Genomic DNA, 57,671 nt, shown 5'->3' on the forward strand with positions numbered 1-57,671 from the left:
TTTTCTAGCAGAAACAAAATACAGAAAAACCCCGAAAATTGCCAGTATTGACACTTTTTCGGGGTTGTTTTATTTATAATATATTGATAATTAAATATTTACAACATTTAAGGGAAGCCTACTTATTTACAATTTGGCGTAAATGTTCCTGTTATATTCAGTGAATTGGTAGCTGCAACATACACCGCACTACCCGTTATACCCGTACCTGCTGGTAAAGTAAAGTTATTCTTACTCATAGTAAATACTCCAGACGAGTACCATTTATTTCCAATCCAAGAGTAAAGAATGTATTGATGTCCATTCCACATTTGTAAGTTAATAGCACCATTAACAAGTGTTACTTTAGAGCCATAACTATAAATGATTCTACCGTTTACAAGGTAAATAAAAGTCCAGCCATATTTTCCAGCCATTGCATTGGTTTGGTCATAAATATAAAACCAGCCCGTAGGTAAAATTTTAGCATTTTTATTGGCACATTTTCCAGAAATATCAACATTGATATTAATGATTTCAGGTACAACGGGTGCACCAAATGAAATATCAATAGCCGCAAAAATATAGAATAGGGGTTGAAAAATCTATATCCCTCAATATTACTAAGTAATCCTTTGAGAAGATTCAATACATTACTTAGTAGCATAATTGTAAGTTATGCACATTTCATTAGGCAAAAAGAAGAATATGAAGTCGTAGGTATTGTAGAAGTAATTCTTAAATACCTACGACTTGTTTTATGATGTTATTTAAGTTTTATCACTTACAGCTATTAGTTACATAAGTTGCAACTAATTTAACTCTCTTGGTTGATGTATTATAGTTTGTTGTTCCTGTCAAACCAGTGCCTCCTGAGGTAACAAGCGTAGAAGATGTTTTGCCAAAAGTTGCTCTTCCCGAATAGTATTTACCTGCGACCCATGCAGAGACGACGTACTCTTTACCTTCTTTAACAGTGACAGTCGCCTTGCCATTGTACATATAAACACCAGTATATCTACTATACCAAGCTGCGGTCGGGTCTAATAATGTTACCCACGCTGAGGGCTTAATGTTTACTTGTTTATTAGTACACTTAGCTGTAAAATCTACATCGACAGTTATTGGAGTAGGCGGAGCTGGTAAGTTTAACGTGATGGGAACAGTTTCGACAGTACAAGGATTAAAAACAGAAGTCTGACCAACTACTGGAGCGGGAGATTTACTCATATCGAACACCTTTACTTGCATACTGGTACGACGAGGGTTTCTAATATAAGTAATTGCTCCGTTGGTCACATCAAACTCGCCGCCATTCAATATTTGCCCACCAGCATATAAGTATCCATGATAACCACTTTGGTATGATGTTACATTAGAAGATGTTTTAACAAATGTATAATATTTCCCACATTTTGGGCCTAATTCATAGAAATAATCTAAATTCCAATAAGATAAGTGACTTGCTGTAAAAGTAGCAATTAATTTACCAGAAGCATCTTTTGTGACTTTTGCTTCTCCTTCTCTTGTCCATTCACCTGTTGAGTTTTCATAACTCCATGTCGGAATTGTATCTCCCTCTTTGAGTTTTTCATTCGTGTCAGGATTAGTAAAATCATCACTAATGCCAACTTTCACTTCAATGGGCTTCGTGAAACTTTTTACTTCTTTTCCGCCAGCCTGCATATCAATAGCTACAAAACCTGCTGTGACGAATGAACCTGCTGTATTTGTACCATTTATATTCACATTTTGTGGTGTAAATCCACCTGGAAAGGAAAGAAGAGATTCTAATTGTGCTGACCCAAAGTGAACGACTTGAGTACTAACGCTTGTTGTATTGATTACATTTCCTGAGGCATCTTTTACTTGAGTTCCTGAGGCAATTGTTATGGTTGCTGCTTCAGCTTTTCCATTACCAACTGGTGCTTGTATCGTTCCTCCGGATAATGGAATGTTTTGGGATATAGTAGTCACACCTGAAGGGGGAGTTGTTATACTAACTAATGGGACAATATATTTCTGAGGCGTTTCGTCAATAATAGTAATTGTTTTACTTGTTGAGAGATAATTGTTGCCAGATACAGAAATCGTGAAAACTACGGGTTTGTCTTCAGTAGGATTTGCTGTTTTATCTAAAACTAACGTAAGTATATCATCACTTACGTTAAAATCTTTGCCTCCAAGGTCATCGAGTACTAAATCTTTACCTGGACCGCTAATTTTAACAGTCAATCCAGATGGTATTTTTGTGGATTGTGAACTACCATCAACAAACTGAATTAATACCGGAGATTTGTAAATATCTGTACTTACCGTCAATTCAACACCATCTATTGGGTTGATTTTTGAACAAGCAAAGACCAGAGATAGTCCTATACAAACACATAGTACCGGACGTAGGAGAGATAAAAGTTTTGCTTTCATGTTTTTTAAATAATAAAGTTTGAGAAATAATTATAGAGTTTAATTTAACCTAAATACTACTCTTAGATTTAGGATTGGCCAATATTGCCAATCCTTCATATTTTCTTGCACTTTAGCTTGCTGTTCGCTCATGCTACTTAATCTTTTTTCACCTGTTAAATTAACTACAGGAGATTGAGTATAATATGTGCCAACTTCAAAACCAAAACCAACTCTACTTTTAGGAATTGCTCGACCAAAACCTATTCCAGCAAATGGGGCAATAGATTTTCCATAATCTACTTTAAAACTGACATTTCCAATTTCATCTGGAGAAAAAACGGTACTACCAAAAGTGTAAGTGCCTGTTGGCGTTAAAATTACAGATAAGTCTCCTTTGTCAATGTAGGATACTCCTCCAAAAACCTTAAAGCTACTTTTTTTGAAAGGTAAGTACTCAACAGAAAGCCCTAGGATAGACATATTAATGTCTCCACTCAGTTTTACATCTTCGCCAGAAGCTTTTAATGTTGTATTAGGACTATATTTAAAATAGCTGTAACCTAATCTAATAGCCAATTGAGGACTCAGACCATAAGCAAGAGTAACTCCAGGGGTTGTTCCTAAGTTAACTCCAAGCCCAAATTTGCGAGATGATTTAGGATTAATGCTATTAACAACTGATGTTGTATCTTGACCAAGAGTTAGAGTTACCCCAAAGTAGCAGATCAAACAAGTACAAAGAAAAAAAAATCGGGTAAAAGTCTTTTGTTTCATAGATTGGCTCTTTTAATACGTTTATATAAATTTATTGAATATCTTGCCAATTTTAATGTATGAAGTATAATTTAAGAGTGAAAATTTATTATACGGTAAAAAATATAATTTTTAAAATATTTTTTTGGCTTTATTTATTGTTGAAATATATTATACAGATTCAATAGTATCAACTATTATAAATTTATTTCTATGATTAATTTATCATTCTGCTTTTCTTAAATCGAAATATTAAGACTATTAAGGACTGATTTACGATATTTCTTTATAAAAATCATTGATATTTTTTGTAAAGAAGTATACTCATTATGTTATTGAGTGACTCTTATCTCTATTTTGGAAAGGATACATTATTGATTATATCTTTTGAAATGGATTAGTTTTAAAATAGAAGTAATCATCGGTCATGCCTTGATTTGCGACGCCTTTTATTGGGGTTTAGAAAATACTGTGCAGTTGTACTTTGAGGAGACGAAGGGAGGGTTGGTTTTTAGAGTAAAGGGCGGTCAAAATTAATTTTGACCGCCCTTTACTCTAAAAACACTGTTCAAGTAAATAAAGTTTACTTGCAATCATTAGTTGTATAACTTGCAACCACTTGAACTCTGCCAGTAGATGCGTTATATGATGTAGTTCCAGTAATACCTGTTCCAGTAGAAGTAACGATTTTTGAACCTGTTTTATTAAATGTTACTTTTCCTGAGTAGTATTTGCCACCATAATATGCACCAAAAGTATATTCTCTACCTTCATAAACAACAATTGTAGCTTTTCCACTTCTCATGTATCCATATATATAACGCCCATAATATGTACTACCACTTGGATCGTATAGACCTACCCAAGCAGACGGTTTAATATTAACGTTCTTATTTTGACATTTTGCAGTAAAATCAACATCTACTAAAATAGGAGTTGGTGGTGTTGGGGCGGTAATCGTAATTGGAATTTGACTGTTTGCACAAGGATTAAATATACCTGTTGTTCCAATTTTAGCATTATTGCTACGTGAATATACATCAATTTGGACACGAGAGCCATTTGGAGTAAACAAGCCTGTGTACTCATTCAAATCGCCATTTTTAGCATTAAAACCGTAAGTTTGATAAACGTATCGGAAGTTATTAGAATTTGCAGGAGCCCAATAAACTTTGGCATAATAATTCCGAGAAACTACATTTGTAAGTAGATTTGAAGTAACTTTTAAGATAAAGGTTCGTCTGCATCTTGGAAGATAATAAAACCAGTCAATGTTCCAGTAAGATAAGTGTGATGCCTTAAATGTTGCTGTTAATTTACCATCACTCCCTTTTACAACTGTCGCTATGCCTTCCTCTTTCCATTCACCCGTAGAGCTTTCAAAACTCCAAGTAGGAATCTTATCCCCCTCTTTTACTTTTTGGTCAGTTTCAGGATTAACTAATTCAGAGTTAATGCCTACATTTACATCAATTGGTTTTGTGAAACTCTTAACTTTTTTTCCTCCCGCATCCATATCAATCGCAACAAAACCTGCGGAAACAAATGTTCCTGGAGTAGATACACCTGATTGCAAAGTAACATTTTCTGGTGTGAAACTTCCAGGGAAACTGTTTAACGATTCTTCACTGCCAGTACCATATTGAACAATTTGTGTATTAACAGTATTTGAAGGAATCACATTGCCTGATTCATCTTTTACTTGTGTACCTGGTGCAATAGTAACAGTGGCTACTTCAGCTTTATTAGTCGTTGCAGGAACTGTTAATGTTTGTCCGGTTGTTAGTGAAAGAGTTTCCTTTTTAGCTGCAGTACCTTCTGGTGTTGCTGCTACTTTTGTCAAAGGAACTGTAAATTCAAGAGTCTGTGTAGGATCTGATATAGTAATTGTTTGGCTCGTAGAAACGAACCCTGGAGCAGTTACAGAAACCGTAAATTTAATAGGATTTGTTTCTGTTGGCTTTGCATCTTTGTCTAAGACTAAAGAAAGGACATTCCCCGCAACGGTATAATTCTTACCTCCTAAATCATCAAAAATTAAATTTTTACCGGGACCAGAAATAGACACTGAAATATTTTCAGGCAATATGGTTGCATTAACGTTTGCATCAAGAAAATTAATTAATATCGGAGCTTGATAAATATCGGTATTCACAGTCAAATCAACATCATCTAAAGGGTTTATTTTTTGACAAGCAAGTACCAATGAGAGTCCTAATACTAAAAATAGTATAGGACGAAAGATAGATATGAGTTTAGTTTTCATGTTCTAAAGAATTATATGTTGATAATAATTTACTTAGTCTAATCTAAATGACAGTCTTAAATTCATTATTGGCCAATACTGCCAATCTTTCATATTTTCCTGTACTTTAGATTGTTGCTCACTCATGCTACTCAATCTTTTTTCACCTGTCAAAGTAACAACTGGAGCTTGGGTATAATAAGTACCCACTTCAAAACCAAATCCGATTCTACTTTTTGGAATAGTTCGTCCGAAACCAATTCCAGCAAAGGGTGCTATTTTTTGCCCGTAGTCCACTGAAAATTTAACATTTCCAATTTCATCTGGGGTAAAAGTAGTGTTGCCAAAAGTATAGGTTCCTTTTGGAGTTACAACAACTGATAAATTACCTTTGTCGATGTATGATGCTCCCCCAAATATTTTAAAACTACTTTTCTTGAAGGGAAAGAACTCTGCAGAAAGCCCCAGTATTGACATATTAATATCACCACCCAATTGAACATCTTCGCCAGAAGCTTTTAATGTTGTATTAGGGTTATATTTAAAATAACTGTAACCTAATCTAATAGCCAATTGAGGACTAAGAGCATAAGCAAGCGTAACGCCTGGGGTTGTCCCCAAGTTTAAAGCAAGACCTAATTTATGTGATGATTTCATTTTGGACGTTTTAACCGAAGTTGAATCTTGCCCAAATGTTACCCCTGTACAACTAAGCAAAAACACACAGAAAAGGAAAGAAGATAGAGTATTTTTTCGTTTCATGGCTTATTTTTTTAAGTATTAATGACTAATTGTAAATGTATAAAATAAATTGATATAATATAAATTATATTTATTCTTTTAATTGTACATTTAGTAAACGGTCATAAAGTGTTGAAAAAGAGCTATGAAAGCATTAAATTTTTATTTTTTTTTCTATATTTAGCGAAAGAATCGAGGCTAAACTCGCCTTGGAAGTATTAATAATCTCTTCAAATAGAATGATTGCCTCTCCCCCATTTTGTAGCCTTTCCAGCCAAAGTTTAAACTGCTGAAAATGTCCTTTGTCTTGGCTTTGTGAAAAGCCAGAATTTTTAAAACCATAGTAAGTTGATTTCCTGAAATTATCCACAATAATCGTTCGTCCTTGTGAATAAATCTCTATACGTTCTTTTGAATAACTTTTATGTCCATTTGAAAAGTAATTGATTACGCCTGTCGAACCATTTTGATATTTCAATAAAATAGTAGCATTATCAGTATTCAAACTGGGCGACTGTTCCATGGCATTCATCACCACACTTTCTACCAAACTACCTGTTAGAAAGGTGATTAAATCAATTAAATGACAAGCCTCTCCAATAATTCTTCCACCGCCAATGCTCATATCTTGTGTCCAATGCGAACTTGGAATAAAACCAGCATTCATGGTAGCAATTACATTCATCGGTAGATTATTGCTGCCCAATTGCTTTTTAGCATCTTGCATAAAAGGTGAAAACCTTCGATTAAAACCAACAGTCAATGTTTTGCCAGATTGCTGATATACTTCAATGATTTCGTCAATTTCTTCTTGAGTCAATGCCAAAGGCTTTTCTACAAAAACGTGTTTCCCTGCTTTCAAAGCCTCAATACAAAGCTTTGCATGGGTATTATGTTGTGTGGTGATAATAACTGCTGATATTTCAGGGTCATTAAAAATAATTTCATTGTTACTTGTAGCTTTCGTAATGCCAAATTGTTGGGTAACAATGCTTGCCGATAAACCATTGGAAGAAGAAATGTACTTAATTTTCGCCTTTAGTTTTTTTAAATTGGGTAATACAGTACTTTTTGTAAAATTACCAGCCCCAATAATGGCTAAAATATCATTACTTTTTTCAAAAGTATTATTCTGAAACTGAATAGTGTCTTGAAGTGAAAAACTCTTTTCAGAATACTCCAAAATTGACGCAATTGCATTGCTTTTACCCATATTGGAATAAATTTCTTGAAAATTTTCAAAAGCTACTTTTTGCGTAATCAAGGAATCTACTTGTAGTTTTTTCTTGGCAATGGCATTTAAAATAGCTTCAAAATTGCGTTTTGCTGTCCAACGCACAAAGCCAATCGGGTAATCTTGTCCATTTTGCTCATAATTTGTCTCATAGCGACCAGCTCCATACGAACACGAAACTTGAAAATTCAATTCTTTTTCATAAAAATCTGCTCGCTGAATATCCAAACCAATTACTCCCACCAATACAATCCTTCCTCTTTTTCGGCTCATTTGGGCAGCTTGGGCAATAACTTCATTAGATTTTGTGGAGGCTGTAATGATTACGGCATCTACGCCAATTTGTTTTGTTAGGGTTTTAGCAATCTGCAAACTATCGTCTTTTTCCCTTACTTGGAAAGCTTTTATGCCTTTTGAAATGGCTAAATCGACTTTACTTTGTTCAAAGTCAAAGGCAATAACCTCACAACCATTGGCTAATAATAATTCTACCGTTAGTTGACCGATTAAACCTAAGCCAATTACTACAACGGTTTCTCCAAAAGTTGGGTTGACTAAACGAATACTTTGCAAAGCAATCGCCCCAACGACGGTAAAAGTGGCTTCCTCATCAGAAACTTCGTCTGGAATTAAGGCGACCAAATTTTTAGGTACACAGACTACTTCTGCATGATTTCCATTGGAAACGACTCTATCGCCAATTTTAAATTCGCTTACTTCCGCTCCAATGGCAATTACCTCGCCCACATTGCAATAGCCCAAAGGAATGGGTTCATTCAATTTTCGTCTGACGGCATCAAAAGTTGGTTTGAAACCATCCGTTTTAATTTTTGCTAAAACCTGCTTTACTTTTTCGGGTTGTTGTTGGGCTTTTGAAAGAAGATTTGATTTCCCGAATTGGACTAACATTTTCTCTGTTCCCAGCGAGACTAAAGAACGATGAGTTTTGATGAGTACACAACCTTTACGGACTTGCGGAACTGGAGTTTCAACCAAAGTAGTCTCTCCAGTTTGTAGATGCTGGATGATTTGTTTCATGGATGCAGGAATTGTTAATGGTGAGTTAATGAATTGTGAATGAGTGATTTATTTAATTAAAAATAAATAAATTATGTGAAATGACGATACATTAAATTAATAAACCTTATACATTTTAGTAATTAGAACATATTTAAGAATCTAATTAATGCAATATAGAAATTCGGTAGCGGTAACCTTTACGGTTACCGTTTAGCTCATATAAAAAGAGATAACAGCAAATGCCAAGTAAAAAGTAATTATTCTCGGCGAACCAAAAGCTTACCGTTTATCTCACATAAAAAAAACGGTAACCGCAAGGATTACCGCTACTGATTACATTCTGTATAAAGGATATTATAAAAGACAGTTTATGTGGTCACAATTCACTTTTTTACCCGCCCCTTTTTACCGAAAGCCGACGACTGAAACCCGAAATCCAACATCCAAACCTATTTATCTAACTTTTCAATCAAAATATCCGCAATTCGTTCAGAAGTATGTCCGTCCCAAAGGGGTGGAATTTGTCCTTTTTTTGTTTTTCCTGCTAAAATTTCTAATAATTTTTCATGAACCGTCACAGGATTTAAGTCAGCCAATAACTGATTTGTACCAATTTCAACCGTAATAGGTCTTTCCGTAGAATCTCTGAAAGTCAAGCAAGGAATTTGCAAGAAAGTAGTTTCTTCTTGAATTCCTCCCGAATCAGTAATGATAATCGACGCATTTTGCATCAATTGCAAAAATTCTAAATAGCCTTGCGGTTCAGTCAAAATCAAACCTTCAATCGCTTCTAATTTTTCAGATAAACCAAACTTCTTAAAGTTATTCGCCGTGCGTGGGTGGATTGGCAACACAACTTTTTTATAGCGAGTAGTGTCGGCAATGATGTTCAAAATTGCTTCCAAACCTTCTGGCGTATCCACATTGGCAGGACGGTGCATCGTCACGACGGCGTACTCATCTTTTTGTAAGCCAAAATCTTCTAAAACGCTGGTTTCACGAGCTTTTTCTAAATAATGCACCAAAGAATCAATCATCACATTACCCACAAAAAACACTTTTTCGTCTGGTACGCCTTCATGTTTCAGGTTATCCACGCCCGACTGTTCGGTAATAAATAAGTACTCTGCAACGCTGTCTGTTAAAATTCTGTTTAATTCTTCTGGCATCGCACGGTCGCCACTTCGTAAGCCTGCTTCTACGTGAGCCACAGGAATATGCGATTTTATCGCCACCAAAGTACAAGCCAAAGTTGCGTTTACGTCGCCAACTACCAATACCAAATCAGGTTTTTCTTCCAACAAAACTTTCTCAAATTCAAGCATCGTCTTCGCCGTCACTTCCGTATGCGAACCACCGCCAACACCTAAAAAGTAATGTGGTTTGGGCATTTGCAATTGCTCAAAAAAGACATCGCTCATTTTTGCATCAAAATGCTGACCAGTATGTACAATTTTTGATTCAATTTCTGGACGTTGTTCAAAAGCACGGTGCAAAGGTGCTACTTTCATAAAATTCGGTCTTGCCCCGACGATGTTCAAGATTTTTATCATAATGATATTTTTGGAAGCGTTGAGCTTTGTTTTTGTTTAAATGTCAAAATTTGAAGGATTGAAAAATCAAAATTTCGCTCAAAACCTCACCCGTGCGACGGTCGCCCCAACCCCCTCTCCTTCAGAGAGGGGACTTTTAAACTCAAGATTTGCTCCCCTTCTCTGAAGGAGAATGGGTTGGGGCGACCGTCGCACGGGATGAGGTTTTAAGAATCTTTAAATCCAATACAAAGTTCAATCATTTTTCAGAACAGGCAAGGCAAATTTCAATTTTCTATACTTTTGCCATTTTTTGAAGAAAAGTAAAAGTTTCATCCGCACAGCGTTGCCAAGAATATTGCTGAGAATTTACAAAGGCTTTTTCTGCTTTTTCAAAACATTTTTCGGGAGAAGTAAGCATCATTTTCAAGCTTTCATAAATAGAATTAACCTCTAAAGGGTCAAAGTAAAAAGCTGCATCGCCCAAAATTTCGGGCATTGGCCCATAATCAGAAGAAGCAATCGACAAACCTGCTCGCATGGCTTCAACAAGAATATTCGGCATATTTTCACAAGTAGAAGCAAATACAAAAATGTCTGCTTGTTGGTAATAAGTAGCGATTTCCTCAAAATTGACTGCTCCGTGAACCCTGACAAAATCTTTTGAAGCTGGGAATTTTGCCAAAAAACGTTTCAATTTTTGCCAAGCAGGCGGATAAAAATCGCCAATCAAGTCAAGATTCACTAAAAAACCATCTTCTCTAAGTTTTACCACAGCTTCCACCACATTCCATTGATGTTTGTAAAGTGAAATTGTAGAAATGTATAAAAGTCGAATTGTAGCTTTTGGGTTAAGTAATTTAGGTTTTTGCAAAAATCTATCCGCAACGCCATGATAAATGACGGGAAAATCTGAAAAGTCTTTTCTCAAACGTTGACCAATATAGTGTTTGGCATACTCAGAAATAAAAATAATTCCCTTCGCCTGCTGAAATGACAGCGTTTGTAAAGCTGATAAAAACAAATAACGAAACCAATTGAAGTGAAAACGAAAGCGGTCACGTTCTTTTTTCTCGAAAACCAACATATTTTGTGACATCGAAACGTAAGCCATTTTTGTACTAAAAAAACTTCCACCGGGTGAAAAAAGTAAATCACAATGCTTTCGAGCGATATTCGGGAAAAAGAACATTCTTTGAAAAAAATGCAAAAATGGCTGTTGTGTTTGTGGAAAAATAGCCGTTTTCAACCAATCGAAATTGGGAAGTAAAGCTAAGGTTTCGACATTTCCCCAAACAATTACTTGCTCAAAACCATAACGCTGAGGTTGTGCGACTTTGAGTAATTCGCTGATGTGCGTAAGTCCACCACCTTTTTTGATATTCGTTAAGTCAATGCCTAAAATCATAGCCAAGTAGGTTTGGGTTTTTGTAGATGAGGATTTAAGTAAAAATCAATACATTGACCAAAATAGCTTGAAATTGATTTTGTACTAATTTTTTCGGCTGTTTTGCTTAATTTTTTAACTATTTCAGTTTTTGCTTTTTCTGATAAATTCATAAAATGCTGCAACTGACTAAGCAAAGAATGAAGATTTCCAGCTTGAAAAATAAAGCCATTTTGATAGTTTTTTATCAGGGAAGTAGCACCGCAAGCATCCGAAACCAAAACAGGCGTTTGGCATAAAATAGCTTCATTAACAACCATTCCCCAACCATCAAAATCAGAAGGAAGAATCAGTAAATCGGCTTGTTGAATGAATTTTGGTACTTCATCAGCAGGAATTGTCCCGAGTAATTTTACATAACTTTCAAGTTGATAGTGTTGAATTTGCTCAAGAATTGTAGCTTCAAGTCGCCCAGAACCAATAATTGTTAATGAAAAATTATCAAAATGCTGTTTCAAAGCAAAAATTGCATCAATCAACAAAGTGATTCCTTTGCGTTCAATCAGTTGCCCGACGAAAATCAATTCAATCGTATTCTTGTGGATTTTTTGCTTTTGACCAAGACTTAAATTTCTAAAATAGCCAAAAGGTAAAATTCGATTTTCATCAACGCCCAAATTTTTAAAGAAATCTTCCCCACTTTTTCCCACAGCCAAGCATCCTTTAGCATCTTGAAGGAGTTTTCGAGCGATAAAGTTGAAGCCATTTTGTATAAAAAATCGTTTTAAAACACTTCGCTTCTTATTCGGAATCGGAGCTTCGGAATAAATCAAATAATTCGCTTTCAACCATTTTAGCAAGAGCAAAGCCATAAAAAAGTACTTTTCTGCCCAAATTCCACCGAAAATATGCAAAGCATTTTTGTGTTGACAAATGAATTGAAAGATTTGGAAAATACTTTTTTCCGAAAGATAACAGTAAGAAAAATTCATGGAATTTTCGTTAAAATTCCAACCTTGCTGTACTCTTTCAACATTTATTTTATGAGCAAAAACTACGAATAATTCAAAATCAATAGAGATGTCATTCAAAAAATCATTTTGATGAAAACTCGGAATGTTCATCCAAAAGATAATTTTCGTTTTTTTCATAGAATACTTTCCCTTTCAAAACACTAAAAAGCCAAATTAAAAAACACGGAATATTATAAATCACGATAAAAGTAAAGACAGAAACCAAGCCATCTCGATAAACCTGCACTAAAACAGAAATCAATAAAAAGTACAAAAAAACAAAAGCTGAATCGGGCGGACTGCGTAGTACTTTGAAATAACAGCGAGCCGTAAACCGAGCAAAAAGAAAAGGAATCAGCATAATTCCTAAGTAACCAAAATTGGCATAAGCTTCGCCATAAATTGAACAAACTGCTCCCAGTTTACTAATGTCACGTTCTGGCACAGAAATATCCAGCGTCCACTGCATCAACGAAGGTTTTTCAGTCCAGAAATTTCTTGGAATCGGCGAAACTAAAATTGGAAAAAATGTTTTGCCATAATAATACGAACCCGCTTCATCCACAAGCGTCATAGACACCGCATACATATCCAAAAAAGCCAAATCTGCATTACTCCCATCGCCACTTACTTCTTGGTATTCCGTGAAAAAATCTGAAAAATCTTCCAGCGTCGCTCCTTCTTGCACCAATTTCCCGATGTACTTCAAAGGCAAAAAAAGTAAAAAACAAAAAATCCCGATAAGCCAATAGCGTTTGGGCATCCACTTTTGTTGATTGCGATACAAATACAACGAACCTAAAAAAATCAGCGGAACAATTACTCGATAACGATGATAGCCCTGCAAAGCCAAAATCAGGAGAAAAATCACGACAATTGCCAAGTAAATTTTCTTGAAACCATTTTTAAAAATCAAAGCCATCATACTCAGCACCACAAAATTTTGGGTATTCGACAAATACGAAGAGCGTTCCCAATCGCCAAAATCGTGTTCGGATTTACCAAGCATCGGAATATATTGCTGAGAAAAAATGCCCCAAATGCCCAAAGGAATCGTCACAAAAAGAATTATATTCAGTACTTTCCCATCAATCAAAATACTTTGTTCTGTTTGGATAAAATCGTCCTCATTTTTCTGTGCTTCCAAGAGCCAAGCTGTCGTCATTGCCAGAAAACCCATATCTGCCCAGAAAGCAGCACGACTAATTTCATGGTTTTGCGTACCCAGAAAATAAGTGCTATTACTCAAGAAAAGAGCTGCTCCATTATTAATGGCAAAAAGTCTAAGCGTAAAAATCAGAAAATGAAAAACCAAATAAATCGTAGCAGGATGATAAGCCGACAACTTGCCATAACGACACAAAAGCGAAGTACATAGCAAGAAAACCGACAGGTCGATGAGCAAAGAAATCAGCAGATTATCCCACATATTAGTTATTAGTAGATGGTGATTGGTGATTAGATTTTCAATTTTTATAGAATATTCAGATTGATATATAATTTAAGAGATGTTTCTTTTTGTTCGTAAGTAATTGATAATTAGATTTTTAAAATACTAATCACCAAAAAGTTTTTCTAAAAAAGTACAGCGATGATAAAAGAGTTAGGTTTTTGGAAAAACCAGTCAAAATAAAAGCCATGACGATTCCAGAAATGCCGAATTTGGGAATCAGTAAAATATTGGCAACAACTGAAACCAATGCTGTAATAAGATTCGGTACAAATAAAGCTTTGGCTTGTCCTAAAACATTCAATAAAAAACCGAGTAAATGCCCTAATTGAAAAATCATCCAAGCAAAACAAAGCCAGATAAAAAGCTCTTTTTGTTCCAAAAAAGCTTTGCCCAAGAGTAATTCCAGTAGAAAATCTTGTAATAAAAAAATAAAGAAAATTTCAACGGAACAGATAAGTAAATAGATTGAAAATAAAGATTTTACATTTTTGATAAATTCAGGTCTTTGAGATTTGTCTGCAACATTTTTGTATAAAAAAGGACTAAATTTCGCCATCAATAAACCCGAAACAATGCTAAATGGATGAATTGCAAGCTGAGAATAAGAACTGTACAAACCCGTTTCAGAAGTACTCAGAAAGCCATTCAGTAACCAGCGGTCGAGCCAAACTTGCACCCAAGCAAAAGTATTTACGAGCATCAGCCAACGAGAAAAACTATTAATTTCCGTCCAAGCAGGGTTTTCTTGCACATTATTTTCGGGAAGGATTGCTTGCTTGAAATTGTATTTTAGATAAAAAAGACTCAACAAAGTACTTATCGCCCAAGCTCCCCAAACAGCGTGCAGGCTTTTTGAAAAATGCACAAAGAAAATTAGCAAGGCGAGGCGAATACCAAAGTAAAGTGTAACGGCAATGGCGATTTGTTTTCGTTGTTGGAGTAAATGCAAGCGAGTTTTATAAAATTCATGCTGCGATTCAAGTATGGCAATCGGAATTAGCCAAAGGCTTAGGAATAAGTATTGAAATTGTTGAAGATAAATTGACCCAAAAATAAAGACAAAAACTGCCACTACGACCAAGCCATAAACCCTGAAAAATTGAGAATTTAAGTATAAAAAAATACGATTGAAACTTTGAAAACGAAAAGCGAAAGTACTGGTAGTTTGGGTAAACGAAGCAAAAAATATCATCGAAAAGAATTGTAGTGAAGCATTAAAAAGACTAACGATACCGTACTCTTGGGTAGAAAAAGTACTGGTGAGATACTTGATAATCATCGCATTTAGGCAAACTTGTGTAAAAGTGTATGCCAAAAGCCAAGCCGAATCAGCGTTAATTTTTTGTGGAAATATGTGTAGGCGTTTTTTCATGTTGTTTTCAAAAAGGCAAAGAATATTTCTTGTAAAAATATAAAAATTCAACTTTTATCCAAAGCTTTAAAAGACAATCAGTTAGAGAAAATTTACTTTAATCAATTTATTGAAAACGAATTGATTAAAGTAAAAAAGACAATGATGCGTTTTACACAAAACTTCAAAAACGTAAGGAGTCAACCTTAGTTTTGTCGGTATAGAAAAGTTTGAGTTTGTAGAAATTCAATAAAAAAATTGGCGTGTTGATAATTTGGAAAGTACTGTTGATTAAATTGAACCAAATAAGATTTAAAAAACGTTTCAGACAAATAAGATAAAGGCTTTAGCCAAGCATCATTTACATTAAAACAATCAATCAAATGAGTTTTTCAGAATCACGCATTACACAACTTCGTGAAATTTTAGCGAACGAAATTGCCAGAGGAGAAGCATTTTTAGCAGAAAATAAAAAAAGACCAGAAGTAATTGAAACACCAAGTGGTTTACAATACGAAGTGTTGGTACAAGGTGATGGTCCAAAACCAAGTGGCCCAAGAAGTAAAGTATTAACGCATTACCACGGAACAACTATCGACGGAAAAGTATTCGACAGTAGCGTTTTGCGTAATGAACCAATTAGTTTTGGATTGAACCAAGTAATCACAGGCTGGACAGAAGGTTTACAATTGATGCCGACTGGAAGTAAATATAAATTCTATTTACCTCATCATTTAGCTTATGGCGAGCGTGGTGCAGGCAGAGACATTCCGGGTGGAGCTACTTTGATTTTTGAAGTAGAATTATTGAAAACAAACTAAGACTTTGTAAGTACAAAGAAAAAGGGGTAACGAAAGTTGCCCTTTTTTTATGTCAGCTGGCTTTGCCTTTGTGTCGATACTTTGATATTGTTTGTAGAAATAAAATTGTAAGCTCAAACCTTATCAACTTATCTTGCGTTAGATACGTGTAGTGACATGAATACCGTATCAGTTCATTGTGAATCCCCGCAGTAATGAACTTTTCAACCCAAAAACAAATACTCCAACGGGGATTGGAGGTATCTATTTCAATGAAAAAACTATTTTTTACTTTGGCTTTAACAACACTTTCGTACTTTGGTTTTTCTCAAAGTTGTTGTTCATTGAAGAAAGATGACATGCAGTTGATGGCATCTACAAAAGAATTTCAGGCTGCTCACCTTTCTCCACTCCCTTACACACACGTAAGTACGGTAGGTGGAACAATGATTGAGTTTAAAACCCCTGACGACAAAACGGCTAACGCTTATTTAATTAAATCAGTAAAAGCATCGAACAAGTATTTATTTGTGTATCAAGAATGGTGGGGATTGAATGATTATATTAAAAAACAAGCAGAAGTATTTTATGGCGATTTGAAAGACGTAAACGTAATAGCGATTGATATGTACGACGGCAAAGTAGCTACTGACCCTAAAGAAGCAGGAGCTTTGATGTCGGGAGCTGACCCAAAACGTTTGCAGGCAATCATCAAAGGTGCGTTGGCTTATGTAGGACCAAAAGCTAAAATTGCTTCAGTAGGTTGGTGTTTTGGCGGTGGTTTATCGCTTCAATCAGCTATTTTAGAAGGTAAACAAGCTGTTGGTTGTGTAATGTATTACGGAATGCCAGAAAAAGATGTAGAAAAACTAAAAACACTTAAATGTGATGTTTTAGGACTTTTTGCTGGAAGAGAACAATGGATTTCAAAAGCAGTTGTAGAACAATTTGAAAAAGATATGGCAACGGCTGGTAAAACAGTAAAAGTAAAATCTTTTGATGCTGAACACGCTTTTGCTAACCCATCAAATCCAAAGTTTGATAGAGAAGCCTCAGAAGAAGCCTATTCTTTAGCAATTACGTACTTGAAAGAAAAATTGAAGTAATTGAAATACGACTTCTATGAAATTCTTTTGATAGAAAATCTTGAAAAAGCCATGTCAACATATTGATTGACATGGCTTTTTCGTTTTCAGAAGACTAATTATCCATAAGAGCAACAACCAGTACAGATAAATTTGTAAATTTATTCTTCTAAAAAATATCAATCTTTATGAAAAAACTAATTGTGTTCAGCGTATTACTTTCTTGTTTACAAGTAGAAGCAGAGGCTTCAAGCATATCGTTTTCTGAAACAAGTATAAAAGCTACTAATACCGAAGCAACGTATAAAACCAGACGAAGAAAGAAAAAAGGATTTCTTTGGGGATTATTCAGAAAGAAAGATTGTGGCTGTCCGAAGCATTAAACCTTTATCAAAATGATTGAATTTTATGGTTTTTTAGTAAAATATGTGCATTTTTACCTTAAAACTTTGGTTTTCAATCCATTTGATAAAATTATAATCATCAATGAAGCTTTCCCATGAACCATCTGTGAATGAAAAAAGTAGTTCAATTGCTTTTAAACAGTTGAATGATAGTTATTTTGATGCCCCGTATCATTTTCATTCAGCTTACGAACTAACGTATATCGCCAAAAGCGAAGGAAAAAGGTTTGTAGGAAGTAGTATGATGGATTTTCAGGCGGGCGATTTGGTATTATTAGGGCCTAATTTACCTCATTGCTGGAAAAATAATGGTTTGGGCGAAGAAGGTTCTTCAAAAGCTGTAACGATACAATTTAAAGAAGATTTTTGGGGAGAAGCCTTTTTTGCCAATCCAGAAACCGAACCGATTCGTTTACTTTTAGACAAAGCAAAGTCGGGTTTACAAATCAAAGGAAAAACTCGTGATAGAATTGCTAAAGAAATGGGCTTTTTGACGAATATGCCTCCTTTTCAAAGAATGTTGGGTTTGCTGGATTTGCTGAATACCATTGCTATTTCTACGGATTTTCAGGTGATAGACAGCGAACCACAGCAGTACGCTTTGAATCCGAGTGATTTAGACAGAATAACCAAAGTATATGCTTATGTTATTGAAAATTATACACAAGAACTGCATCTGGAAACTGCCGCACACTTTGCCAACATGACCGAAACGGCTTTTTGTAGGTACTTCAAAAAAGTAACACACAAGACTTTCTTAGATTTAGTAACCGAGTATCGAATCAAACACGCTTGTAATTTATTGGCAAATACCGAAAAACAAGTAACAGAAGTGTGTTTTGAAAGTGGTTTTGGCAATATTTCACATTTCAATAAACAATTCAAATTAGTTACTGGACACAGTCCGCTGAGTTATCGAAAGATTTTTTTAGCCAAAGCAGCCTTTATCCGAAGTGAAAGATGGATAAAAGCTACTCCTCAGTAGTCATGATAAAAGTATAGTCTTTTACAATTTGTTCAAGAAAAGAAAAGTCGTCTAAATCAGAAGAAACATTGATTACTTCTTTTACTTTTTGAGCCGCCTCTTGTAATAATTCTTCGTTTTGTTTTTTCTGTAATACCGCCTGAATCGTTACGATGTCTTTATCAGAAAGTAAACTTACTTCTGGAAAATGTACTTGATAATCGTCTTCAATCGTTTGCTGGAGGTCTGCTAAATGTACTTGTTGCTTGAGCTTAACAACCGTAGTTCCTGCGGCAATATCACCAATTCGTTGCCCTTTTCCATTTACGGCGGTAGCCACTAAAGCCACTACCGAACCAAAAATAACGGTATCTGCCAAGCGAAAAAGCCAACGCATTAAGTAAGCTCCTAAAGTTGGCGGAGTACCATCTAAAGCAATTACTCTGATTTTCATAACTCTTTTTCCGATACTTTGTCCGTTCATAAAAACCTCGAAGAGTAAGTCATAACACAACAAAGGAAGAAATAGGCAAGTAAAGAAAATAATCATCCCGACTCTACTCTGTTCCATAGCCGAGCCAACGCCCGAAGCAATAATGGCAAAAATGATAGCCCAAGCAATGAAAACAAGCCAGTCGATAAGATGGGCCAACATTCTGTCGCCAACACTGGCAGGTGTAAAGTTTAAAGCAACGTTTTGAGTAGTCTGAATTTGAATGGTACTCATTGAACAACCAATTTATAGATGAAAAATCGACAAGACTTGAAAAGTTTTCTTCACTAAAATGCCTTGTGTATGGCAACTTTCAGAAAGTTTTGTAACTTTCCGAAAGTTAGTAGAGAGAAGTAATCTAAACAAATCTAAATTAAACATACCAATTGATAATCAATGCGGGAAGCCTCATTTAAAAAGCAAAACCTCGAAAAATGGAAAGAATACGAACAGGATGGACTAAAGGTAAATCCTGATATTCTATCTGAACGCTATGTAGAACTTACCGACGACCTTTCTTATGCCCGAACTTTTTATCCAGAATCCCCTACTACTCAATACCTCAATGGCTTAACTGCGAAGTTTTTTGCTAAGATTTATGCTAATAAAAGAGAAAAAGTAAATCGTTTTTTTACCTTCTGGAAATACGAATTGCCTTTTTTGTTTTATCAGTCTCAACCGCAATTATTATATTCTTTTCTAATGTTCACGATAGCTGCTTTAGTTGGGGCAGTGTCGGTGGCTTATGATGATACTTTCGCTCGCTTAATTTTGGGCGATGGTTATGTAGAAATGACTTTAGAAAATATCCGTAAAGGCGACCCACTGGCTGTTTATGGTAGCGAAGATGAAATCAAAATGTTTTTTATGATTACCATCAACAACATTCGTGTTTCGTTTATCACTTTTGTAATGGGTATTTTTTTCTCGATAGGTACTGGATATTTTTTGATTTATAACGGTATCATGGTAGGTGTTTTTCAATACTTTTGTTATCAACACGGATTTCTTGAGACTTCCCTCCTAACCGTATGGCTACATGGAACACTCGAAATTTCATCTATCATCATTGCAGGCTGTGCAGGAATGGTAATGGGCAATAGTCTTATCTTTCCGAAAACTTATACTCGATTAGTTTCATTTAAAAAAGGAGCTAAACAAGGCTTGAAAATTATCATTGGCTTAGTGCCATTGTTCATTACGGCAGGTTTTATCGAAAGTTTTCTTACTCGAAAGCATCTGTCTGTATTACCAAGCTTGTTGATTATTATTCCGTCGGCAATCTTTATTATTTGGTACTTTGTAGTTTATCCTATTCAATTAAACCGAACTAAAAATGCGTAATTCGATTAAAATAAACTTTCAAAAAGAACGTGATTTCAGCGATATTATCAATATTACGTTTCAATTTGTTGGCGAAAATTTCAAAGCACTTCTTTTCTCATTGCTTTATTTGGCTGGGCCTTTGATATTACTGAGCGGTATTTTTGCAGGGCTTTTACAAATAAAGGCTTTATCCGTTATCAATAATACAACGCCTACCACCGAGGATACTCCTGCCGAAGTTTTTGGAGAATTACTGGGTAAAAGAACTGCCTTTATTTTTTCTTATGAATACTTGGCGGCCTCAGTATTTAGTTTTTTAGCCACGGTGATGGTAGTGACCATTGTTTATGCTTTTATTATTGAGTATCAAGAAAGCGATGACTCAAAAAAAATAAGCATCGCCCAGATTTGGGAACGAGTAAAGAGCCTTTTTATCACTACTTTACTAAGTTTTCTAAGTATTTCGATTGTATTTTTTGGCATACTGTCTGTTTTTGGTGGATTCATTTTCTTTCTGGTAAGTACAGGCTCGAATGTTGCCGTAAATTTAGCAATATCACTCACAATTATTTTGGCTTGTTTTACAACGGTTTATTTGGGTATTATTTTCTTACTGAATACGCCTATCGTCACTTTTGAATACACGGGTATTTGGCAAGCTTTCGGTAGAGCCAATTATTTGATTCAAAAAAAATGGTGGCAGACTTTCAGTGTGTTAATAATTTTTATGGTCATCAATTATTTTATTTCTTTGGTTTTTTCGTTTCCAGAAATCATACTTACAGCAGTAAATGCCGTTGGACTTAAATATGATTTTGAAATTGGTCAAACCATTTCTGTAATTGCAACTACCGTTTTATCGGCTTTAGGCAGAATTGTCGTTTCTTCATTAACTTACTTAGCTATTACTTTTCAGTATTTTAGTTTAGTAGAAGGCAAAGAAGGAAATTCATTGAAATCACAAATTTCAGCCATTGGTCAAAAAAACAGACCACAAAATGATGATGAAGAATCGTTTTAAACATAGTTCATTTCGCATTTTTTATTGGGTTCTGTTGTTAGTGGTAATAAGAGGCTTTTCGTTGGTAGCACAAGACACAACTGCGATACAAGTACGAAAACCCAATAAAAGTGAGATTGTGGCATTCCAAAAATCAATAGATTATCAGTACGAAACCGTTCAGAATAATCATATCGAAACTTGGTGGGAACGTCAGTTAAGAGCCTTCGCAAAGTGGTTTAGCGAAGCATTTTCTGGCGTTGGGAATCCTACTTTTTGGAAAATATTTGCCTATTGTTTTGTGGCGGCGGTAATAGTATTCGTGACCTTAAAATTAATGGGCGTTGATATTGAAAGCTTTTTCAGCAAGCAGGCAAGTACAAACATTCCTTATGAAACACTCGTTGAAAACATACATCAAATCAATTTTACCGAAGCCATTACCGAAGCCATTCAACAAAAAGATTATCGCCTCGCTGTGCGGCTTCATTATTTGAAAACCCTAAAAGAATTGAGTGATAATGGATTGATTGACTGGCAAATCAATAAAACGAACCAATCTTACGTTTACGAAATACAAGATTCACAGCTTAAAAAGACTTTTGAGCGAGTTACTCGTCAGTTTGAGTATATTTGGTATGGCGATTTCCCGATAGATGAGCAAGCCTTTTTACAAGTTCGAGAAGAATTCTTAATCTTTAGTAATCAAATCATTTAATTACGAATTTTCTAAATCGTAAAAATCAATATGAAACTATTCAGTACACTCAGTTTATTATCCCTGTTATTTGTGATTGCTTTTTCTTCCTTCAAACCTCAGCAAAAACATCACATCAAGCATGAAATAGATGAATATGACACGCTCAACTATCATTCAATGGTAGTTTCTGGTGTAAAATTGGGAAGCAATTACGGCACAATTTTAGAAAAATTAGGCTCGCCCGATTCTGTCGAAAAAGAAGAAACGCCCGACGCTAATTTATCTAATCAATTAGAAGTGTATTATTATGGGAAAGATGTCTTTTTGATTATGGATGAAACCGTTTCGGGTTTTGAATTGAATACAGACCGCTATAAAATTGAAAACCTCGGTGATTTGAAAGTAGGCGACAGTATGGCAAAAGTAAAAAAACGCTTCCCGAACTCTTATAAATTACGTGACATTGATAATTCGGTAGAAGATTGGATTACCACCGTCAGCGTTCAATTTGGTACGAGTGATTCATTTCTGGAAATTTCGCTTCAAAACGATAAAATCATTAAACTGGAAACTGTCACCGACGACGGAACTGAAGAGTAAGTATGAAACAGCATCGAATCTACCTTCTGATTCTTTTTTGTACAATTGCAGGTTTTGTGTTGGTGCAAATCTATAAAGACAAACCTCTCGACTGGACGGCAACTTATTCTAATAAGGATAAAATCCCGAATGGTTCAGAGGTTTTGTATAAACTCTTGCCACGGGTATTCAGAAATCAGAAAATTTCAGACCAGAAAGTACCTTTTCTTCGGACTAATGCCTCCGCAAATTTGCCTGCGGAAAGTAACTATATTTATATCTATCAGTATTTCAGAAAAGATAGCCTGAGCCTCAATCGCTTGCTGGCTTATGTCGCTAAGGGAAACAATGCCTTTATTTCCTCAGAAGAATTTTACGACCTTGAAGATACCCTCCATTTTGCCGTTGATTATTCTTACGAACAAACAACGAAAGATAGCCTGAGTATCAATTTTACTAATCCAGCATTAAAGACAAAAAAGGGTTATACTTATCATAAGTTTGCCGTGAATACCTATTTTGTTTTTGATTCTTTGACAGAAAAAACTTTCAAACAGTCCAAAGGCGAAGTATTGGGAGTAAACAATGCTGGTGTTCCGAATTTTATCAAAATTCCGTTCGGAAAAGGGTATTTTTTCCTTCATGCCGTGCCTCAAGCTTTTAGCAATTATTATTTATTAAAAAACAATGCTGATTATGCTTTTACGGCTCTTTCGTACTTGCCCGAAAAACCCGTTTTTTGGGATGAATATGTAACTATTTTTACACTTGATGATAAACCCAGAAGTATCTCGAAGTCTAAAGAGTCGCAAAAGGAATTACAGTATTATGCAAATTCACCTTTTAGATACATTGTCAGTCAGCCAGCCTTGAAATGGGCTTATTTTATTACTTTGCTTAGTTTACTTTTATACTTGATTTTTGAAGGCAAAAGAGTACAAAGAATAATTCCCGTAATTGAAACACCCAAAAATACTTCTTTGGAATTTGTAGAAACGATTGGGGCTTTGTACTTCAATCATAAAGACCATAAAGCCATTGCTGATAAGAAAATCCTTTATTTATTAGCATATATTCGGAATAAATTTTTCCTAAAAACTACGGTTATCGACCAAGCTTTCAAAGAAGAATTAAGTCTAAAATCAGGCATTGGATTATCAAAAATTAATGAAATGTTTGCTTATGCCGAAACACTGAGTAAAAGCGAAGAAGTGACAGAAAACCAATTGATTAAGCTGAACCAGTACGTAGAAGATTTTTATAAAAATACCTAAGAAATCACTAACTCATTATTATTTACCACAATTGTAATATGGATTTTGAATCAAGAATTGACCTTAGCGAATTACAAGAAGCCGTAGCCAATATCAGAGCTGAAATTGGCAAAATTATTATTGGTCAACAAAATACGATAGATTTATTACTTACCGCCATTTTTGCGGATGGTCACGTACTCTTGGAAGGTGTGCCGGGTGTAGCCAAAACATTAACGGCAAAATTATTAGCCAAAACGATTTCTACGGATTTTAGTCGTATTCAATTTACGCCCGATATGATGCCTTCGGACGTATTAGGCACTGCCATTTACAATCCTAAAACTTCTGATTTTGACTTCAAACAAGGCCCTATTTTTTCAAATATTATTTTAATTGACGAAATCAACCGCTCGCCAGCCAAAACGCAAGCCGCTTTGTTTGAAGTAATGGAAGAACGCCAGATTACCAATTCGGGCATTACTTATCCGATGTCATTTCCATTTTTGGTAATTGCAACGCAAAACCCAATCGAACAAGAAGGAACGTATCGTTTGCCCGAAGCTCAGTTGGATCGTTTTCTTTTCAAAATCGTGATAAAATACCCTTCTTATCAAGAAGAAGTAGAAATTTTACAAGGCAATCACAGTCGTTCGAGTATCGAAGCCAACAAACCTGTTGATTTGATTTCGCCCATTTTATCGCCTGTTCAATTAACAAGCCTTCGTGAAATTGTCAGAAAAGTAATTGTAGATATAAAAGTATTGGAGTACATCGCCAAGATTATTCATGAAACACGTCATTCAAAATTTTTGTATTTAGGGGCTTCGCCTCGTGCTTCGGTGGCTCTGTTAAATGCCTCAAAAGCATTGGCAGCCATCCGAGGAAGAGATTTTGTAAAACCCGAAGACATACAAGAATTAGCTCCTTCTGTACTTCGCCACAGAATTATCTTGACACCCGAAAAAGAAATGGAAGGCTCAAGTACCGAAGATGTAATTCAGCAAATTCTCCAGAAAATTGAAGTACCAAGATAAGAGTTGAGCTATAAGCTATAAGCTGTAAGCTATGAGCGACGAGCTTTGAGCTTACAGCTTTTTTTTAGCTGTGAGCGGTAAGTTATGAGCTTTGAGTTTTTATATTTTGGGTAATCTAAAGTCAAATTTGACGTAAGCTATGAGCAGTGAGCTTTGAGTTTTAAGTTTTATATTTTTGGTAATCTAAAGTCATTAGTTTTAAGAAAATTCTTGCGTCTTGTATCTTGTTTCTAAAGTCTTCAAGTCCAAAGTCTTGTAATTATTACATTTCCTATCTACCTTTGCAGTACAATCACAAAAAGGGGTGCCTTAATATAACGGGCTGAGATTATACCCATTGAACCTGATGCGGGTAATTCCGTCGAAGGGATTTTGTAAATTTGCTTTTCTGTAAACAAAAAGAAAACAAGTTTAAAATCAATCAATTACATAGGGTTTCACATTGTTAAATCTAACAGGATTTGACTCCTTTACCTGTTGTTAATCTTTTCAAAAATGAAAAATTTAACGACTACCATCAGTTCTCAAAAATCATTTTTTGAAAAACTGAATTCCTTTATGGCTTCATTTAATCCAAAAACGAAGACCAACCATTACTTCCAGCGAGCGGTACTTTTCGTATTTTTTGCTCAATTTCTTTTTACAAATACTTTTGCTCAGTTGTCAATTTCAGGTAAAATCGTTGATACTGACGGTAAAACGCCACTTTCTGGAGCAAACGTTGTACTTGTAGGTGCTGTGCGTGGTACACAAAGTAATGCACAAGGTGTTTACAAAATTAGCAATCTGAAAAAAGGTACTTATACCATCAAAGTAAGTTTTGTAGGCTTTGAAAAAGAAGAACAAGTAATTGAGTTACAGAAAAACACAGTACTTAATTTTTCGCTCAACAAATCAACTTTTGCGGCAGATGAAGTAGTAGTAAACGCCACTCGTGCGAATGCTAAATCAGCGATTGCCTTTACAGACGTTTCAAAAGAAGATTTACAAAAACAAAATCTTGGGCAAGACATCCCTCAATTATTGAACTTCACGCCATCTTTGGTTTCTACTTCCGACGCTGGTGCGGGCATAGGTTATACAGGCGTTCGTATTAGAGGAACAGATGCAACCAGAATCAACGTGACGATTAACGGGATTCCCTTGAACGATGCCGAATCGCAAGGTACTTATTGGGTAAATACACCCGATTTGTCGAGTTCGGTGAGTTCAGTACAAATTCAGCGTGGTGTGGGTACTTCTACGAACGGAGCAGGAGCTTTTGGGGCATCAATCAACATTTCTACGAACGAATTCAGAAAACAGGCTTATGCCGAAATTAATTCTTCTTATGGTTCATTCAATACATTAAAAAATACCGTTTTAGTAGGTTCGGGCTTGATAAACGACAAATTTACTTTTGATGCTCGTTTATCAAAAATTACTTCGGATGGCTATGTCGATAGAGCAAGTTCTGATTTGAAATCCTTCTATCTTTCGGGTGCGTATTTTGGAAAAAAATCTTTCGTTCGTTTGAATGTTTTTTCTGGAAAAGAAAAAACCTATCAATCTTGGTGGGGAGTGCCAGAATACTTAGTGCCAACCAACCGTACTTATAATTATTATACTTATCCAAACCAAACTGATAATTATCAACAAGACCATTATCAGTTACTTTCTTCGCATCGTTTATCAAATGCTTGGACTTTCAATTTGAATTTCCACTATACTTATGGTCGTGGGTATTATGAAGAGTATAAAGAGCAAGCTTCTTTGGCCAACTATGGTTTAGATAGCATTGTGATTGGCACAAAAAGTATCAAAAAAACGGATTTAGTTCGTAGAAAATGGTTAGATAATGATTTTTATGGTACAACTTTTTCTTTTGATTATCAAGGAAGTAAGAAGCTAACAGCCAATATTGGCGGAGCTTTGAACCAATATGATGGACGTAATTTTGGAGAAGTAATTTGGGCTACTTATGCTTCAAATGGCAAACTCGGCGACCGTTATTACAATGGAAATTCAAAGAAAATCGACTTTAATTTATACGGAAAAGTATTTTATCAATTAACAGAAAAGTTAAATGCTTTTGCAGATTTACAAGTAAGAACGATTAATTACGAAATAAAAGGAACAGACGATAATCGTTTGAATATTGGTCAGAAAGTTGATTATCAATTCTTTAATCCAAAATTAGGTTTTAGTTACCAAATTTCTTCTAATAGTTCAGCTTATGCTTCTTACAGCGTTGGCAATAAAGAACCAAGCCGTTCGGACTTTGTGGATAATGTGGGGAAAACGCCAAAATCTGAAAAACTCAATGATTTTGAAGTAGGTTATAAAACCCAAAAAGGAAAAGCAGCCATTTCTTTCAACGGTTACTTTATGAATTACCAAAACCAATTGGTGTTGACAGGAAAATTGAACGATGTTGGAACGCCGATTAGAGTAAATGTACCAGAAAGTTATCGTTTAGGTATTGAAATTCAAGCAGGAGTACAGTTGAACAAAGCTTTGAAAGTAAATGCCAATGCTACTTTCTCGCAGAATAAAATCAACAATTTTACTGAGTCTATTTTTAATTATGATACTTATACAGAAGAATTAAAACCAACGCTTAGTAAAACCGATATTGCTTTTTCACCGAATGTAATTGTAGGTTCACAAATTTTATTTACTCCTTTGAAAAATTTAGAATTTGCTTTGCTGACCAAACACGTAGGAAAACAATATTTGGATAATACTTCTAATGAAAACAGAAAATTAGATGGATATTTTACCAACGATATTAGAGCGATTTATACACTAAAAACGAAAGCTTTAAGAGAAATCAACTTTAGCCTTTTGGTTAATAATGTCTTCAATACGCTGTATTCTTCAAATGGCTATACTTTTAGCTATATTTCAGAAGGCACAGCTTATACCGAAAACTATTATTATCCGCAGGCGGGAACAAATCTTTTAGCAGGTATTAGCTTGAAATTTTAATAAAAATGCCCTGTAAGACTCAACTTACAGGGCGTTTTTTATTGTTCCAATTTATTTTTGATGCGATTAAGAATCGGACGTTTTCTTTGTTTTTTCTCGTCTAAGCCTTTGATAAGGCTTGAGTCAAAAGGAATTGGTTTGATTTTAATACTTGTTGGTTTTCCATTGTCATTTTCTATCAGATGAATCTCTTCTGCATTTTTATCAATCAAACGATTGCCTTCTTGAACGATTTGGTTATAAATCTTTGTGGTATCAGAAGGAGCAGCAGAAATTTTTGTGGTGTCAGTAAAGTGAATAATTTTATTTAGTAAAGACAGTAAACCTTTATAAGTTGACTTATTATTACTCTTGATTGAATCTGCTTGAACAGTGGTTTTTTCAGCCGAAGTACTGGCACTATTATTTACAGAATCATTTGTTTGAATACTTTCAATGATATTTTTCGTAACTACTAAGCTTTTATACAAATTGTTTCTCTCTTCTTTTACTTTCAAAGCAAAATAAACCGTAGTGCCAGCAGTAATGACCGCAATCACAAAAAAAACAGCCGCAATCATCGACCTAATTTCTGCTTTGCGTTTCATTACTAAGAATTTAGCGGCTTGCTCGTCTGCTTTTTGCTTTTCAGTTTGTGCAATTTCTGTCAATTCCTGAGCGATTCTGGCTTGTTCATCAGCTTTTTCTTTTTCTTCTTGCGATTTCAACGCTTCCTCTCTTGCCTTTTCTGCTTCTTCCCAAGCTCTAATTTGCTCTTCACGTTCTTCTCTGATTTTGGCTGCTTTACTGATAGGTTCTACCAAAGTATCATGTCCGAGTTCGTACATAAAACGTTTTTGAGAATCCTGCTCTACTTTCAACAAAGAAGCTTCACGCAGAATATCCAAAATTTTTCTGGCAACTTTTCGGTCTGGCAAACCTAATTGTTCAACCATAATCACTGAAGTCAAGTAATTGTACTCAAAAGGAATTCTTTGTCCATTTTGCACCATTACTTCTTCTACCAAACGATAAGTAGCGTCTTTGAACTGTGGATAAATCTTGTTTTCAATCGTGTCTTTGTAATAATTATTAAAAACACTTTCAATATCGTCTTTGATTTCCCCGTCTCCGTCAACGTCAATATGTTCCAACGTAAGTACAAACTTTTCGTCTTCTTGAATCCAATTCTGAACAAATTTGTCTTCTACTTGCCAGCAAATAATTTGAAGCGTAGAAGTTTCCACACGCCCGTTTTTATCTTGAAGTTCGGCTACTAATTTTTCAGCCAAATCTTGTTGGATTTCAAAAGCAGCCGTTTTGAAAGTACCTTTTGGTTCGTCAGGAATGGTAGCAGGTTCAAGAACCGCCGCTAAAGCACCTTGCTTGTCTAAACCTTTTAGTTCGTAGCAATCCTTTAGAATCGTTGGATGATAATCTTTCAATTCCTCCAACTGCCCCAACCTGTCTGAACGAATAGCGAATACAACTTTTATTTCAGGTTTCTGGTAAAAATTAAGCCTAAATTCTTCTGAAACGTCTTCTTCGTCCAACAAATCTTCTTGATTTCTAAAAAAAGTAGGCACAGTCGTATAAAGAACGTCGGCTAACTGCTGCTTAAATTCCAGAATTAAGTCTTCTGGATAAGTAAAAAGTTCTTCAAACTGGTCGAAGAAAAAGATGATTTCGTTGGCTTCGTGCGAGATTTGATAGTTTTTGAGTTTATGCCAAAAAGAGCCGTCGGTCTGAAAGTACTTTTCTAAAACCAAGCTTGATTTCTCGCTTGATTTTTCTTTAATCACAGCCTTCACTTTTTCAATTGGCGAAAACCTATCTGAATCGGCAATGTATGGCCCAAACTTTACTTCAAAATAATGAACCTGTTTATTTTTTTCGGCTAATAACGGAATGATTCCCGCATTAATTAAAGAACTTTTTCCGTAGCCACTTTTGCCAAAAAGTACTACGCTTTGGTGCAAGAAAATGTATTTATAAAATTCCGCAATATCAGTTTCTCTACCAAAGAATATGTCTTTCTCATCGGTTCTAAATGGTTTAGGCCCGGGATAACGATTTTTACTGGTCATATTGCTCTTTCAGATTTAATCAATGTTACTAAACGTTTTACTTCCTCATAAACACTCTGGTAGGCTTCGTCTTGGTCTTTGAAACTGGCGATAGATTTATTATCTCTCGGCACTACTTGTCGGGTTGCGATAAAAGGAAAATCCATCCATGCACAAGATTTTAGTAAAATGGGCAATACATACTTTTGCTGAGTAATGGCGGTGGAAATTTCGCTTTCGCAATAACTGGAGTTCAGATAATTTTTACTTACCAAACAAATCAGTAATTCCGACTGAGCCAATTGACTTTTGATGGCGGTTTCCCATTCTGTACCTGCCGTAATTTGTCGGTCTTCCCAAATTTCAATTTCTTTTACTTGCTTGATTAAGGGCGATAGATTGATAAGAAGTTCTTTCTTAAATTCTTCGTCCACATGAGCGTAGGAAAGAAATACTCTCACAGGGTCATTTTTTGCAATGACAGGTTTTACTTCAACAGGTTTCTGTGGTGTAATTTCTTCCTGTTTTTTTGAAGATTTTTCATAAGTACTTGCCAATTTTTCCAAAAAAGCAATAGGCGTACAATCCATCATTTCTAATGATAAACGGCTCATGATAAAAGTACGGGAAGCTTCAGGAATTTGGGCATCAATCGCCAACACATTTTTATCGGATGCCAGTAATTTCAATAATAAGTGCATATACCATTTATTGAAATTTACGCCCAAGAAAATAAAACGCTCTGCATTTTTCAGAGCAATTTGTAAAGCCTGTGGCAAACGATTATCGCCAAGAATACTGAAAATGTATTCAAACAAATCGTCGTAAGTAAAAACCAAAGATTCGGGCTGACTCAAAACGCCCAACAGGTTATACATCGTCGGACTTTCGGAGCTAAACTGAGGCAATACTTCTTTTTCAGAAGTTTTATTTTTATGATAATACCGAACGGGATTTTCTAAAATTCGAGAAAAAGTAGCTTCCTCGGGCATTAATGAAAGGATTAACTCAGAAGGGAGTTTTTTCAACAAAAGAGCGATTGCGTCTAATTTTGCTTGATTTTGTTCAATCACTCTTTGCATAGCCTTTCCGATGTGGCGAATACCATCATTTTTCTCGGCTTTTGCACGAATTGGATTTGAAATCTTAATCTGAAATAATTGTTCTTCAACAAAAGATTGACTGATATACTTGTTTTCTTTGAGTTCGTTAGAAACTGCTCCAAAAAAACTATCAAAACCCTCATATTCGAGAATATCTGGGCCAACGATGACGATACATTTTTGGTTGTGTATGTCTTCAATAATCAAATCCCAATCTTCAAAATCGGCAATGTCTCCCATACTTATTGAGCTTTTAAAATACCACTTAGTAACAAAAAAGAAAGATACCAAAATGGATAAGTACTTCAAAAAAAAAGGCTCAAAACTTATCTAACGGTAAAATTTATGAAATATCAATAAAGGAGTATAAAATAACAGAGGCCTATCCGAAAAAATATTTTTTCCTCCTCATTATCAAATCATTACATTTTTTTCTATCTTTGCACCCCCGTTCAGCAAGACTTTATCGGGATTTCACTTAATTTCTTCGCCTTTTGCCCGTGGCGATGATGTATAAAGGGCTTTTAATCAAACACATGGCTAACCAATTAGCAGATTTCGACTGGGATTTAGTCGGCACAAAAGGTATCGGTGGAGGTTATTCTGCTGAGCAAAGAGCTCAAATGGAAGCTCTAATCGAGGAAACTTTAAATCAAGTTACTGAGAAACAAGTAGTAAAAGGAACAGTCGTAGGGATTACTGACCGTGAAATTATCTTGAATATTGGTTTCAAATCAGATGGTCTTGTACCAACTTCTGAATTCAGAGATATGCCTGATTTGAAAGTAGGTGATGTAGTAGATGTTTACGTAGAAAACCAAGAAGACAAATCAGGTCAATTGATTCTTTCTCGTAAATTAGCTAAAGTAATGACTGCTTGGAAAAACATCGAAGATGCTCTTGAACAAGACATCGTTATTGATGGTTTTGTGAAACGTCGTACTAAAGGTGGTTTAATCGTGGATATTTATGGTGTAGAAGCATTCTTACCAGGTTCACAAATTGATGTGAAACCAATCCGTGATTTCGATATCTTTGTAGGTAAGAAAATGGAAGTGAAAGTGGTTAAAATCAACCACGCTAACGATAACGTAGTTGTATCTCATAAAGTGTTAATCGAGAAAGACCTTGAGCAACAACGCCAGTCTATCTTGACTAACCTTGAAAAAGGACAAGTACTTGAAGGTGTAATCAAAAACATGACTAACTTCGGTGTGTTCATCGACTTAGGTGGTGTAGATGGTTTACTTCACATTACAGACATTTCATGGGGTCGTATCAACCACCCACAAGAAATGCTTAAACTTGACCAAAAAATCCAAGTGGTTGTTTTGGACTTCGATGAAAACAAAAAACGTATTTCATTGGGTATGAAACAATTGCAAGCTCACCCTTGGGATGCTTTAGCAGAAACAACTGAAGTTGGTTCTAAAGTAAAAGGTAAAGTTGTAAACGTTGCTGATTACGGTGCATTCTTAGAAATCACTCAAGGTGTTGAAGGTTTGATTCACGTTTCAGAAATGTCTTGGTCACAACACTTACGTAATCCACAAGACTTCTTGAAGGTGGGTGATACTATCGAGGCAGTTGTGTTAACACTTGACCGTGCTGAACGCAAAATGTCTTTAGGTATCAAACAATTAACTGAAGATCCTTGGACTAAACAAGATTTGTTAGCTCGTTATGCTATCGGTTCTAAACACACTGGTACTGTTCGTAACTTAACAAACTTCGGTTTATTCCTTGAATTAGAAGAAGGTATTGATGGTTTAGTTCACGTTTCTGACTTATCTTGGACTAAGAAAATCAAACATCCATCTGAATTCGTTAAAGTTGGCGAAAAATTAGATGTTGTTGTACTTGAATTAGACGCTGAAAACCGTCGTTTAGCTTTAGGACACAAACAATTAGAAGAAAATCCTTGGGATACCTTCGAATCAATCTTCACAGTAGGTTCAGTACACAAATCTACAATCGTTGCGAAGAATGACAAAGGAGCTACTTTAGAATTGCCTTACGGAATCGAAGGATTTGCTCCATTGAAGCAATTAGCTAAAGAAGATGGTTCAGTAGCTGAAATCGGTGAACAATTAGACTTCAAGGTAATTGAATTCCAAAAAGACGATCGTAAAATTGTTCTTTCTCACGTAAGAGTATATAATGATGCTAAAGAAGAAGCAATCGTTGAAGAGAAAAAGAAAACAGCTAAAGACGTACAGAAATTAGCTGATTCTACTGAAAAATCTACTTTAGGTGATTTAGATGCTCTTTCAGCATTGAAAGCTCAAATGGAAGATTCAGCTCGTGAACAAGCGAAGAAAAAGTTAGATAAAAAAGCAAACTCTGCTGAGTAATCTTAATTTTCAAATAAAAGGAAGCCATTCTGTAAGTCATTGATTTTCAGAATGGCTTTTCTTATTTTTAAGGGTTTCAAGATTGTTGTCAAAACATTTTTTCGCAACAGTATCAATAATTATTAGAATAGCCTTTGTTTTGAATAATTATTGTATTAATTTTGCACTCCAAACAAAATGGTCTTGTGGCCGAGTGGCTAGGCAGAGCTCTGCAAAAGCTTGTACAGCGGTTCGAATCCGCTCGAGACCTCCAAAATATTACCTTAAAGCCTTGATTTTCAAGGCTTTTTTTGGTTTTATACCCGTCATTTCGCTTATTTTTCTCATTGATTTCCTACATTTCCACTCAATCAATGATAGTAAAATCATTGGTTTCGTAGTAACTTTCACATATCAAGCATTAATTTGGGCAAAGTATTAAATATTTTATTGACAGAATGAAATTCCGTTTTACAGATACAATGGCAAAGATGAATTTTTGTCCACAATGTGGAAAAAGCTTAGTAACCAAATGGAAAGACGACCGAGAAAGAATACTTTGTGCAGATGAGGAAACGTGCGGTTTTGTACATTGGAACAACCCCACCCCCGTAGTTGCTGCCATTGTCGAACATGAAGGCGATATTATTTTAGCCCGCAACACCGCTTGGCCGGTTGGCTGGTTTGCCTTAATCACAGGTTTTCTGGAAGCAGGCGAAACACCCGAAGAAGGTGTATTGAGAGAAGTAAAAGAAGAATTAAACCTTGATGGCGAAATTGTAGAATTGATAGGTTTGTACGAATTCCACAGAATGAACCAATTGTTAATCACTTATCATGTACGAGCAAAGGGAACGATACAACTAAGTCCAGAATTGGTAGAATATCAACGCAAGAAAGACCATGAAATCCATCCTTGGCCATCAGGCACAGGCAAAGCCGTAAAAGACTGGCAAGCGAAAAGAGGGATTTTTAATGAAGTAATTGCTTTTAAATGATTTTGGGTTTGTGATGTCGGATTTCGGTGGTTGGCTTTTAGCTTTTGGATAAGATATTGTGAGATGAAAAGCTGTGTCAGAGCCTTAACTTGGATGGATTAATTAAGCTTTTTAAGGCTCTGACAGGCTTTCAGTCATCAAACCCTACCATTTCTGATAACCGATGACCGAAAGCTGATAGCTAAGGAATTACTTTTTAGACTTCCAAGGCTTGAGGGTGAACTCTAAGTCCAGCCCAGCGATGTGATAATTATGGACGTGTTTTTTGGAATAATCTGGTTGCCAGATATAAAATAGATTTACTTTGAAATCTTTGAATACTTCATACTTCAAACCTGCCGAATTACGAAATTTATCTAATGCTTGTCCATTTTCTAATTTAATAAAAGGTTCTGTATAAGCATATAGATCTAATTTCCTTGTGAGCTTGTACTTACCCGTCAGTCGGGTTCTGAGGTAGGTATCGCTGTCTGTTTGTTCATCATCCCCTTCAAAGGTTTGACTTTGATACTGTATCATCGGGCGTAAAGTAAAGCTGAAGTTTTTAATCGCTTTTTTTGCCTCTATACCAAAAGCATATCGCTGAAAAGTACCTTCATCGACCATCGCAAGGCGGTAACTTCCCTTTAGCGAAAATGTATTATTGAGTCCTTTATCTACTTCACCATACAAGTACGAACCTCTGTAATAACTGGCATCGTCAATCAAACGCATACGATACTGTGCCGTAACGGCCCATTGATGAGCCAAATCCAACTTCACTGATGCTCCGTACCAAGTTTGGAAATCGGTATAATCTTTGGTTGTTTGCCCAAAGCTAAGGCAACTTATCAGACAGAAGCTGAGTATATACAATTGTGTTTTTTTCATAGCAATTTAGTCGAAATAATAAATAATGATTCTTGTAGCATCTTTCAGAAAATCTATGGATTGAATCTCTACTCGGTGAACATTTAGCCCTGTACGTAAGTGTAAATCTTCAATTAATTCCTTTCGTTTTTCTGCATGAATCAAATCAATATTTTCGTACAACACTTCTTTTGAATGTTCTTTTTTGATAAGCCATTTACTTTCTAAAAGTGCCGTTACGCTCAGTAAAATAAAATTCAGTGCCGAAAGTTCGTCCCAACCTCCTTTACTGACTGCCGATAATAAGCCGATGGCAATGACCAAAAACAGGTAAGTCATATCACGAGTAGAAATACTTTCCGTTCGGTAACGAAGCATCGAAAACACAGCAAACAAACCAAAGGCTGCTCCCATCGACATTTCTACGTGATTCAATAAGTACGTGATAAGGAAAATGGTAATGTTAAAGGTAAAAAAGGTAAAGAATTGCTCTGATTTTTGGTAGGTTTTATAATAAATCAGGCGGACTAAGATAGTGGTTGAAATTAAATCTATGGCTAATCTAACAAAAAACTTTGTGGATAATTTATCGAATAATTGAAAGCCCGATGCTTGGATAGTTTGTAAGGTATCAAGATTGGTAACTTGCTGCAAAATTGTCATGTTGTCGGATGATTTTAGTAATTTTAAGTAAATGTGGTTTAAAGCGATTTTGTTTGATATTGTCGAACAAACTAACGATTCCGAAACAATACTTACTGATAGAACCCTGTCTGATTCGCCATTTTCGCATAATATCAATGAAATGAGATGCTCCCATTTTTTCTTGTTTTACTTCTGCAATAACGATTTTAGGGTATTTTTTTTCCTGACCTTCTTTCTGAAAACTAAGTTCAAGGTCTATCGTAAGCCTTTCCAAATTATGCTTACTCACGAGGGTTATGCGTTTGTAATAAACCCATAAAATCCCTCGTAGTGCATCTGGTTGTAAAGGGCTATGTTTTGTTAGGAAATCACTTTCGCTGGCTTTTATCTCGGGTTGGTCGTATAAATTGGTACGTATTCGTTTCTTGAGGGTGCGTCCTTTATTGTTTTTGAATTTTACTTCAAAAAACTGCAAATTAGACCCTACATAATTTCGAGTACGTACTTTATAGCGATTCAAAAAGCCTGAATGATGCTTTTGATAAAGCGTCATATCGTTGTTCACATCAAAGTACTGTGTTTCGTAGGCACAAATACGTTCTTGATTAATTTCTACCACACGGTAGTTTTCACGAGCTTCTGCCAAAACTTGGGCCAAATGGCTAAGAGGAATCAGGTATTTTACATCGACTCTGTCCATGAGCTTTACCTTATCCATTTCGGCTAAAGAAATAGACTCAAAGGAGTCTATTTCTTTTTGAATAGAGGTTAAAAAAGCATCAATATCCATAAACATATTTCTTGATTTGGAGGAGTTTTCCTTGTGGGTCGAAAGTCTTTTTCTCTGTTTTAAGCCCTTTGTTATCAAACAAATAAGTTGATTTGCTTTCTAACTGATTGGCTTCGTTGTAGTGCAATTCTTCAGATTTTTCGCCGTTTACATCGTACTTATATACTTCACGGCTCATTTGCTTTCCACTGGCATCAAAGACTGTTTCTTCAATTTTGTCGTTATCGACATTGTATTTAGAAACCGTTTTGGTCTGAATATTTCCCTTTTTGTCGAAATTGACTTCCTCAGTAATGTTGCCACTTTTATCAAACTTTTTCTGAGAATCATAACGTTTGCTTTCTTTTCCTCCGCTAAAGTCGCTGATTACTTCTGTCGTACTTTTGATACGATACTTTTTTACCTCTTTTTTACTCTGGGCGAATACTCCGACACTAAAAAAACAGCAACACAAAACAAGAATGGGAATTTTCATATTGGTATTGGTTATGGGGTAATTTTTACTTTAGAAAATCTTTTACAGCGGCATTTCTTGTTACGATATGTGCCTTCAAAGCAGTAATGGCATTAGTAAAATCTGATGAACTTGATAAATATGTATAACCTTTTTGCTCAGGTTCTGTACCGATTACATAAGGTGCTATCAAGTTATAATTTTTATCAATCATTGCATTTACTTTATCTACTGTAAATTGATTTTCCGTGAATTCTTTCACATAAGACTTGTATTTCGTGTAGTAGGTTGCATCATCTGCGATATATCTCAACAATGGCCAACTACTTGTTACTTCCGACATCGACAAGCTGACGCCTCGCATACTTGCTCCGCCACCGACTTGAGTACTATTGCTTGATGCAGTCATGGAAAGATTGAAGTCCCACGGAATCCACATCATTTTTTTAGAAGAATGGTTATAAAGATAATAATTATGTGCCATAGAGCCATAAGCATCCCAATTGACGATGACATTATTGACCGCCTGTACTTTCACGAAATGGTCAACGTTGAATACACTTTCGAGGTTGCTTCGCCATTGCGTTGCATTACTGGTGCGAGTACTGGCGTTGAGATAAGTAATGATACTCTGAACGTCCGACCAATTGGCTTCTGTTTCGTTATTTTTCTTTTCAAATTCACTTTGTGTAAAGCTTTGGAAAGTAGATTCTGGTTTGTAAATATTGCCATTGTCTTCGCCAAACTGATTTTCTACCATCGTATCGTCGATTACTTCTACCATTGTGTAAACACCACAGTATTTTAGACCACTTCCAAAATTGATATAGATTTTATAAAAAGCTGTTTTTGCCGCAGGAACGCCTGCATTTCTAAATAAATCACTGGCTAATTTATCTCGCATGAGTGAATTATCATCATAGCCCGGCGACATTGAAAACTCTTTGAAACCATAAAATCGCTGATTTTTGATTTCTGGATAATCATCTTCAAATTCATCAAAATTAAGTTTGAAAGGTAATTTATAAATACCTTCTCGCCATGCACCCGAAAGGCTTGAGTTTCCTTTCAGACGAAAACCCACATGATACCATTCTTTACCATTGAATTTCACAGAAGTGGCTACATAAATTGGGTCGCCAGAAATAATATCTAAAGCTCCACCGCCAGCATTGCCTCCGCCTGCTGCTGCCCCACCGCCAGCCGCTCCGCCGCCTGTTGGAGGTGTTCCACCGGGTACTCCACCACCCATGAAAGTACTGTCTGTGGGAATTGTTCCTCCGCCACCAGCCTGACCGCCACCGCCCGGCGTAGTAGAAGTACCAGCACCAGACCCAAAAGCAAAACCCGCTTTGGTAAGCATATCGGCTTGGATGTTCTCCCAGTCGGTTGTAGTCATCGTGATTTCAAGCGTATTTACTTTGTCTTGAGGAAATACCACATCATAATTGGGGTCGGCATTTTTACTGTGAGTGGCTTCTGTCCAGTCGGGCGTTAAGGCTAAATTACTTCCGCCCGTTTCGTCGGGGTCAACATCTTCTTTTACTTTACAAGCATAAAGAAAAACGCATCCTGCCAGAAGGAAGTACTTTACATTGTTGATTTTCATATCGGTTTTTTAAGTTTTGGGTAATAATTATTTGTTTGTAAGTGGAAGACCAAGTCGTTTTTTCAAGCGTTGCGTCGGTGTCGATAGATACTTATTTTGTGTAGATACTCAAGGATTTTGTGTTTTCAGATAGCTTTCTACGGCTTTTTGCCTTGCTACAAGATGTTTTTGTAGGTCTTCAAAAGCTTTGGTAAAGTCTTTTGTTGAATTCAAATGTGAATATGGCTTCTGCTCTTTTGAAGCAAGGGGTTTTAAAATTTCATAGTTCCGCTCAACGATGGTTTGGCTTTTTCCCGAAGCCAGCAATTGTGCTGTTACTTCTGCCACGTACTTTTTGTATTGTTGTGCGTACAGGGCATCATCCAACAAAAAGCGAATCAATACCCATTGCTTGCCCACTTCCTGATGCGAAAGCGAAGCTTTACGGTTTCCCATCATCGGTGGCATTCCTTCTGCCATCTTTGGCAGATTGCTTATATTACTTGGTGGAGGAAAGCCGCCACTTCCCTCCTTATCCGTTTTTAAGGATTCATTATTATCCCACGGAATCCAAATAAACTGCTGGGTGTGTGAGTGGTAGAGGTAAGAATTATGTGCCATAGCTCCGTAAGTATCCCAATTGACAAATATGGAATTGACTGCCAACCATTTTAAAAAATGATTTACATTAAAAACTTGCTCTAAATCGTATCGCCATTCTGCTGAGTTAGTATTACGCTTTGGGCTGTTGATGGTACTAATAAGGTTTTTTACGTCGCTCCAATCAGCCTGTTTTTTATGATTTTTTTTCTCGAATTGAGTACTATCAAAGCGAGCAAAGGTTGATTCTGGTTTGTAAATATTTCCTTCTTTTTCTTCAAATTGATTTTCAATCATGGTATCGTCCACTACTTCTACCATTGTGTAAATGCCACAATATTGCTCGCCTTCGCCAAAATCAATAAATACTTGGTAATAGGCTGTTTGTGGTGCATAAACGCCCGACGCTCTGAAAATATCAGCCATTATTTTTTCTCGCATCAAAGAGTTATCGTTCATGGCTGGCGACATCGAGAGTTCTTTGAAACCATAAAAATCATTTTTTTTCTTCTCGGTAGAACGTCCGAAATTAAGCCTAAAAGGAAGCTTATAAATCCCAGCCGACCAGCTCATCATCAAACTTGAATTACCTTTTAGTCTAAAAGAGACATCATGCCAAGTGCTATCTTGAAAACTGAGATTTACGCCAATGTACTTAGGGTCTTGCTGACTCATTTTCATCATGGGAGGGCGAAAGCCTTCGCCTTTTTTATCTCGTAAACTATCAAGAATCATCCCTTTCTGAGGCATCAGAGGGAACATTCCTTTTTCGCCTTTTCTTTGACCAAAATCTATTTTGTAAATACTTTTCATATCTTGCTGAACCGCCTGCCAATCTTCTTTTTTGATATTAATTTTTAAAGTATTTACTTTTCCTTGTGGAAAAACGACTTCATAATTGGGGGAGTGCTTCTGCCCCAATATCTTCGTTGAACATACACTCAATAAGAGTATTGAAAAAAATATATGCCTGTTAAACATTGCTGATAGAGTTTTTTGTGAATTATCAGTGAAATAACGGGACAGACGAAGCTTTCTGTTGGATGTGTAGAATACTAAAATATTTGTGTAGATGGTGTAAAATAAGTCTGCACAAAAGCTAAATTGATAGGCACATTCAACAGGAAAGCCAAGCAATGCTCGTTATAAGTGTATCTTGTATCATTATTGCTTAAAATGTATTGAAAAAAGAAGCTTGAGAATTGCTAATCCATGAAATTTATTGAACGTTACTCATTTTTAGTACATATTTTAGGGTGGCTTGCTTTTTCTTTAGCTCCGTTTTCTTTTTTCCCTTTTTCGTTCAAAGAAAGTATTCATAACTACCCTATTTTACTACCCAACATCATTAATAATTTATTACTGATGGCTATTTTCTATTTGAACTTGCATTGGCTTACGCCCAATATGCTCAAAAAAGGAAATTTGGGTCGTTTTTACAGTGTTTTAGCAGGAGCATTAATATTCGTTTTTTTAGTGGATATTATCGTGTTTCAACACGTTTTCAGATTTGCCCCAACGTATTTACCTAACCCTGATAGGCATTTACCTCCTCCTCCTACTATGGGAGGAGGGCAAATGCCACCTCCGCCACAGTCGTCTCCGCAAGGAAATCCATTTCCTCAGCCACAATCTTCTATTTTCGGAATGATGAATACGCCACACATTAGCGGAATGATGATTTCCTTTGTGCTGGTAGTAGTATTTAGTAGTATGATGGCTTTGATAAAAGAAAGAGCAGCGAATAAAGCCATTCAACAACAAATCATTTACGAGAAACTGGCTGCTGAATTGGCGGTGCTGAAACTACAAGTGAGTCCACATTTTTTGTTTAATACACTTAATAATATTCGTTGGTTGGCTCGCCAAAAATCCGACAAAACAGAAGGCTATATTTTACAGCTTTCAGATTTACTTCGGTACATGATTTACCATGCCAATCATGAAAGAGTGGCTCTTCAACGTGAGATAATGTACCTCAAGAATTATATTGATTTACAGCGAATGCGGTTAGTAAATCCATCTATTGCTCATTTTAATGCCGAGGGTATCAGCGACGAACTTTTGATTGAACCCATGCTATTTATTCCTTTTGTAGAAAATGCTTTTAAATACGGTTTACATAGCCAATCCGAGTCGATGATTGATATTTCGCTGACTGTCCGTGAGGGTACTTTATATTTCTTTTCACAAAACGATATATTCAAAGACAATACTCCTTCGTTAGTAGAGGACTCGGGTATTGGTATCCAAAATGTCAGGAAGAGATTGGCACTCAATTACCCCAACCAGCATCAGCTTGAGATTAGTGATGATGGAGGAAAATTTACAGTAAACCTAAGCATTCAATTACAGCCATGAATCTTCGTTGTATTGCCATTGATGATGAGCCTTTTGCCTTGGAAATTTTAGCAGACGATTTACGCAAAATTCCATATCTTACTTTAGTGAAGGCAAGTACCAATCCATTAGAAGTATTTGATATGCTTAAAAAGGAATCTATTGACTTACTTTTGGTAGATATTCAAATGCCAAGCCTTACGGGAATTCAGTTGATAAAAAGTTTAGCCGAGTCTCCGATGGTGATTTTTACTACTGCTTTTGAACAATATGCCCTTCAAAGTTATGACCTCAACGTGGTAGATTATTTACTAAAACCCATTGCTTTTGACCGACTCTTGAAAGCCACCAACAAAGCCAATGAGTTGTTTTCATTACGCCAAAAAGGGAAAGAGCAAAGTGTAGTGGCAGAAAAAAGCCAAAATTTCTGCTTTATCCACGCCGAGTACAAAGAAATAAAATTGATGTTTGACGATATTTTGTATGTAGAAGGCTTGAAAGATTATGTGAAGGTTTACACCACGAAGTCGCCAGTAAAGCCCATCCTCACACGCCTGAATCTAAAGGCAATGGAAGCCAAACTTTTCAGCCATGAGTTTTGTAGAATCCACAATTCTTACATTGTCAATCTCAGTAAAATCACCCATTTTCAGAAAATAAAAGTGATTATCGCCAACCGAGAAATCCCGATTGGTAATAAGTATTTAGAGGCTTTTGAGGAGAAATATAGAAGCTAAATAAGAGTTGGGAGTTGGGATTTTGGATGTCGGATTTTGGATTTCAGGTATCGGGTGTCAGATTTCAGGTATCGGATTTCGGATTTCAGATTTGTAAAACGTTTTTTATTACTAATTATAATATTTTCCGAAATCAGAAATCCAAAATCCGACATCCGAAACCCGAAATCAATAATTGACATATTTTTCTTCAAAACTACCGTCGGCATACAAATCTAAAACGCCATAACCCGGGGCTGTTTGGCGGTTGTTACCATTCCACCAAGCACCACTTACCGCTCCGTTGCAGATATAAGTAACATTGTTGTACTGTACTTTATCACGTAGGTGAACGTGTCCGCTTAAACAGATTTTCACGTTGGGATATTGGTAAAATAAATCAATAATTTTAGCCGTATCGGTGTGCATATCTCCACGAGACATCTGCCATTTATTCACAATATTGTCTTTAATCATCAGCGTAGCCGTAAGAATAGGCACGTGCGAAAGTACCAAAACTGGCATCGAAGGGTCTGTATTTTTCAATTCATTTGCAAGCCAAGCGAACTGTTCGTCGCCCAACTTTCCGATAAACCAAGTATTGTCCACATCCAACTGAATGCTATCTAAAATGATAAACTTCCAGCCTTTTTGCGTAAAACTGTAATACGATTTCGTAAGGTTGAGTTTTTCCAAAGAGTACTTCTTACCATAATCCGTTTGTCCTTTGCTGTCTTCACTCCACCAAACATCATGATTACCCAAGCAATAATGAATAGGCAAACTACATTCCGACTTCAAAATGCCATTCAATAAATTCCATTGGTCGTTGATAGCCGAAAGATTGGCTTTGTTCATATCAAAAACAATATCGCCCCCATTCAGAATAAAATCCACCTTAGGATTTTGTTGCTGAACATGATGCAGACATTTGGCAAACTTCGTGGGAGCTTCTAACTCATTTTTCATGTGTACATCCGTAAGATGAGCTACACGCAAAACAGGCTTTTTCCCTTTTGACGAAGCAAGCAAAGAGGGCGTTAGGAACAAACCACCGATATTTTTAATGACAGACCTTCTTTCCATAGTATTTTTTGGGTTTTATGTTTGATAAAGCAAAAGTAAATTGAAAATCAGAACTTTGCTTGCCCATACTGTTATGGATTCATTAAAAAAGGGGAGGAATTTGGTTGGGGGAAGTAGGTGTTAAAGGGGAATTTTAATTTGAAGCAATTATTCAAATAGTACTGAGAGGGTTAATTGCTTATAGAACCAAGATATTGTTTTTGCTCACTGTCAACAATAAAGTCAACATAAAATTATTATTTGAAAAATTCACATCAAAGGTATGTTTAATGTGAATTTTCTAATTTATGGTCTCAAATTGTTAAGTCCTTGATTAAATATTTCTTTCACCATTCCAAAAAGCATTGAGTTAAAATCTTCTTTAGCTTCTTTATTATCTGTAATTAATTTATAGAAATCAAAATTGGTCATTACGTGTTTTAATAGTTCTTTCTGTCCTACTGAATCGCTGGTTATTCTTGCATTTTGTTCATCAGAGTATTTTAGAGAATTGGCTAAATCTTCATTTCTTGCCACATCATAAGCAATACTTTCAACCATCTTTCTTACTTTATCCGCATCTTCAAATTTTGTTCCAAAGCGGTCATTAAAACTTTGTAGAATATTTGACAACCTATCTATTTCTGGTTGATTTTTCCCACCTCTCATATCTGTTGGAATAGGCTTTAAATCGTCTCCTTGCTCCATAGCAATATTGGTCGTTGCTTCTAACTGCAAACGATAACTATCCATATCAATATTATCTAAAATGCCTTGGGCAAAATCAGGGATGATTTCTCCCCCTAATTTGTTTTGCAAGTGATTCAAAAAAATATAAAGTCTTTCTAAATACGGATTTTCAAAAGGTACAATCTGAGAAAGGAAAATATACAAACGCACATAGGTTTTAACCTTTGCTCTAAAGTCTATCTGTTGCTCTTCGTCTAAATCATTTTTGAATAGGTAAGATGACCTGTCAAGAATGGCATGAAGCTGGTCGATAGCTCCATTGGTCAAAATCATTTCAGAAAACTCATATACTTGCTCTTGGGTATAAACTTGGTAATTATCTAAAACATCTTGTAAATCAAATAATTTATTGGGGTCTGTCCCTTCGCCTAAAACGGTACTTTCGTAATATGGTTTAAATGCGTTCTCTATTTCTTCTGCTGAGTTGGCAAAATCTAACACAAAGGTATCATGCTTTAAGGGATGACTTCTATTGAGTCTTGATAGCGTTTGAACAGCATTTACTCCTCCCAATTTCTTATCTACATACATGGTATGCAAAAGTGGCTGGTCGAAACCAGTTTGAAATTTATTTGCTACCAATAAAAAACGATACTCGTTTTTCTTGAACTCGGAAGGAATAGCATTACTTGCAAATCCGTTTAAACTTGCCTCTGTTTGCCCGTCTATCTCTCCTGAAAATGCTACTACTGCTTTAAAAGGACTGTTTATTTTAAGTAAATAATCATCAAATGCTTTTTTATATTTTACGGCATTGGCTCTCGAACTTGTTACTAGCATTGCCTTTGCAAGTCCTCCCATTCTTTTTTTACGGATTACGTTTTCCATAAAATGTTCAACCATTAAAATTGTTTTCTTTTTAATAGCGTGTTCATGGCTTTCTACATAAGCTTTTAACTTTTTCTGTGCTTTTGTTTTATCATATTCAGGGTCATCTTCTACCTTCTTAAGTAATGCGTAATAGCTTTGATAGGTAGTATAATTTTGTAAAACATCCATAATAAAACGTTCTTCTATGGCTTGTTTCATCGAATACAAATGGAATGCTCTGTACTTTGTCTTATCTCCTTCTTCAAAAGGCACACCGAACAATTCTAAAGTTTTATTTTTGGGCGTTGCTGTAAAAGCAAAATAACTGGCATTGGGCAACAGCTTTCTTGACTTTATTAAATCTGTAATTAAGTCTTCACCTGTTACGGTATCATGGTCTTCGGTTTCTATTTCATCATCATCATTTGGTTTTGATAATGCCTCATTTAGCTTTCTTGCCATTTGTCCACTTAAACTACTGTGGGCCTCATCAATAATAACGGCAAAGTTTACACTGGGCAATTCACCTATTTCGGCTACAACGTGTGGAAATTTCTGAATGGTAGTAATGATTAATTTTTTACCTTCTTCCAAAGCTCCCTTCAATTGTTTACTTCCTTCGGTGATGGCTTCAACTACTTTATCTACTTGTTGAAATTGTTTAATGTTTTCTCTGATTTGGGCATCTAAAACCCGACGGTCAGTTACTACAATGACTGTATCGAAGATGTTGTTTTTGCCTATTTTATCATGCAAGCCTACCAATTGATGTGCTAACCAAGCAATAGAATTTGATTTGCCCGAACCTGCCGAATGTTGGATTAAATATTTTTGTCCAGAACCTTTCTCTTGTGCATCAGCCAACAGACTACGTACTGCCATTAACTGATGGTAGCGAGGAAAAATAAGTTTTCGCTCTTTACTAATTACAATCTTCCCTTTATCATCTAAGCTTTCTTTGTCTTCTACGATGAGTTGACAGAAATTCTGAATGATGTCGGTAAGATTATTTTTTGTCAAAACTTCTTTCCATAAATAATCGGTTTTTATACCTTCTTTCGGCGGATTTCCTGCACCGTTGTTATGTCCTTGATTAAAGGGTAGAAAATACGTTTTATCTTTTTTGAGTTGAGTACACATCCAAACTTCCTCCGTATCTACCGCAAAATTTACCATCAATCTCCCTAACCTAAAAAGCTCTTCTTTGGGGTCTCTGTCGTTTTTATATTGCTTTATGGCATGATGTACGTTTTGTTTGGTAAGCTCATTTTTTAATTCAAAAGATATAACTGGAATACCATTAATGAATATCATCATGTCCAAGGATTTTTTGTCGTTGGGTGAATAATAGACTTGTCGCATCACCGAAAACAAATTGGTTTGGTATAATGTATTTGCTTCTGTATTGTAGGTAGAAACTGGCTTATCGTAAAACAAGTGTAGTTTGGTATTGGTAAAACCCTCTGTTATTCCTTTGCGGAGCAAGTTGATAAGCCCTCCCAAAGGCATATTTTTGGCAAGGGTTTGGTCTGTTATTTTTTTATTTATCAACGACACCACTACTTTTTGCCATTGTTCTTTATGGTGTTTTTTTATTTTATCTATCGCTTTGGCTTGTGTAGTTTCTAAAAATTGAAAAAGCAAGTCCGTATCAAGGCACAACACATTGTTATATGCCTTGTTGTCTCGTAATAGATACTTATTTTCTTCAACTAAATATTGAGCGATGTGGGCTTCTAAGCCTTTTTCAGTGGTGTCGGTGTAAAGCATAGTTTTTAATTAATTAATTTTTGATAAAATGCCACTTCTACAAAATAAAAAGGTTCTAATTCATTATTTGAATCAGGTAATGCTTTTTGAACAATTAGTTTATCTATGGATTTCCTTAACAAAACAGGGTCTTCCAAGAGGTAATTCATATTCTCCGTAAAATAGCGTTCAACATTATTCCACTTATTCTTTCTGCGGTCTTTTAGTGAAGAACAATTTAAGTTCAGTACTTCTATCGAATTTTCTATTATTAAATCGTCTGCATTGTTAATTATATCAAAATCAATATCCCCTTCATTTGAAAATTGTAATCGATTTATAATCGGAATATGGGCATTAAGGCATGGATTAATTATGTTTTTGATAGTAGTATTACCATCAAAAACGCTCTTACTGTCGTCACAATGTGGGGGAATTGGGATTTTTATCTCATCTCCAACATTAACAGCTTCACCTATCCCTGTATTATGTTCTAAGATATTGGTCTCTGAAATATCTGTAATTTCGGCAAGGTCAGCAATTGAGTTGATAAGTTTGCCTTTATATCGCTTCCCGATTTCAACCTTTTTAACTTTACTGCTTTCTTTGCAGGTGAGCATTAGATTATTGTAATTAAAAATTAAATCTTTACGACGGTTTTTGGGAAGAAAGTGTTCGATAGCGTAATTTGAGTATTTCCAACATTGATTTTCTTCATCCCAATTTCGCTCAATTTTATCCGCACAGTAGCAACACAAGCCATTTTGCTCGTCATATAAGGCATCTAACAGTTTATTTCTAACTTCAATATCACTAATTTCAGTTAGGGTTGTAATACCAAAAGTTTTACCAAATTCAGCCCAAATTGTACTGCCTTTTCTTGTGCTTGCAATCCATTCGTTAATAACAGCCTCATTTTGATTTAGCCATTGGGTAAAAATTGTAGGATAATCCTCTTCTTGTTTTTTCTTAAAATATCTCATTTCGCTAAAATTTCTTTAGTTCTAATAAGCATTTTCATTCTTAATAACTCAGAATCATTGGTATCTATATCTGAAAAACTATTTGAAATAAACTTTTTAGCCTCCTCTAATTCGTTGTCATTGACTAATTTAGAAAGTTCAGTAAATCTTTCTTGGACTTTTGATACAAATCGTCCATTTACTCCAAAAAGTTTATCTGATAACTTATCAATATTAGCACCATACGCATTAAATTCTTCAAAAGGTTCAATATCAAAACCCTCGTTATTCTTCAAACAAGTATAAATTTTTATTTTATTACTTGGAATACTTCCTACGATGTAAGGTGAATGAGTTGTTACTACAAATTGAACATTAGGAAATCTTCTAACCAAAACCTCTAAAATTTTGGTTTGCCAAAGTGGATGTAAGTAGGTATCTATTTCGTCTATCAATACAATAGCTGGTGTTTTTGTAAAATCAGTTTCGCTTGATGGCGTAACTTCTTTTAGCCGCTTCATAAAATAGCCAATCCATCCAAACACATTGTTATATCCCTGACTGATTAGGTCAAATAAAATGGGAGAATTATCTGTGCCTAATTTAACCCAAATAGGGTGTTTACCATTTTCGTTTACTACAATTCTGTCTAAAGTGATTGTTTCACCTGTTACTTCCGAAATAATTTCAAATACTTCCTTTAACAATACTCTCTCTAAAGGGGTAGCTTCTCCTTTCGCTTGTTTATCGTTGGCTAAATTATTTAATCCTCTTAGCCAATCGGCAAATGCTCCAAATCTATTATCTGGTTTATTGTTGAGCATTGAAATGGCATCGCTTATGTGAGGAAAAACTTTATTTTGAGCAGCATTCTTTTCCTTCTCCTCTTCTTGAAGTTGGGGAAAAGCTAAAAATAAACTTTTGTATTTATCATCACTGATATTTCTGAAATCACTTTCACTATCATCACTAACTTGAGGGTCATTATTTTCTGAGGATAAAATAACCTTGTTATAATAAAGTGTTGCATCATCGCTTTGCAAAGTAGATTCTACTCGGTAATATATTTCTGAAAATCCTTTTTCAGCATATTTAGGTGCTCCTGAGTCTGTTACGCCTTTGATATGCAGTAAATTTCTTAAACGTGAAGTAAGCAACTCAGAATCTTCAATTCCCATTGTTTCATTTTGCTCATAACCCGTGAAAGCTAAAACTAAGGCTCTCAAAATGGACGTTTTACCAGTTCCGTTTAAGCCTATAAAGCACGTTAAGTTTTCGTGGAAATGAATTTTATTAGGATTTGAGAATAATGAAATATTATTGATTTGTAGTGAGTCGAGGGTAATAGACTTTACCTCATCATAATCAACTTTAAATTCATAATCCTTTTTTATTTTCTTTCTTTGAGCATCAATACGTCTCTTATTTTTTTTGAACTCTTCCTCTGAAATCGGTGCAAATAATTTACCTAAATTGCTAATTTGAATGAAAGCATCAATAATTTTCTTATCCCTTCTTAAGAAGTCATCTAAGGCCAAAATGTAATCGTTACCTTTATAGTTTTTTACCCAATGCTCAAAGGTATCGCCTGATTTTGCTCTTGTTTTTTGTTGCATACCGAGAGCTTCCGCAACACTGGTAAAGAATTCTATTTTTACTTTATCATCATAAGAAACAAATTCTAAGCGGCTATCTCCTTCTTTTGAAATAGAAAAGTAAATATTGGGTGTTTTATTTCTCCAATCTAAACCAGACCAAAATGAAAATACCAAATAATTCTCATTACCACTAAACCAATAGCCTTTATCTATTCTATCTGCTCTGTTTTTGGCTCTGAGGGTAAATCTCAATTTCTGGTCACTAAGGGTTTCGGTCAAATGACTAAATACCTTTTCGTGAATTATTGAAATATTATTTTCCATTGTTTTACTGATTATTTTGCCAATACTTTTCGTGTTCAATAAAGATACTTTTTATTTATTCAATTCCATACTCAACTTCATCCTCTGCCGCCAAACTCATTTCATCTTCCAATTCCTCATATAAGTCAACGATAGGCATTTCTGTAATTTCATAATCCCTCACATCTATCTTCCCCGTTACGGCTTCGGCTATTAAGGCAGTACGGTATTCCTGTACTAAAGTTATTTCTTTTTCAATGGTTTGAATAATGGTATTAATTTGAGCCGTTTCTTGCTCTATGTATTCTACTATGTTTTTTTGTTCGGTAATGGGTGGAACCCCCACAATAATTTCCTTAGTTTTAGCCTGATTTAGTATTGGTAATGTTGTAAAATCAGCTAATAAATCAACTTGATGTTTTGAGTTTTTCAGAAAGTAAAAACCAAATTCAGGATATATTTTTTCTCTAAATATTATTGCATTGATTTGTTGATTCGCTGAGGCACTCAAATAAGACATTCCGATTTTGCCAATTGTACCGCCAATTCCGATTAAATAGACCGTATTTTCAGGAAATATTTCAACTTGATTACTTTCAATAGCAAATTCATTTACCTTCCTTTTGGAATCCTTTAAAATACCATCATATTTAAAATCCCCAGGAGTAAACCAATTGATTTCGGCATTTTCAAAAAAATCAATTAAAGAACTTTCAATTTTAGGAGTCCTACCTGTTTTAATTTTAGCCAGATACTTCAACCTCCTAACCTCCCAATGCTCAGGAATATCGCCCAACCATTCAATACCCGAAGGTTTCATTTTTACATTTGGGTTTAAACCTTTGGTAACGGCATCGTTAATAATGGCTGATTTTTGTTCATTCAACAACTTTATCAATTGCTTTTTCTTGGCTATAAAACGGTCTATTTTAGCTGTTTTGTAGTCGAGGAAGTTAGCAATGGCGGTTTGTTCGGAAAGGGGAGGTAATGTAATTCTCTCTTTCCCTAATTCAGAAAAACCGACAGATTGCCTTACTCCACCACCTCCATTGTAAAAGTGTTTAATCAAATCCAAATGATTAAGAAGAGCATAGAAATATTTTGACGAATAATTATTTTTAACTTTAAGTCCAATGTAGGCACTTGTAATTATTCCTCTTTCATTTACAAAACCAACCCTTAAACTTGTTTTGTCATTTTGTAAATCCAACATTCTTAAAATGATGTCTCCTTTTTCTACAATTTGATAATTTGAAAAAGAGGCTGGCAATAATCCATTTGCAGAATTTATATCTTTTCTTTTGATTTTACCATAGCTCAAAGTCAAAAGATTATTTTCTCTTAAATCTTCATTCTTGGTTTTATTATCTAAAAATAACTTATTTAGGTAAGTTTGCTCCCAATGCTCAGGAATATCCCCCAGCCAAGCAATGTGAGAAGGTTTGTAATTTTTATAGGGTTTTAGTTTATTCATTTTCTTGGTCAAGGTTTAAACTATTTAATATTTCGTTCCATTTAGCTTGTAATAGGGCTTTATTGGGCAATTTAGTTTGGTAATCTATTATCCCTTGTGGCAAAACTCTCACCAGTGGTGAGAGTTTTGCGTTTCCAAGCATAACCCGCTCAAAATAAGATGAATTGATTTGTCTTTCAAGTTCTTGATAAGACCATCTTTCTTTAACTGTTAGGTGTACATAAAACGCTATTTCTTCGGGTGTGTTACACGCCATAATTAAGCGTTGATGCGACCAGCTAATTTCTCTACACAGTGTGGAGAGTTTTTCATTATACTTGTAGGTTTCATAAAATTGCTTCATTCGCCAAATATTTTGGGATGAAAATCCCTTTACATTTGGTTCGGATTGCTGAATAAAATCAGCAAGTTCTTTCACTACCGACTTGCCCCACGCTTTGGCTTTTACTTGCTCGCTTACATACTCGCCTATGTGCCAGTAGAGCGTAACTAATTCTCTATTCACTGCCTGATAAGCTCTTTCTTTGGCTTTGGCAATGAGTTGAGAGATATATAAAAATTGTTCTTGTAGTTCCATTATTAGTTCGACCTTCACAAAATTTGTGCAACGCTGGGTTGCACTATTCAGACAATTTACGCAATAATTTCTTTTAAAAGTCCGTCTGTTTCTTGTTCCAATTTCAAAATATCCGCTGCTATTTCGCTTAGTGGGCGTAAGCCTTGGTACTGATAAAAATACTTATTAAAAGCGATTTCATAGCCTATTTTCATTTTGGTCTTATCATACCAAGCATCAGGAGCAAAAGGCAATACTTCTTTTTTGAAATAGTCTTCAATCAATACTTCGTGCGATACTCCTTTTTGCATGGGTACATTTTCAATATCCTTTAAACTACTATCAGATTTTTTCTTGCCTTTACTATCCAAAATAAGTTTGCCTTCTTCATCTTTTTCAGGTTGATGTACCGATATTTGATAAAACCCAAAGTCTTCATTATCAAATATTTTACTGTAAGTATTGTCTTCAAAAGCAAAATACAATTCTTGAATGGCTTCAATGTGTCCCGTTGTTAATTCATTTCTTTTACTTCCCAACGATTTACGCATTTTTTGGTAAAACTCAGCCGAGGACGCATTGATAAGCTGAACTTTTCCTTTACGTTTTTCTTCTTTTACATTGCTAATAAACCAAACATACGTAGCGATACCAGTATTGTAAAAAATATCATTGGGCAGTTGTACAATACATTCCAGCAAATCATTTTCGATAATGTATTGGCGAATCCCACTTTCACCGCTACCAGCATCGCCTGTGAACAAAGCAGAACCATTATGCACAGAGGCAATTCTACTACCACCGTCTTTAGGGTCTTTCATTTTAGAAAGCATGTGAAGCATAAACATTAACTGTCCGTCGTTACTTCTTGAAGTCAAACAAGTTTCCTCCAATTCACCCTTAAAGTTTTTGATTTTAAGGTTAAAGCGTTTATCTATGATGCTTACTTTCTTATCAGTACCCACGTTTAGGTTATCAATATCTTGTTTCCAAGTAGTGCCATAAGGTGGGTTTGTAAGCATGAAATTGAATTTCAAATCAGGGTCAAAACCATATTCGCTTAGGGTAGAGCCAAACTTAATTTTGTCGGGGTCTTCGCCTTTCAGCAACATATCCGATTTACAAACTGCATACATTTCACCCGTATTTTCCTGTCCGTACAAGTGAAATGTAGCCGTAGATTTGATTTCACCTTCAGGATTGGTAGCGAATGATTTAGATTGAGTAAGCATCGCCCCCGACCCCGCACAAGGGTCATATACCAAAAATGTACCTTTCTGAATTTTATCTTTTACGGGCAAATACACCAAGTGTGTCATTAATTCAATGATTTCTCTCGGTGTAAAGTGTCGCCCTGCTGCGGCATTTGTTTTTTCATTGAATCTACGAATCAAGTCTTCAAACATATAACCCATAGCCATAGGCGATATTTTTTCAGGTCTTAATTCTACTTTAGGATTACAGAATTTTTCGATGAGGGCAAAAGTAATTCCAAGTCGTTTCAAAGGTTTCTAATTGATTTCTGAATTTAAACTTACTGATAATATCTTGCACATTGGCAGAATAGCCATTGAGGTAATCTACAAAATTGGCATCAATATTTTTAGGGTCAGCCAATAGCTTTTTCATCGTAAAAGCCGAAGTATTATAAAATGCCAAGCCAGAGCCATGTTGCTCGCTACTTAGCAAACCTGATAAATCATCCATTTTACCTTTGAAAGCCTCATAAGTTTCCAAAACTTTATCTTTAGTAGGCTCAAGAGCCAAATCCAAACGACGCAAAACGGTCATTGGTAGAATTACATCTTGATACTGGTTTTCAAGGAATTTATTAATCAATACATCATCTGCAACTGTCCAGATGAAATTGATAATAGGTTGAAGCGATTGTGTATTTAAACTCATAATTGGATTATAATACTTTTTTAATTGATAAAAATTTGCCCTAAAACAAAAAGAGGACATTGTGATTACAATGTCCTCTTTTTGTTGATAATTGAAAATATTAGAGGAACTCAATAATTAAAAGGCAACTATGTTGTTCCAAACCTTATGGAACACACTTTAGATTTGTTCCAATAAAAAACCCCTCATACGTAATGTATGAGGGGTTTTTTCGATTTTTTGCTCCCCCTCCTGGGCTCGAACCAGGGACCCCATGATTAACAGTCATGTGCTCTAACCGGCTGAGCTAAGGAGGATTGTTAATCGTGATGCAAAAGTAGTCGGTTTTTGAATATTATGCAAGTGTTTCCCTTGAAAAAAATAGCAATATTTTGTTCATTTTTTTTTGTCTATTGATTTTCAGTTTATTACAATCAATATTTTTTTATCTTTTTTTTCAAAAAAAATGATTTTTATCGCATCGGAACGTGAACAACCATCTTTGTTTCAAAAAATTCTTCTTCAAAATAGTCTGACAATTCAAAAACTCTGGTCTTTTTGCCTAATTCTTTCAATTCTTCTTTCATATCGCCGCCTTTTAGGTAAAGAATACCATTTTTCAGTTTGTTGTAGTTGTTGATATTTACTTTGCCTTTTACCCAACCATAAAATGGCAAAAGACGAGTAACGGCACGGCTAACGATAAAATCATATTCGCCATCAATCTGCTCGGCCCTGATTTGTTCGGCTTTTACGTTTTCTAAACCTAAAGCTTTGGCTACTTCATTTACCACTTTGATTTTCTTTCCGATACTGTCCACCAAATGAAACTGACAATGTGGAAACATAATCGCTAAAGGAATACCGGGAAAACCGCCACCTGTACCGACATCTAAAATTTCTGAAAAATCATTGAAAGTAATTACTTTGGCGATGCCCAAGGAATGAAGGATATGTTTTTCATAAAGATTGTCCATATCGGTTCTTGAAATCAAATTGATTTGGGCGTTCCAATGTGCATATAATTCTCCTAACTGAGCAAATTGCTGTTTTTGCTTTTCTGTAAGCTGTGGAAAATACTTTTCTATTAATGTATGGTTGTTTGTCATGTTCTTATATTAATTGTGATTGAGTGAATGAGTGAGTTTTGAATTGTGAATGAGTGAATTGTGAATTACTTGCAGATTTTCGGAAATTGGATAAAATCACTTTGTTTTTATCAATTACTTCTAAAAATCCGACATCTGAAATCCGAAAACAACAGTTTTTATTATCCTTCATTCAGCACTCAAAACTCATCATTCAAAACTCTCTCATTTCCATCTCATTTTTTTATTGCGAGGAATCAAGTTATTTGTTCCCATGATTACAAAATAGAGTGTAAAGATAAAATCCCAAAGTGGTAATGATGACGATGATATGGTTTTATCTAAACGCTTATTGGCTTGTGCGAAAACAATCCATTGTGAAATTAGTCTTAATCCCAACAATGCCAAAACGCCATACACCAAAACGGTATGAAGCGTTAATGGTATTAATATCAGAAATAATATCCACGAAAATATCTGCGTAGCCGCAAGGCTTCCTAATATTAATTTGTTTTCAATGCGGTAATATTTACTTATCGAAAGGTGTCGTCGTTTCTGACGATACCAAGCCGCCCAAGTACTTTTAGGAATTGAATACATAAAAGTATCTGGATTCAAACAAACGGCAGTGTTTTCGGCTGTGGCTACGTCGTTCATAAATAAATCGTCGTCGCCACCAACGATGTTGGTATGTTTGGCAAAGCCTTTATTATCAAGAAACAAAGATTTTCGGTACATCAAATTTCTTCCAACGCCCATGTAGGGTTGCCCTTTGATTGCCAAAGCAAAGTATTGTGTAGCCGTAATAAAAGTTTCGTAACGAATAAACTGATTCAAAAATGATTTCTCTGTAAAGTAAGGCGAAAAACCCAATACGATTTGCTTTTCGGGTAAAAGACATTCTGCCATTCCTCTAATCCATCCATTACTTTGTGGGCGACAGTCGGCATCGGTTAGCAATACTACGTCGTATTTTGCGGCTTTGATGCCTAAAGTTAAAGCGTATTTTTTGGAAGAAAGATGTTCGGGCGTATTCCAAACTCGGATAAATCTAACATTTTGAAATTCAGACTCTTCTGATAGAGCATAATCGTAAGTACCGTCCCAAGAACGGTCGTCAACAATAATAATTTCAAAAGTTGGATAGGCTTGCTTGCTTAACAGCGGGATTAATTCCTTTAGGTTTTCTAATTCATTCCAAGCACAAACCACAACAGAAACGCCTTCTAAAGCTTTTTCTTCGACGACCAGTGCATCATGTTTGTTGATTTTGGCAAAAACGAATAAAATAAAAAACAGTTGAAGCCCAACACAGAATATGTATATACTAATTAAAAAAGGTACCAAGGGATTCTATTTCAGTTGGTTAATCTTTTGGGAGTGCAAAGATAAGTAAAAGCCCAAAGGCTATGGACAAAAGAAGAAAGATTTGTTGAGAAAACTCGTAATTTTGTACTCTTTTCAGTAAAATAAAATTCAGAAAGGCGGAGTACTTCTATGGAAAATCCTTTTTGTTCAGCAAATGACTTTCGATATACAACACAATGACCCCAATTCTAAAGCTCGTGCAGGTGTACTTCAAACCGACCACGGACAAATAGAAACGCCAATATTTATGCCCGTCGGCACGGCTGGTTCGGTAAAAGCTGTGCATCAGCGTGAACTTAAAGATGATATTCACGCCCAAATTATTTTGGGAAATACTTATCACCTTTATTTGCGTCCGGGCTTAGATATTATCGAAAAAGCAGGAGGTTTACATAAATTCAACGGCTGGGATAAACCAATTCTGACGGATTCGGGCGGATACCAAGTATATTCTTTGGCTGGAACGGGTAGAAAAATCAAAGAAGAAGGTGTTACGTTCAAATCTCATGTAGATGGTTCAAAGCATTTTTTTAGTCCAGAAGGCGTAATGGATATTCAAAGAACCATTGGTGCAGATATTATCATGGCTTTTGATGAATGTACGCCTTATCCTTGCGAATACGGCTACGCTCGTGAATCTATGGAAATGACGCACCGTTGGCTAAAACGTTGTTGCGAACACTTCGACCGCACTGAGCCTAAGTACGGTTATAGCCAAACACTTTTCCCGATTGTACAAGGAAGTGTCTATAAAGATTTAAGAGTAAAATCGGCGGAAGTAATCGCCAGTTTTGAGCGTGAAGGAAATGCCATCGGCGGACTTTCAGTAGGCGAACCAGCCGAAATGATGTACGAAATGACAGAAATGGTAACGGATATTTTGCCAAAAGACAAACCTCGCTACTTGATGGGCGTGGGTACTCCTGCCAATATTTTAGAAAGTATTGCTTTGGGAATTGATATGTTCGACTGTGTAATGCCTACCAGAAACGCCCGAAATGGAATGTTATTCACCACAGAGGGAACAATCAATATGAAAAATGAAAAGTGGAAAGATGATTTTTCACCAATTGATACTGGACTCGACTGCTATGTGAGTAATTTTTATACGAAGGCTTATCTTCGTCACTTATTGAAAGCAGATGAGATGTTGGGAGCAATGATTGCGAGCGTACACAACCTCAGTTTTTACTTGTGGTTAGTTGGGCAAGCAAGAGAACAAATCATCGCTGGCACATTCAATTCTTGGAAAAATTCGATGGTTATAAAGCTAATGCAACGCTTATAACAAAAAAAATAGGCTCAACTCTTCCTTTTAAATGTTTTTTATCGTATTTTTAAGGAAGAGTTTTTCTATCAATCAGACAGTTATCACCTGTAAATTGTTATGTCAACGAGCCTAAAATCCCAATCATGTGGGAAAAGCTATTCCTACATACACTGCATCTTTTTCCTTTCTTGTATTTTTTGCTCAAATATTTTAGGGCAAAAAAAGATTGACGACTTTAGTGATGAACAACTAAAAGCTTTTTTCCTAAAAGCACAAGCGAACGGAATGTCGGAATCTCAAATCAGAGAAGCGATGTTGCTGAAAGGTTATTCCTCCGCACAGTTTGATACTTTGCAAGCAAGATTTACTAAAAAGTACTTTTCAAATACGAATGATGAAACCGCAACATTTCGCCAAGTAATAAAGCCTATCGTTCCCTTACAAAAAGTAGATACCGTTTTACAGAAATCTATTAAAACGCCCATTTTCGGAGCTTCTCTTTTTAGCAAACAAGGCTTAACATTTGAACCTGATTTACGCATTGCAACCCCCAAAAACTATCAATTAGGCCCCGAAGACGAACTAAACATTGATATTTTTGGCAA

47 protein-coding genes, 2 tRNA genes and 1 riboswitch (1 of these 50 running past the window's edge) are annotated in these 57,671 nt (G+C 35.5%); of the genes, 18 read left to right on the top strand and 31 right to left on the bottom strand.

The window, feature by feature from the left end; all coding sequences use genetic code 11:
* Positions 1-122: 122 nt before the first annotated feature.
* The 11 genes from VB248_RS13085 to VB248_RS13135 all read right to left on the bottom strand — a co-directional run bounded on the left by VB248_RS13085 (position 123) and on the right by VB248_RS13135 (position 15,138).
* Positions 123-416, bottom strand: a complete 294-nt coding sequence (locus VB248_RS13085) for a hypothetical protein (RefSeq protein ID WP_323297237.1) — start codon at positions 414-416, stop codon at positions 123-125.
* 343 nt (positions 417-759) lie between these two features.
* Positions 760-1,956 (bottom strand): astroprincin family protein, encoded by a 1,197-nt coding sequence (locus tag VB248_RS13090; protein ID WP_323297238.1) that lies wholly within the window; start codon positions 1,954-1,956, stop codon positions 760-762.
* A gap of 489 nt (positions 1,957-2,445) precedes the next feature.
* A complete protein-coding gene (locus VB248_RS13095) occupies positions 2,446-3,162 on the bottom strand; it encodes a hypothetical protein (protein WP_323297239.1) in 717 nt (238 codons plus the stop codon).
* Positions 3,163-3,724: 562 nt separating this feature from the next.
* On the bottom strand, positions 3,725-5,407 hold the full coding sequence (locus tag VB248_RS13100; protein ID WP_323297240.1) for an astroprincin family protein: 1,683 nt from the start codon (positions 5,405-5,407) through the stop codon (positions 3,725-3,727).
* Between the two features lie 33 nt (positions 5,408-5,440).
* Complete coding sequence (locus VB248_RS13105; RefSeq protein ID WP_323297241.1) at positions 5,441-6,043, bottom strand: hypothetical protein; 603 nt, start codon at positions 6,041-6,043, stop codon at positions 5,441-5,443.
* Between the two features lie 238 nt (positions 6,044-6,281).
* Positions 6,282-8,399 (bottom strand): bi-domain-containing oxidoreductase, encoded by a 2,118-nt coding sequence (locus VB248_RS13110; RefSeq protein WP_323297242.1) that lies wholly within the window; start codon positions 8,397-8,399, stop codon positions 6,282-6,284.
* A 431-nt stretch (positions 8,400-8,830) separates the two neighbouring features.
* The gene (gene wecB / locus VB248_RS13115) at positions 8,831-9,934 is read right to left on the bottom strand and encodes a non-hydrolyzing UDP-N-acetylglucosamine 2-epimerase (RefSeq protein ID WP_323297243.1); all 1,104 of its coding nucleotides are present in this window, start codon (positions 9,932-9,934) and stop codon (positions 8,831-8,833) included.
* 274 nt (positions 9,935-10,208) lie between these two features.
* Positions 10,209-11,321: a glycosyltransferase family 4 protein gene (locus tag VB248_RS13120; RefSeq protein ID WP_323297244.1), complete on the bottom strand. Its 1,113-nt coding sequence runs from the start codon at positions 11,319-11,321 to the stop codon at positions 10,209-10,211.
* On the bottom strand, positions 11,318-12,451 hold the full coding sequence (locus VB248_RS13125) for a glycosyltransferase family 4 protein (protein WP_323297245.1): 1,134 nt from the start codon (positions 12,449-12,451) through the stop codon (positions 11,318-11,320). The genes VB248_RS13120 and VB248_RS13125 overlap by 4 nt, the downstream gene beginning before the upstream one ends.
* Positions 12,396-13,742: an O-antigen polymerase gene (locus VB248_RS13130; protein WP_323297246.1), complete on the bottom strand. Its 1,347-nt coding sequence runs from the start codon at positions 13,740-13,742 to the stop codon at positions 12,396-12,398. The genes VB248_RS13125 and VB248_RS13130 overlap by 56 nt, the downstream gene beginning before the upstream one ends.
* 130 nt (positions 13,743-13,872) lie before the next feature.
* Positions 13,873-15,138 (bottom strand): lipopolysaccharide biosynthesis protein, encoded by a 1,266-nt coding sequence (locus VB248_RS13135; protein ID WP_323297247.1) that lies wholly within the window; start codon positions 15,136-15,138, stop codon positions 13,873-13,875.
* Positions 15,139-15,500: 362 nt separating this feature from the next.
* On the opposite strand from VB248_RS13135, the gene VB248_RS13140 reads away from it, so the two are divergent.
* The 4 genes from VB248_RS13140 to VB248_RS13155 all read left to right on the top strand — a co-directional run bounded on the left by VB248_RS13140 (position 15,501) and on the right by VB248_RS13155 (position 18,391).
* Positions 15,501-15,938 (top strand): FKBP-type peptidyl-prolyl cis-trans isomerase, encoded by a 438-nt coding sequence (locus VB248_RS13140; RefSeq protein WP_323297248.1) that lies wholly within the window; start codon positions 15,501-15,503, stop codon positions 15,936-15,938.
* A gap of 251 nt (positions 15,939-16,189) precedes the next feature.
* Positions 16,190-17,023 (top strand): dienelactone hydrolase family protein, encoded by an 834-nt coding sequence (locus VB248_RS13145; protein ID WP_323297249.1) that lies wholly within the window; start codon positions 16,190-16,192, stop codon positions 17,021-17,023.
* A 167-nt stretch (positions 17,024-17,190) separates the two neighbouring features.
* Positions 17,191-17,385 carry a hypothetical protein gene (locus VB248_RS13150; RefSeq protein ID WP_323297250.1) on the top strand — a complete coding sequence of 65 codons (195 nt, stop codon included), beginning with the start codon at positions 17,191-17,193 and terminating at the stop codon, positions 17,383-17,385.
* 103 nt (positions 17,386-17,488) lie between these two features.
* Positions 17,489-18,391, top strand: coding sequence for an AraC family transcriptional regulator (locus tag VB248_RS13155; RefSeq protein WP_323297251.1), 903 nt, complete (start codon positions 17,489-17,491; stop codon positions 18,389-18,391).
* Here the strand turns inward: VB248_RS13155 and VB248_RS13160 are convergent.
* Positions 18,378-19,097 (bottom strand): RDD family protein, encoded by a 720-nt coding sequence (locus tag VB248_RS13160; protein WP_323297252.1) that lies wholly within the window; start codon positions 19,095-19,097, stop codon positions 18,378-18,380. The genes VB248_RS13155 and VB248_RS13160 overlap by 14 nt on opposite strands.
* 162 nt (positions 19,098-19,259) lie before the next feature.
* Between VB248_RS13160 and VB248_RS13165 the strand changes: the two genes are divergently transcribed.
* From VB248_RS13165 to VB248_RS13195, 7 genes are all read left to right on the top strand, one after another.
* Entirely contained in the window at positions 19,260-20,207 is a 948-nt protein-coding gene (locus tag VB248_RS13165) for a stage II sporulation protein M (protein WP_323297253.1), read from the top strand.
* A complete protein-coding gene (locus VB248_RS13170; RefSeq protein ID WP_323297254.1) occupies positions 20,200-21,210 on the top strand; it encodes a hypothetical protein in 1,011 nt (336 codons plus the stop codon). The genes VB248_RS13165 and VB248_RS13170 overlap by 8 nt, the downstream gene beginning before the upstream one ends.
* Positions 21,188-21,907 (top strand): DUF4129 domain-containing protein, encoded by a 720-nt coding sequence (locus VB248_RS13175; RefSeq protein WP_323297255.1) that lies wholly within the window; start codon positions 21,188-21,190, stop codon positions 21,905-21,907. Before VB248_RS13170 ends, VB248_RS13175 begins: the two co-directional genes overlap by 23 nt.
* A gap of 30 nt (positions 21,908-21,937) precedes the next feature.
* Entirely contained in the window at positions 21,938-22,489 is a 552-nt protein-coding gene (locus VB248_RS13180; protein ID WP_323297256.1) for a hypothetical protein, read from the top strand.
* Between the two features lie 2 nt (positions 22,490-22,491).
* Positions 22,492-23,742, top strand: a complete 1,251-nt coding sequence (locus tag VB248_RS13185; RefSeq protein ID WP_323297257.1) for a DUF4350 domain-containing protein — start codon at positions 22,492-22,494, stop codon at positions 23,740-23,742.
* A 38-nt stretch (positions 23,743-23,780) separates the two neighbouring features.
* Positions 23,781-24,758: an AAA family ATPase gene (locus VB248_RS13190; protein ID WP_323297258.1), complete on the top strand. Its 978-nt coding sequence runs from the start codon at positions 23,781-23,783 to the stop codon at positions 24,756-24,758.
* A 290-nt stretch (positions 24,759-25,048) separates the two neighbouring features.
* Positions 25,049-25,145, top strand: a riboswitch (TPP riboswitch).
* Between the two features lie 108 nt (positions 25,146-25,253).
* Positions 25,254-27,728, top strand: a complete 2,475-nt coding sequence (locus tag VB248_RS13195) for a TonB-dependent receptor (protein ID WP_323297259.1) — start codon at positions 25,254-25,256, stop codon at positions 27,726-27,728.
* A gap of 38 nt (positions 27,729-27,766) precedes the next feature.
* Here the strand turns inward: VB248_RS13195 and VB248_RS13200 are convergent, their stop codons facing one another.
* Complete coding sequence (locus VB248_RS13200) at positions 27,767-29,794, bottom strand: nSTAND1 domain-containing NTPase (protein ID WP_323297260.1); 2,028 nt, start codon at positions 29,792-29,794, stop codon at positions 27,767-27,769.
* Positions 29,791-31,116 carry a toll/interleukin-1 receptor domain-containing protein gene (locus tag VB248_RS13205; protein WP_323297261.1) on the bottom strand — a complete coding sequence of 442 codons (1,326 nt, stop codon included), beginning with the start codon at positions 31,114-31,116 and terminating at the stop codon, positions 29,791-29,793. The genes VB248_RS13200 and VB248_RS13205 overlap by 4 nt, the downstream gene beginning before the upstream one ends.
* Before the next feature lie 296 nt (positions 31,117-31,412).
* Here VB248_RS13205 and rpsA point away from each other — a divergent pair, with 296 nt between their 5' ends.
* The 3 genes from rpsA (at position 31,413) to VB248_RS13220 (ending at position 34,207) form a co-directional block, all read left to right on the top strand.
* The gene (rpsA, locus tag VB248_RS13210; protein WP_323297262.1) at positions 31,413-33,230 is read left to right on the top strand and encodes a 30S ribosomal protein S1; all 1,818 of its coding nucleotides are present in this window, start codon (positions 31,413-31,415) and stop codon (positions 33,228-33,230) included.
* Between the two features lie 179 nt (positions 33,231-33,409).
* Positions 33,410-33,483: transfer RNA gene (locus tag VB248_RS13215), tRNA-Cys, on the top strand.
* A 184-nt stretch (positions 33,484-33,667) separates the two neighbouring features.
* Positions 33,668-34,207 (top strand): NUDIX hydrolase, encoded by a 540-nt coding sequence (locus VB248_RS13220; RefSeq protein ID WP_323297263.1) that lies wholly within the window; start codon positions 33,668-33,670, stop codon positions 34,205-34,207.
* A 189-nt stretch (positions 34,208-34,396) separates the two neighbouring features.
* Here VB248_RS13220 and VB248_RS13225 read toward each other — a convergent pair whose 3' ends face one another.
* From VB248_RS13225 to VB248_RS13250, 6 genes are all read right to left on the bottom strand, one after another.
* Positions 34,397-35,077, bottom strand: a complete 681-nt coding sequence (locus tag VB248_RS13225) for a DUF2490 domain-containing protein (protein ID WP_323297264.1) — start codon at positions 35,075-35,077, stop codon at positions 34,397-34,399.
* A 6-nt stretch (positions 35,078-35,083) separates the two neighbouring features.
* The gene (locus VB248_RS13230; protein ID WP_323297265.1) at positions 35,084-35,719 is read right to left on the bottom strand and encodes a DUF4956 domain-containing protein; all 636 of its coding nucleotides are present in this window, start codon (positions 35,717-35,719) and stop codon (positions 35,084-35,086) included.
* Entirely contained in the window at positions 35,688-36,497 is an 810-nt protein-coding gene (locus VB248_RS13235) for a polyphosphate polymerase domain-containing protein (protein ID WP_323297266.1), read from the bottom strand. Before VB248_RS13235 ends, VB248_RS13230 begins: the two co-directional genes overlap by 32 nt.
* Positions 36,481-36,966: a hypothetical protein gene (locus VB248_RS13240; RefSeq protein WP_323297267.1), complete on the bottom strand. Its 486-nt coding sequence runs from the start codon at positions 36,964-36,966 to the stop codon at positions 36,481-36,483. The genes VB248_RS13235 and VB248_RS13240 overlap by 17 nt, the downstream gene beginning before the upstream one ends.
* A gap of 25 nt (positions 36,967-36,991) precedes the next feature.
* Positions 36,992-38,554: a CotH kinase family protein gene (locus VB248_RS13245; RefSeq protein WP_323297268.1), complete on the bottom strand. Its 1,563-nt coding sequence runs from the start codon at positions 38,552-38,554 to the stop codon at positions 36,992-36,994.
* A 108-nt stretch (positions 38,555-38,662) separates the two neighbouring features.
* Entirely contained in the window at positions 38,663-40,054 is a 1,392-nt protein-coding gene (locus VB248_RS13250) for a CotH kinase family protein (protein WP_323297269.1), read from the bottom strand.
* Positions 40,055-40,345: 291 nt separating this feature from the next.
* Here VB248_RS13250 and VB248_RS13255 point away from each other — a divergent pair, with 291 nt between their 5' ends.
* On the top strand, positions 40,346-41,494 hold the full coding sequence (locus tag VB248_RS13255; protein WP_323297270.1) for a sensor histidine kinase: 1,149 nt from the start codon (positions 40,346-40,348) through the stop codon (positions 41,492-41,494).
* Entirely contained in the window at positions 41,491-42,210 is a 720-nt protein-coding gene (locus VB248_RS13260) for a LytR/AlgR family response regulator transcription factor (RefSeq protein ID WP_323297271.1), read from the top strand. Before VB248_RS13255 ends, VB248_RS13260 begins: the two co-directional genes overlap by 4 nt.
* 168 nt (positions 42,211-42,378) lie before the next feature.
* Here the strand turns inward: VB248_RS13260 and VB248_RS13265 are convergent, their stop codons facing one another.
* The 11 genes from VB248_RS13265 to VB248_RS13315 form a co-directional block, all read right to left on the bottom strand.
* Complete coding sequence (locus VB248_RS13265; protein ID WP_323297272.1) at positions 42,379-43,275, bottom strand: metallophosphoesterase family protein; 897 nt, start codon at positions 43,273-43,275, stop codon at positions 42,379-42,381.
* Positions 43,276-43,560: 285 nt separating this feature from the next.
* Entirely contained in the window at positions 43,561-46,584 is a 3,024-nt protein-coding gene (locus tag VB248_RS13270) for a type I restriction endonuclease subunit R (protein ID WP_323297273.1), read from the bottom strand.
* 5 nt (positions 46,585-46,589) lie between these two features.
* Entirely contained in the window at positions 46,590-47,546 is a 957-nt protein-coding gene (locus VB248_RS13275) for an HNH endonuclease family protein (RefSeq protein WP_323297274.1), read from the bottom strand.
* On the bottom strand, positions 47,543-49,297 hold the full coding sequence (locus tag VB248_RS13280; RefSeq protein ID WP_323297275.1) for an AAA family ATPase: 1,755 nt from the start codon (positions 49,295-49,297) through the stop codon (positions 47,543-47,545). Before VB248_RS13280 ends, VB248_RS13275 begins: the two co-directional genes overlap by 4 nt.
* 205 nt (positions 49,298-49,502) lie before the next feature.
* Positions 49,503-50,900, bottom strand: a complete 1,398-nt coding sequence (locus VB248_RS13285; RefSeq protein WP_323297276.1) for a restriction endonuclease subunit S — start codon at positions 50,898-50,900, stop codon at positions 49,503-49,505.
* Complete coding sequence (locus tag VB248_RS13290; protein WP_323297277.1) at positions 50,893-51,477, bottom strand: DUF1016 N-terminal domain-containing protein; 585 nt, start codon at positions 51,475-51,477, stop codon at positions 50,893-50,895. Before VB248_RS13290 ends, VB248_RS13285 begins: the two co-directional genes overlap by 8 nt.
* 56 nt (positions 51,478-51,533) lie before the next feature.
* Complete coding sequence (locus VB248_RS13295) at positions 51,534-52,961, bottom strand: HsdM family class I SAM-dependent methyltransferase (protein WP_323297278.1); 1,428 nt, start codon at positions 52,959-52,961, stop codon at positions 51,534-51,536.
* Positions 52,915-53,361: a type I restriction-modification system subunit M N-terminal domain-containing protein gene (locus VB248_RS13300; RefSeq protein ID WP_323297279.1), complete on the bottom strand. Its 447-nt coding sequence runs from the start codon at positions 53,359-53,361 to the stop codon at positions 52,915-52,917. Before VB248_RS13300 ends, VB248_RS13295 begins: the two co-directional genes overlap by 47 nt.
* 222 nt (positions 53,362-53,583) lie before the next feature.
* Positions 53,584-53,657 (bottom strand) — tRNA-Asn (locus VB248_RS13305).
* Positions 53,658-53,813: 156 nt separating this feature from the next.
* Entirely contained in the window at positions 53,814-54,449 is a 636-nt protein-coding gene (gene rsmG, locus VB248_RS13310; RefSeq protein ID WP_323297280.1) for a 16S rRNA (guanine(527)-N(7))-methyltransferase RsmG, read from the bottom strand.
* A gap of 204 nt (positions 54,450-54,653) precedes the next feature.
* A complete protein-coding gene (locus tag VB248_RS13315) occupies positions 54,654-55,775 on the bottom strand; it encodes a glycosyltransferase (protein ID WP_323297281.1) in 1,122 nt (373 codons plus the stop codon).
* Between the two features lie 175 nt (positions 55,776-55,950).
* Here VB248_RS13315 and tgt point away from each other — a divergent pair, with 175 nt between their 5' ends.
* Positions 55,951-57,084, top strand: coding sequence for a tRNA guanosine(34) transglycosylase Tgt (tgt, locus tag VB248_RS13320; protein WP_323297282.1), 1,134 nt, complete (start codon positions 55,951-55,953; stop codon positions 57,082-57,084).
* A 267-nt stretch (positions 57,085-57,351) separates the two neighbouring features.
* A protein-coding gene (locus VB248_RS13325; protein WP_323297283.1) for an SLBB domain-containing protein crosses the window boundary here: on the top strand, positions 57,352-57,671 show its start. Its footprint extends 1,849 nt past the window's final position; 320 of the gene's 2,169 nt are visible here — the first part of the coding sequence; the start codon lies at positions 57,352-57,354; the stop codon falls past the right edge of the window.

The organism is Arcicella rigui (genome assembly GCF_034929435.1).
Lineage (GTDB): Bacteria > Bacteroidota > Bacteroidia > Cytophagales > Spirosomataceae > Arcicella > Arcicella rigui.

What these genes read in the sequence shown, in the direction of transcription:
- VB248_RS13085 (WP_323297237.1), bottom strand. Translation starts at nt 416, where the DNA reads ATGGCTGGAAAATATGGCTGGACTTTTATTTACCTTGTAAACGGTAGA.
- VB248_RS13095 (WP_323297239.1), bottom strand. Translation starts at nt 3,162, where the DNA reads ATGAAACAAAAGACTTTTACCCGATTTTTTTTTCTTTGTACTTGTTTG.
- VB248_RS13100 (WP_323297240.1), bottom strand. Translation starts at nt 5,407, where the DNA reads ATGAAAACTAAACTCATATCTATCTTTCGTCCTATACTATTTTTAGTA.
- VB248_RS13105 (WP_323297241.1), bottom strand. Translation starts at nt 6,043, where the DNA reads ATGAAATCATCACATAAATTAGGTCTTGCTTTAAACTTGGGGACAACC.
- VB248_RS13110 (WP_323297242.1), bottom strand. Translation starts at nt 8,399, where the DNA reads ATGAAACAAATCATCCAGCATCTACAAACTGGAGAGACTACTTTGGTT.
- wecB (WP_323297243.1), bottom strand. Translation starts at nt 9,934, where the DNA reads ATGATAAAAATCTTGAACATCGTCGGGGCAAGACCGAATTTTATGAAA.
- VB248_RS13120 (WP_323297244.1), bottom strand. Translation starts at nt 11,321, where the DNA reads ATGATTTTAGGCATTGACTTAACGAATATCAAAAAAGGTGGTGGACTT.
- VB248_RS13125 (WP_323297245.1), bottom strand. Translation starts at nt 12,451, where the DNA reads ATGAAAAAAACGAAAATTATCTTTTGGATGAACATTCCGAGTTTTCAT.
- VB248_RS13130 (WP_323297246.1), bottom strand. Translation starts at nt 13,742, where the DNA reads ATGTGGGATAATCTGCTGATTTCTTTGCTCATCGACCTGTCGGTTTTC.
- VB248_RS13135 (WP_323297247.1), bottom strand. Translation starts at nt 15,138, where the DNA reads ATGAAAAAACGCCTACACATATTTCCACAAAAAATTAACGCTGATTCG.
- VB248_RS13140 (WP_323297248.1), top strand. Translation starts at nt 15,501, where the DNA reads ATGAGTTTTTCAGAATCACGCATTACACAACTTCGTGAAATTTTAGCG.
- VB248_RS13145 (WP_323297249.1), top strand. Translation starts at nt 16,190, where the DNA reads ATGAAAAAACTATTTTTTACTTTGGCTTTAACAACACTTTCGTACTTT.
- VB248_RS13150 (WP_323297250.1), top strand. Translation starts at nt 17,191, where the DNA reads ATGAAAAAACTAATTGTGTTCAGCGTATTACTTTCTTGTTTACAAGTA.
- VB248_RS13155 (WP_323297251.1), top strand. Translation starts at nt 17,489, where the DNA reads ATGAAGCTTTCCCATGAACCATCTGTGAATGAAAAAAGTAGTTCAATT.
- VB248_RS13160 (WP_323297252.1), bottom strand. Translation starts at nt 19,097, where the DNA reads ATGAGTACCATTCAAATTCAGACTACTCAAAACGTTGCTTTAAACTTT.
- VB248_RS13165 (WP_323297253.1), top strand. Translation starts at nt 19,260, where the DNA reads ATGCGGGAAGCCTCATTTAAAAAGCAAAACCTCGAAAAATGGAAAGAA.
- VB248_RS13170 (WP_323297254.1), top strand. Translation starts at nt 20,200, where the DNA reads ATGCGTAATTCGATTAAAATAAACTTTCAAAAAGAACGTGATTTCAGC.
- VB248_RS13175 (WP_323297255.1), top strand. Translation starts at nt 21,188, where the DNA reads ATGATGATGAAGAATCGTTTTAAACATAGTTCATTTCGCATTTTTTAT.
- VB248_RS13180 (WP_323297256.1), top strand. Translation starts at nt 21,938, where the DNA reads ATGAAACTATTCAGTACACTCAGTTTATTATCCCTGTTATTTGTGATT.
- VB248_RS13185 (WP_323297257.1), top strand. Translation starts at nt 22,492, where the DNA reads ATGAAACAGCATCGAATCTACCTTCTGATTCTTTTTTGTACAATTGCA.
- VB248_RS13190 (WP_323297258.1), top strand. Translation starts at nt 23,781, where the DNA reads ATGGATTTTGAATCAAGAATTGACCTTAGCGAATTACAAGAAGCCGTA.
- VB248_RS13195 (WP_323297259.1), top strand. Translation starts at nt 25,254, where the DNA reads ATGAAAAATTTAACGACTACCATCAGTTCTCAAAAATCATTTTTTGAA.
- VB248_RS13200 (WP_323297260.1), bottom strand. Translation starts at nt 29,794, where the DNA reads ATGACCAGTAAAAATCGTTATCCCGGGCCTAAACCATTTAGAACCGAT.
- VB248_RS13205 (WP_323297261.1), bottom strand. Translation starts at nt 31,116, where the DNA reads ATGGGAGACATTGCCGATTTTGAAGATTGGGATTTGATTATTGAAGAC.
- rpsA (WP_323297262.1), top strand. Translation starts at nt 31,413, where the DNA reads ATGGCTAACCAATTAGCAGATTTCGACTGGGATTTAGTCGGCACAAAA.
- VB248_RS13220 (WP_323297263.1), top strand. Translation starts at nt 33,668, where the DNA reads ATGAAATTCCGTTTTACAGATACAATGGCAAAGATGAATTTTTGTCCA.
- VB248_RS13225 (WP_323297264.1), bottom strand. Translation starts at nt 35,077, where the DNA reads ATGAAAAAAACACAATTGTATATACTCAGCTTCTGTCTGATAAGTTGC.
- VB248_RS13230 (WP_323297265.1), bottom strand. Translation starts at nt 35,719, where the DNA reads ATGACAATTTTGCAGCAAGTTACCAATCTTGATACCTTACAAACTATC.
- VB248_RS13235 (WP_323297266.1), bottom strand. Translation starts at nt 36,497, where the DNA reads ATGTTTATGGATATTGATGCTTTTTTAACCTCTATTCAAAAAGAAATA.
- VB248_RS13240 (WP_323297267.1), bottom strand. Translation starts at nt 36,966, where the DNA reads ATGAAAATTCCCATTCTTGTTTTGTGTTGCTGTTTTTTTAGTGTCGGA.
- VB248_RS13245 (WP_323297268.1), bottom strand. Translation starts at nt 38,554, where the DNA reads ATGAAAATCAACAATGTAAAGTACTTCCTTCTGGCAGGATGCGTTTTT.
- VB248_RS13255 (WP_323297270.1), top strand. Translation starts at nt 40,346, where the DNA reads ATGAAATTTATTGAACGTTACTCATTTTTAGTACATATTTTAGGGTGG.
- VB248_RS13260 (WP_323297271.1), top strand. Translation starts at nt 41,491, where the DNA reads ATGAATCTTCGTTGTATTGCCATTGATGATGAGCCTTTTGCCTTGGAA.
- VB248_RS13265 (WP_323297272.1), bottom strand. Translation starts at nt 43,275, where the DNA reads ATGGAAAGAAGGTCTGTCATTAAAAATATCGGTGGTTTGTTCCTAACG.
- VB248_RS13270 (WP_323297273.1), bottom strand. Translation starts at nt 46,584, where the DNA reads ATGCTTTACACCGACACCACTGAAAAAGGCTTAGAAGCCCACATCGCT.
- VB248_RS13275 (WP_323297274.1), bottom strand. Translation starts at nt 47,546, where the DNA reads ATGAGATATTTTAAGAAAAAACAAGAAGAGGATTATCCTACAATTTTT.
- VB248_RS13285 (WP_323297276.1), bottom strand. Translation starts at nt 50,900, where the DNA reads ATGAATAAACTAAAACCCTATAAAAATTACAAACCTTCTCACATTGCT.
- VB248_RS13290 (WP_323297277.1), bottom strand. Translation starts at nt 51,477, where the DNA reads ATGGAACTACAAGAACAATTTTTATATATCTCTCAACTCATTGCCAAA.
- VB248_RS13300 (WP_323297279.1), bottom strand. Translation starts at nt 53,361, where the DNA reads ATGAGTTTAAATACACAATCGCTTCAACCTATTATCAATTTCATCTGG.
- rsmG (WP_323297280.1), bottom strand. Translation starts at nt 54,449, where the DNA reads ATGACAAACAACCATACATTAATAGAAAAGTATTTTCCACAGCTTACA.
- tgt (WP_323297282.1), top strand. Translation starts at nt 55,951, where the DNA reads ATGACTTTCGATATACAACACAATGACCCCAATTCTAAAGCTCGTGCA.